Source organism: Mesorhizobium wenxiniae, from assembly GCF_002284535.1.
GTDB lineage: Bacteria > Pseudomonadota > Alphaproteobacteria > Rhizobiales > Rhizobiaceae > Mesorhizobium > Mesorhizobium wenxiniae.
Genome location: NZ_NPKH01000027.1, coordinates 57672 through 114453, shown reverse-complemented (window position 1 = coordinate 114453; position 56782 = coordinate 57672). Strand labels below are relative to the sequence as shown.

Here is a 56782-nt window from a genome sequence, read left to right as displayed (position 1 = left end):
GCCCATGCCGGCGCGAATTGTTCCTGATTGAGTCACTGACGTCCTCCCGTTTGCTTCAAAGGATCAGGCGATCGCCGTTGTCTGGGCGGCTTTAGCCATGTCGACGATCGTCCATCCTGGCCGGTACGGATTGGGCCGGCGACCCGTTTCGTGAAAGCCACAGGCTTTGTAGAGCGCGATGTTCCGCTCCATCTTCGCGTTGGTGTAGAGCCGCACCTCGGGCAGATGCCAAAGGCGCGTCTGTTCGTCCGCCCATCTGAGTAGGGCGACGCCGAAACCTTTGCCCTGGAAGGCAGGGCCGACGGCGACGGAGAAGATCATTGTGTGGTCCGGGTGCCGCTCGATGACAATCAGTCCGGCCGGCTCGCCGCTGCTTTTCCAGCAGCCAGACTTCGCCGCGTCCGATCCGCGGCGCATAGTCTTCGGTGACCGGGATCGGCGGCGCGCCGAACAAGGCTGTGTAGGGCGCGTAGGCGGCGTCGGTCAGCTGGGCGACAGCGTCAAGATCACCGGTAAGCGCTCTTCTGATCTTCATTTGAAGGTTCTTCCAGACGCCAGCCAGTCCTCATTCACTCCGCCGCTTCGCGCTTGCCTCCGGGCCGCCGCTCCAGCAGTTCCCGCAGGAACTGGCCGGTGTAGCTGCGCTTCTCGCGGATGATATCCTCCGGCGTGCCGGACGCCACCAGCTCGCCGCCGCCATCGCCGCCTTCGGGGCCGAGGTCGAGCACCCAGTCGGCGGTCTTGATGACCTCGAGATTGTGCTCGATGACGACCACCGTATTGCCCTGGTCGACCAGCTCGTGCAGCACTTCGAGCAGTTTGGCGACGTCGTGGAAATGCAGGCCGGTGGTCGGCTCGTCGAGGATGTAGAGCGTCTTGCCGGTCGCCTTGCGCGACAGCTCCTTGGCGAGCTTGATGCGCTGCGCCTCGCCGCCCGACAGCGTCGTCGCCTGCTGGCCGACATGGATGTAGCCGAGGCCGACCTGCTTCAGCGTCTCCAGCTTGTCGCGCACGCCGGGCACCGCGGCGAAGAAATCGACGCCCTCCTCGACCGTCATATCGAGCACGTCGGCAATCGACTTGCCCTTGAACAGGACGTCGAGCGTCTCGCGGTTGTAGCGCTTGCCATGGCAGACGTCGCAGGTGACATAGACGTCCGGCAGGAAGTGCATCTCGATCTTGATGACGCCGTCGCCCTGGCAGGCCTCGCAGCGGCCGCCCTTGACGTTGAACGAGAAGCGGCCCGGCTGATAGCCGCGCGCCTTGGATTCTGGCAGGCCGGCGAACCAGTCGCGGATCGGCGTGAAGGCGCCGGTATAGGTGGCGGGATTGGAGCGCGGCGTCCGTCCAATGGGCGACTGGTCGATATCGATGACCTTGTCGAGGAACTCAAGGCCCTCGATGCGGTCATGATCGGCCGGGTGCTCGCGCGAGCCCATGATGCGGCGCGACGCCGCCTTGAACAGCGTTTCGATCAGGAAGGTCGACTTGCCGCCGCCGGAGACGCCTGTGACGGCGGTGAAGGTGCCGAGCGGGATTTCGGCGGTAACGTTCTTCAGATTGTTGCCGCGCGCGCCGACGATCTTCAGACGCCGGTTCTTCTTGGCTTCGCGCCGCACGGCCGGCGTCGCCACTTCGAGCTCGCCCGACAGATACTTGCCGGTGATCGAGGCCGGGCTGGCCATGATCTGCTGCGGCGTTCCCTGCGCGATGATGTGGCCGCCGTGGATGCCGGCGGCCGGGCCGATATCGACGACATAATCGGCATGCAGGATGGCGTCTTCGTCATGTTCGACGACGATCACCGTGTTGCCGATGTCGCGCAAATGCTTCAGCGTGTCGAGCAGGCGCGCATTGTCGCGCTGGTGCAGGCCGATCGACGGCTCGTCCAGCACATAGAGCACGCCGGTGAGGCCGGAGCCGATCTGGGAGGCCAGCCGTATGCGCTGGCTCTCGCCGCCCGACAACGTGCCGGAATTGCGCGACAGCGTCAGATAATCGAGCCCGACGTCGTTCAGGAAGCGCAGCCGCTCGCGGATCTCCTTGAGCACGCGTACCGCGATCTCGTTCTGCTTGTCGGTGAGCGAAGCGGGCAGCTCTGTGAACCATTGGTCGGCCTTGCGGATCGACAGCTCGGTGACCTCGCCGATGTGCTTGCCGGCGATCTTCACCGCAAGCGCTTCCGGCTTCAGCCGGTAGCCGCGGCAGGCCGGGCAAGGCGTGGCCGACATGAAGCGCTCGATCTCCTCGCGCATCCAGGCGGATTCGGTTTCCTTCCAGCGCCGCTCGAGATTGGGGATGACGCCTTCGAAGGTCTTGGTCGTCTTGTAGGAGCGTAAGCCGTCATCGTACTGGAAAGTGACCTCGCGCTCGCCGGTGCCATGCAGGATGGCTTGCTTTGCCTCTGCGGTCAGGTCGCGGAACTTGTCGCCGAGCTTGAAGCCATAGGCCTTGCCGAGGGCCTCGAGCGTCTGCACGTAATAGGGGGAGGTCGATTTCGCCCATGGGCTGACGGCGCCGGCACGCAGCGACAGATTGTCGTCGGGCACGATCAGGCTGGCGTCGATGGCGCGCTGGCTGCCGAGGCCGTCGCAGGTCGGGCAGGCGCCGAACGGGTTGTTGAAGGAGAACAGCCGCGGCTCGATCTCGGGAATGGTGAAGCCGGACACCGGGCAGGCGAACTTTTCCGAGAACAGGATGCGCTCATGCGTCTCGTTCTTCGATTTGTTGACCGAGTCCTCGCCGGTCTGGCTGGCATCGAGCGGCCGGTCGGCGAATTCGGCCACCGCCAGTCCGTCGGCGAGCTTCAGCGCGGTCTCGATGGAATCGGCAAGCCGCGTCGCCAGATCGCCGCGCACGACGATGCGGTCGACGACGACGTCAAGATCATGCTTGTACTTCTTGTCCAGCGCCGGCACGTCGGCGATTTCGTAAAAGACGCCGTCGACCTTGACGCGCTGAAAACCCTTTTTCTGCAGCTCCAGCAGTTCCTTGCGGTATTCGCCTTTGCGGCCTCGGACCATCGGCGCCAGGATGAACAGACGCGTGCCTTCCTCGACCGCCAGCACGCGGTCAACCATCTGCGACACCGTCTGGCTCTCGATCGGCAGGCCGGTGGCCGGCGAATAGGGGATGCCGACGCGCGCGAACAGCAGCCGCATATAGTCGTAGATCTCGGTGACGGTGCCAACCGTTGAGCGTGGGTTCTTCGACGTGGTCTTCTGTTCGATGGAGATGGCCGGCGACAAGCCGTCGATCTGGTCGACGTCAGGTTTTTGCATCATTTCAAGGAATTGCCGCGCATAGGCCGACAGGCTCTCGACATAGCGGCGCTGGCCCTCGGCATAGATGGTGTCGAAGGCGAGCGACGACTTGCCGGACCCCGACAGGCCGGTCATGACGATCAGGCTGTCACGCGGCAGGTCGAGATCGACATTCTTCAGATTGTGTTCGCGCGCCCCGCGAATGGAAAGATATTTATGGTCGGCCATCGCCGGTCGCCGCCTCAGATCTGGAATCTCGTGGGATGGCGGGTTGTCCCGGCCATCTCCCATGTAGGTAATTTCGCCACCGTTTCGAGAGAACTCTCGACCAAGCCTTTAACCGTCTTTCGCGCGGGCGAGCAAGCGGAAAGAACAAAGGCCGAACAAGCTCCTGACAAAAGCTTCATGTAATCCACGGCCGACGCCGCGCTGCTCAAAACGGATGCAAATTTCGGATTCGCCACACAAGCGATCACGTTTTTGGTAAATCGGCTATCCAACTGTTGACGTCTCAGCCTTGGGGAGTCAGACTCCAGACGTCACCGAAGCCGACTATCTTTCGATGGCCTCGCCGCCCTAAGGCGTGCCTGCACGAGTTGCAGGCTGTTGCGATATGCGCTTCGGCGACCCAGTCGCAATGGACAGAAGAGGAGAGCAGAGGAATGACTCCACCGGACAGTCCCTTGAGGCTCCACGTGTCGCTGGAGCCGCGGCAGGCATAAGTGCCAGGGCCAGGCGTTTGCGCCGCCCGACAAACCGTGACCTGCCGATCCCAATGAAAATCAGAGACTACTAGTCGGATCGTCGGCTAAACGCCGCGAAGCATCCGAGATCAAAAGCCGGCAGTTCGCTCCCGGCCATTGGATTTCAGATCCAAGAAAGCCCCGACCGTTTGCGGAAGCAGCGGCGGGGCTATTTATTTCTATGGCGCAAGCACGCGGTCTTGCCTTCTTGTGGGAGAAGGTGGATTGGCGCGCAGCGCCAATACGGTTGAGGGGTGTTGGACGGAGTGCTGTTGGTGCCAAGCTGGAGCACCCCTCATCCGACCGAGCTTCGCTCGGCCCCTTCTCCCACAACAAGGGGAGAAGGGGGAGCCAAGCTCGAATGTCGCGACCAGAGGCGCTCATGGCGTTCGGCTTTCAAGCCGCCTGTTTGCGCGTATCAAAAACATGATCGACAAGGCCCCAGGTCTTTGCCTCCGCGGCGGTCATGAAATGGTCGCGGTCGAGCGTGCGTTCGACCTCTTCGAACGTGCGACCACAGTGGTGCGCGTAAAGCTCGGTCATGCGCCGCTTGGTCCTGAGGATGCCTTCGGCGTGGCGCTGGATGTCGGAGGCCTGGCCCTGGAAACCACCTGACGGCTGGTGCAGCAGGATGCTGGTGTTGGGCAGCGCGATGCGTCGCCCCGGTGTGCCGGCCATCAGCAGGAACGAGGCCATTGACGCAGCAAAGCCCATGCAGACGGTGGATACGGGGCAAGAAACGTACTGCATCGTATCGTAGATGGCGAAGCCGCTGGTCACCACACCGCCCGGCGAGTTGATGTAGAGCGATATCTCCTTGTCTGGATTGTCGGATTCCAGCGACAGGAGTTGGGCACAGACCAGCGCCGACACATTGTCGTCGATCGGACCGTTGATGAAGACGATGCGCTCGCGCAGCAGCCGCGAGAAAATGTCGAAGGCGCGTTCGCCGCGGCTCGACTGCTCGATCACCATCGGCACCAGGTTGGCAAAACCGCTCATCGCTTTTCTCCGTTGTGCTGCTCAGGCCGCGCGCAGGGAGAGGCGAGGCGTGTTTGCGGCTATGATCTGTCTGGGGTTGTGTGCGTTGAGCGAAAGCCGGCAACCGGCGCCCACCGTCGCAACCGCAGACGTAGCGACCCGCGCGAATCCGTCGTGGACGATGCGCAGATGCGTGCCGCCTGAAATGGTGCGGTCGAGCGTGAAGGTGACAATGCTAACTATTGGGCTGTCCAGTGGATGCGCTGCGTTGCCGGACGCCGGCCGCTCCCGCCAGGAATAACGCAGCAGGCGTTCGGGCTCGGCGTCGAGGATTTCGCACTCAATCTGACCATCAGCCTTAGCAAAGGCAAAGCGGCCGCCGATCTCCGGCTTGATGTCGTTCGGCATCATCCAGGCTGCGAGAAGGTCCGGCACCGTCAGCGCCCGCCACACTTTTTCCGGCGGCTCTGGAAGCTCGCACTCAAACTCGATCGAATCTGCGGCCATGCCTGAATGCTGTTTTGCCGTCATTGGTCCATGTCCTTCAAAACCGCCTTGAGCCTTTCGATACGCTCGGGCCAGAACGCAGGGTAACGCTCGATCCAGCCGAGCAGAGGATCAAGCCCTTGCGGATCGGTGCGATAATAGGCGTTGCGGCCGGCTCGCCGCTCGGCCACCAGGCCGGCGCCGCGCAGCACTGCGAGATGCTGCGAGACGGCCGGTTGCGACACGCTCATGCCGCGGCGCAGTTCCGACACCGTCATCTCGCCGGCGGCGAGGCGTTCGTAGACGGCGCGGCGCGTCGGGTCGGCAAGCGCTCGAAAAATCTCGGCTTCGATCATGGCAGAAGCATAAGTCTACACTTATTGATTTGGCAAGCAGTCTTTTCGCGCCCATGTGGAACGGCATGGCGGAACCCATCGATTGCTGACATTCCTTGACAATACGGATTGATGAGCCTAGAACGAAAAGAGAACAAAAACCTTGTGGGAAAAGCCAGCCACGGCAGGCGGGGAATGTCCGCAGTCTATAAGGTGAGAGCAAGAAAAATTTGTTTCGGATGAGCGCGGAGAAGTATCATGGCGGGTAGCGTCAACAAGGTCATTCTGGTGGGCAATCTCGGGGCGGACCCGGAAATCCGCCGTTTGAATTCGGGTGAGCCGGTCGTCAACATCCGCGTCGCCACGTCGGAAAGCTGGCGCGACAAGACTTCCGGCGAGCGCAAGGAGAAGACCGAGTGGCACAATGTCGTGATCTTCAACGAGCAGCTCGCCAAGGTCGCCGAGCAGTATCTGAAGAAGGGTGCGAAGGTTTATGTCGAGGGCCAGCTGCAGACGCGCAAATGGCAGGACCAGACCGGCAATGACCGCTACACAACCGAAATCGTACTGCAGAAATTCCGTGGCGAGCTGCAGATGCTCGACGCACGCGGGCAGGGCGAGGGCGGTCAGGTCGGCAGCTATTCCGGTGGCGGCAGCAGCCGCGGTTCCGATTTCGGCCAGTCCGGCCCGGGCGAGAGTTTCGATCGCGGCGGCGGTGGCAGCAACAAGGGTGGCGGCGGTTCGTCGCGCGAACTCGACGACGAAATTCCGTTTTAGGAAGGAACGCCTCGGAGGTTGTGGGGATCGGTCTCTTGCGAGATCGTGAACTTTGTTTCCCGCGCTTGTCGAAGAACCGAAACTGCGGGGAACAGTGACCCTACGCGTCGCTCAAGTATCTGATCCAGATGCTCTTTCCGAGAATTTCGAAAGGTTATGATCGGCGCCTTCTGGGACCCCTGCCAGCACTCATTTTCGCAATGAAATCAGCCGATTACTCCTAGTCGACATATGGTCACCCTTCAGTGGGTTTTCATACTAGATTTGGCGCTCTGCCGCTCCGCAACAGGCCAATGGCCACCAGCGGATGCCCTATGGTAATCTGCGGTTCTGGAGGGGAGCGTGGAGCGCCGTCTCGCAGCAGTCCTATTCGCCGACGTGGCGGGTTACAGCCGCCTCATGCAGGCAAGCGAAGCCGCTACTCTCGCGGCCTTGAGGGCGCGCCATGCTGAAATCATTGAGCCGGTCGTTGCCTTGCACAAAGGACGAGTGGTCAAGCTCATTGGGGACGGTGTCCTCGTGGAGTTTCCAAGCGCCGTGGGGGCAGTAGAATGCGGCGTCGAACTACAGGCAGCGTTGGCCACAGCCAACGTCGGCATAACGCCTGACAGGCAGCTGGTCTACCGCATGGGAATCAGTTTGGGCGATGTGATCGTCCAAGGTGACGACCTTTACGGGGAGGGCGTCAACATTGCGTCGCGCCTCGAACATCTCGCGGTTCCGGGGAGCGTTGTCGTATCGGAGACTGTCTACAGCCAGGTTCGGGGCAAGGTGGGCTTCCGCTTCGAAGACATGGGCGAGAAGACGCTGAAGAACATCGCTCAGCCAGTGCGGGCGTACATGGTGTTTAACCCTCCGTCCGGCCAGTCGCGGCTAGGGGGGTCGAAGGAAGTCCATAAGGCGGGCATTTCAATCGCCGTGCTTCCGTTCGCCAATGTGAGTGGCGACCCTGAACAAGAGTATTTCAGCGACGGAATTACCGACGACATCATCACTGACTTGTCCAAGATATCGGCACTCAAGGTGCTCTCCCGCAGCACGGCATTTACGTTCAAGGGCAGGGCCGTCAATGTCGGCCACGTCGCCAGGGAGTTGCAGGTCGCTTATGTGCTCGAAGGCAGCGTTCGCAAGTCCGGCGGACGCGTCCGCATCAGCGCGCAGCTCATCGACGCAGCCAGCGACGCACATGTGTGGGCGGAGCGATACGACCGTGACCTAAGCGATGTTTTTGAACTTCAGGATGACCTTTCGCTGGCTATCGTTTCAGCTCTGAAAGTCAGGCTCCTGCCGGAAGAAGAATGCGCGATCGAGGCCAGGTCGACCTACGACACTGAGGCCTATCGGATGTACCTGATGGGCCGCCGCTATTTGAACCTGCGCGGCGCGAGGAACTACGAGATCGCCCTGCGTTTCTGCCGGCAGGCTCTCCAGTCAGACCCGGAATACGCTCGCGCATGGGCCTTGTCCGCGCTCTGCCTGTCGTACCTCAATCACAGCGGCCGGACGTCGGATTCCGGATTCGAAGCCGCCCAAAAGGCCTTGTCCGTCGATCCGACGTTGGCGGAAGCACACGCCGCCATGGGACGCATCATGGCGGAAGAAGGCAAGTTCGAGGAGGCCCTCGCCGCGCACCGCGAATCCCTTCGGCTTGAGCCGGAATCATTCGACGTGCACCACAACTTCGGCACCACCTATCTCGAACTCGGAAGGTACGAGGAAGCCGTAGGTCATTTCGAGGAGGCGGCCCGGTTGCTTGAATCAGATCATACTTCGCTGAACCTGCTTGCCCTGTCGCTAAAGTCGCTCGGCCGCAACGAGGAGTCCGCGACCGCGACGTACCGTGCGCTTGAGCGCATCGAGAGGGAGGTAGCAGCCCGGCCCGATAACGCCAACGCCCTCGCGCACGGGGCGCTCGCCCTTGCCAGGCTCGGCGAAAAGGAACGCGCCAGCGAGTGGATCGACCGCGCGCTGATCATCGAACCCGACGACGCGACCGACCAATACAACCTTGCCTGTGCGTTTGCCCAAATGGGAGAGCCGGAGCGGGCGATGGACCTTCTTGAAGCCAGCATCCCGAGGAAGCCGACCGAATTCCTCCAGTGGATGAAACTGGACCTCGATCTCGAGCCGGTCCGGGACCACCCGCGATACTTGAAGCTTTCGGCAGGCTGCGAAGCAAGGATGGCGCATGCCAGTGAAGGACAGGATGTCGCCTGATCCGGCTTTACGCGAAATCACGTACGATCGGATTGTCCACTGAAGCGCGGAAGTCAGTGAAGAACTCGGTCTCGTGGAACGTGAAAGGCACACGGGCAGGCTTGGCGTCGCTGTGCTTCAGAGCTCTCACGGCGGCAACAAGTTCCAGGGCATCGAGCTTTTTTTGGTCAACCCGGTTTTGCATGACCCAGTCCCGGGCCGCTGCCGAAACACGGTTATCGGGATGGCGGGCGTTGAAGGCGTCGAAGCAGTCTCCGAGGCTCCGGCGTGGGTAGAACGTACGGATCGCAATCTCGGCCAGTTCTCCGCGGACGTCCTCGGTGATCCTTCCGTGCGCTGCGGCGTTGGCCAGCGTGTAGCGAATGTTGACGAGCGCCTCGGAGACAGGAGGGTAGCCGAGTTCGGCAGGGCCGTGTTCGATCGCGACTTCGTCGTCCCTGGACAGGCGTCCGTTTGCGAAATCTCGGAAAATCGCGCCGATCCCGACCATTCCGAACGGATGCAGTTCCGCGGCACGGAGCGCGCCCATGCTCGCCGCGCCGAATACGGCGCAGCCGCGTTCAATGGCCCAGAGTATTTCTTTGTGGAGCACGGAGGGAACGTTTCCGAAAAATCCGTCGATCAGGCCTATGACGGAAACGTCCGGACTGCTTGCTGCCAGATAGATGTCGCCACGCTTTGCGGGCGGCCGCCATTTGATCTCCGGATCGGCAAAAGTCCCCCGAAGTCCCGGCCGAAGAGTTGGTCCCGAAAAGACGACCGTGTTCATGACCGAAGCCTTGCCTTTGTCGCTCGTGCTCCAGGCCTGTATCCTCGAGAGTGCGGAAACCCCTCCAAACCCGGAACGACAACCCTGGCGAACGCGAGTTCCGGCGATTTGCTCTTCAGGTCGACGGTTACCGCCCGGGAGAAACCGGCATCTTCCAGTCGTTCCAGGATGAACCCGATCATCCCGTCGGCCGACGGCCTGCGGCAACCGGTTTCCGCGGGAAACCGGGATTCCGTTCCCCTGTCTTCGGAAGCAGGGCTTCTGGCGGAATAAAACCGCGGTCGAATGTCGTCGCGCGCCCCCGAGACGAGCAGCACCCTTGTCTGGATCGCCTCCATGAAAGCGCGCCTCAGCGCGACGGCCGGATCGGGATGGCAACCGGCCCCGTCAGTGGAGCTTGCAAGGCTGGATGGCCCCTTACTGCGCTCGACAAGCCGACAGTAGAAGGCCGGCACCATGACGTCGGTCGTGATGTCCCAAGCTGCGGCGCTGACCCCGCGTATGCGGCAGGCTTCCAGAAGGCGGCACACTGTCGGGTCTTCGACCGAATCCCAGGCGATCCTGGAGAAAGAGTCAGGCGAAGATGTCCGGTAGAGCGCGACCGCATCGCCTTCAACGGCCTCGCACAGTCCATGCGCTATGGCCTCGCCGCTGGAGCTTCCGCCCCCGAGGCCGTTGCTGCTGACGAGAAAGCCGTCGTTGTTCCTGACGGATTCAGTCGAGAAATCGGCGTGGACCAGGTCAAAGGGAACCGCCGCCTGAACTCCTGAGAACAGGTCGAATCCGACAGTCATCCTCGGCAAGCTATCGGTCTGGCACCTGCCGCCCGGTCGGACAGATTTCGGGAAACCGCCAAGGTCTGGCGCGGCCGCAAGATGCGAGACCTCGCCGAACGGCAGCCAGTCGGAGAATTCTTCCGCATGGAAGAGTTCAAGCGCTTCCATGACTCCGGAAACGCGGGCCTCCAGATCGGTCGTTCCCTTGCCCGATGACACGCTCATCGATCGGGAGTTTGGGCGAACCACCGACACTACAGGGAGGCCGATTTCGTCCAGCCCGCTTATGTCTGCGATCCGCGTGATGCCGGCCGGACGCCGCAAGGCAAGCGCCGCATCAAACGTTTGTCGCAGGCCGCGGTTTGGAAAGGGTTCGGTTAATGTCCTGACCGGAAGTTGCTTAGGCCCTGCCCATGATGACCATTCCGTCTCCAATGACGATCGGTTCGTAAATGGGGTAATCATCGTCGCCTAGCCTGAGATGCACCGCGCCCGTTACGTTTATGACGTTGCTTCGCACCGCATCGAGCGCCTTGCCGATCCGTTCGTCGATCAGGTCCCAAGCCTTGTCTTTCAGGTTCTGGTCATATGCGAGCAGGGCGTACGCAGGGATTGCGAACAGGCGTCTGTCTCCGGTGCCGACGACCGGATCAATGTCGACCCGTACGAACAAAGCGCCGTTGATTATGTACTTTTCATCGTCGGACAGGTCGAGCCCCGAGAAATATTTGGCGAGCGTTGCCCGAAACGCCTTTAGCGCGGGATTGCCGCCAGGCGTTTTGAAAAACTCGAGATTTGACGCGAAATTTTCGTCGAATGCGGGTCTGGCTCTTCTGTGTTTGGAGACAAACGTGTTGAATACTGCGCAGTCCTTCTTGAGGATGCCGCCTTTCCCGCTCATGTCTTTACCGAGCTTGAGCTTGGCTTCGGCTTCGTCAACCGCCCCGAAAATGTTCAGCATGATCAATGGGGAATCGGGTTCTCCCGCCTCCCGCCAGTGCCTGTAACGGACGTAAAACTCTTCGTTCCCGACCGATATGTTGGCCATCACCTCATCATCGTCTGATGAGTATTGTTCACAATAGTCGTCTTGGCCCACTCTAGCCATGAAAGTCTCCCCTCACCGAAACGCGATCAAGAAACTTGCGCAATTATGCAGCTTAAGATACTTACCAATGCGGGCTATATTGCTACTAAAAAATTCCATTAGCAATAGCTAAGGTTTAGGCCGCCATTGGCTTGGACTTCTTGTTCGGCTTCCCGCTCGCGCGCTCTTTAAACGCCGACACCTGAATGCGATCTGAGGAGGGGACATTTTGCAGGCGGGCAGATGCGCGGCGGACCGCGGATGCGTCGCGTGCGCCGGTACTGAATTCGGTACCTTCGTTGGCGCGTCCGTCTCTCAGGATTTTAATCGCCACGTTTGAATTGGAAATTCCACGTGGCTGCGCCGCTCGGCCTTTCCAATCCCCTTGTGACGATGCCGAAAGAGGCGACTAGTTGGGCACCGAATCAGAAAATGTAAAGTTTGCTTGCAAAAGGGGCTCGCTGCGCGGCAATTATTTACATTCTGGGATCGAGTGCTTGATGGAACGTGCGTATGGTGCCAGCAGTCTGGGAACTTCGGAAAATTGACGGCGACCGTTCCACCCTTCCGTACTGATCCCTCGGAGCGAGCGGCTCTGTGCGAGCTGACACCCAGCTCCTTGAGGCCACGCATTGGCGTCCCGTAAATCTGTCTCTGATTTTCGGGACGTGGGTGCGTTTGAGTGGTGTGCGGTGAAAGGACGTGTCAGGTGAAAGCACGGATCAAATGGGTCGAGGAGCGCACTTTTGTCGGCGAGTCCGGCAGCGGTCACAAGGTGGTGCTGGGGACTGCGTTCGGACCGGAAGGCAAAACGCCGGGACCGAGCCCGATGGAGCTGGTGCTGCTCGGCACTGGCGGGTGCTCGGCCTATGATGTCGTCCACATCCTCGAAAAGGGCCGCGAGGCGGTCGAAGACTGTGTGGTCGAGCTCGACGCCGACCGGGCGGAGAAGGAGCCCCGGGTGTTCACCCGCATCCATATGCATTTCGTCGTCAAGGGCCGAGCGCTTTCGCATGACAAGGTCAGGCGGGCGATCGATCTGTCGATCGAAAAATACTGCTCAGCGACCGCGATGATGGCCAAGACCGCCACCGTCACGCATGATTTCGAGGTTATGGATACAGCGGCGAAGTAACCGATTAAATAAGGGCTGAAATATTTAGACTTCCCGTGGATCACGCCATGGCGCTCCAGACCTCAAGATGCCATTCAGGACGCGCCTGTCATGCACGCGCGGGACGCCTCGCGGCTTGCAAGGAAGGATCGGGGCAATCAATAGCCATTCGGCGTCGGTGAAGGCGTATCACATGTTCGGGTTCTTCGGAGCTTGAATAACGCCCGGCAAGCCCACATTCAAATATCGGCTCCGCCTCCAGATATGGTCATCCGATCGGCAAGGTGGGTCGGCCGAGTATGGTCTGCCGGTCTTCCGGAAAACTTTCATTCTTTCAAGCACTGCCACCATTCATTGAGCCATCGATGGGCGTGGTTAACATCAGGCATTCGCGGTATACTTTTGCCGTCTTGAAAGCGTGACGCTTACTGCGGTTTGCCGTGGGAGATGCCAGATGCGCGTGTTCTTGCTCTTCATTCCACTGCTGCTTTTACACATCCCGATTGTATCGCATGCCGCCGACATTCACGACGCCGCCATGAAGGGCGATGTCGCGGCGATCACGGCGGCGCTCGATGCAGGCGCCGGCATAGATGAGAGTGATGGAAACGCAACGCCGCTCTATTTTGCGGTCTGGATGGGCCACATCGAAGCGGCAAAACTGCTCATAGAACGTGGTGCGGACGTCAACGCCCAGACAACTTGGGGTCCCCCGCTGATGGCGGCTGTGGGGATAGGCAAGATCGATCTGTTAAATCTGTTGCTGGAGCGGGACGCAGATCCAAACTCCGACCGTGGCGGCGAATCCGCCCTCCATGTCGCCGTCACTCTCGGTTGTTTCGACTGCGTGAAGGCTCTGGTCGAGGCCGGCGCAGACGTGAATGCGAAGTCAATGGACGGCAAGACACCACTCCATCTGGCAAAACGCGGGGGGCAACGCGAAGTTGCCGACTATCTCATGTCGCACGGCGTCGTCTTGCCAACACCAGCCCCGATCTTGATGAAGTTGGCTTCTGCCGATGTCGAGAAAGGCCGAACCTACTTCACCCGCGTGTGTGGCCCTTGCCACAACGCCGAGCCAAAGGGTCGGAACAAAATAGGACCGAACTTGTGGAGCGTCGTCGGCCGCGACAAGGCATCTATGGCAGATATGCGTTACTCCGACGCCTTGCTGAGTTGGGAGGGTGTATGGACGTACGAGGACCTGAACAGATATCTCTTCGGGCCCATGCTCACCACGCCGGGCGTTAAGATGGAGACGCCTGGTGTCCCGGACGAGACCGAACGGGCCGACCTGATCGCGTACTTGCGCACACTCAGGGACAAGCCGATCCCGCTGCCCTAGATCGATGATCTCTCGGGCCGGCCGTCGGCTAGTAGCTCAATAGCCACCTTTGGTGATCCTAAGGGGCGATTGAGCAAAGGGCAGCCAATGAAACGGGCTAGCCGGTCATCGTTCATCGACTGGTCGTCGTGTATGTATGAGTACACACCCTACACTAAACGCGTTGTTGTTCGTCGGTTCAGGGAGCCGCCATCAACGCCTTGACGCCGTCGGCGACGAACTGCACGGCGAGCGCCGCCAGGATGACGCCGAGCAGCCGGGTCAGGATCGAGCGGCCGGTCTGGCCGAGGACCCGGTCGATGCGCTCGGCCAGCACGAAAACCAGGTAGGTGATGACAAGGCAGATCGCGATGATGCCGACAAGGGCTGCCTGCGCGCCAAAACCTGGAAACGAGCCGGACAGCAGGACGGTCGCTGAAATTGCGCCCGGACCGGCGATCAGCGGGATCGCCAGCGGAAAGGCGGCGATGTTGTGGATCATGTCCTTGGTGATGGCGACGTCGCCGATCTTCTCCTTGCGGTCCTGCCGGCGCTCGAACACCATTTCGAAGGCGATGAAGAACAGCAGGAACCCGCCGGCGACGCGGAACGCCGGCAGCGTGATACCGAACACCGACAGGATCGATGCGCCGGCGATTGCAAACAGCGCCATCACCAGGAAACCAATGATAGAGGCGCGCACGGAAACCTGGTTGCGCTCCTCGCGGTTCATGCCGCGCGTCACGGCGAGGAAGAGCGGCGCCAGGCCGGGCGGGTCGATGGTCACCAGAATGGTGACGAAGGCGTTGAACAGGCTGTCGAAGCTCGGCATCTCTGACCCTCCCCGCCGGGCGGTGCCCGAGACCCCAGCATTGGTAGAGCAAAGTAGGGGCGGTGAAAACCGGTGGAGAAAACTGCCCGCGTGCCGGGAAATTCAACCTTTTGATGCCGGAGGGACAGCGCCCCCTCTGTCCTGCCCTCTTTGCCACCACTTGGCATCTCCCCCCGCAAGGGGGGAGATTGGCAGCTCAGCCAGCCGCGCCATCCTGTTCAATGTTGGAGATCCGATCCCCCCTTGCGGGGTTGAGGAGAAGGGGGGCGCTGTCGCTCGACCTCTCAAGACTTGGGTTCCTCGCCCCGCCAAAGGCGGGGGAGAGGTGGCCGCCCGCGGGTCTTGCCTTTGGCAAGCCCGAGGACAGGCTCCGCGGCCGGAGAGGGGGCTTTCGTAGGGCGCAGTCCCCCTCTCCGTCTCGGCTTCGCCGAGCCACCTCTCCCCCACTTCGTGGGGGCGAGGAACCCAAGCTGGAATGAAGCCGCGATCCAAACTCCCCTAGGCCCTCTGCCCTGCCGGGCATCTCCCCCACAAGGGTCCCCCTTGCGGGTCCCTTGCTGGGGATTAGCTTCCACCCGCGCGCCGCGCCAGGAACTCGACTTCGAGCCGCCAGGTCGCGGCGTCCTGCGAGCGTTCGCCCAGCCAGCGGAACGAATTTTCGGTAATGCGGGAAAAACTCCAGCGCACCGATGCGCCGGTGCCGTCGGCGCCCTGCTGGACGATGGTGCCGCCCTCGGCGCGGCCGAGCTGGCGGCTGTAATACTGGGTGCGCGGATCGCTCCAGAAGATATGCCAGGCGTCGACACCGGGGTCATAGACGCGCAGTGTCGTGCCATAAAAGGTCCATTTGCCGAGCGAGCTCTGTGCGGCAGTGTTCCGCGCGGGCAAGATCCATACGTCCTGGATCGCGCGGCCCTCGAGAACCCAGCCGAAATGCACCTCGCCGCGTCCGTTCAGCACCTGGCCGTCTTCGAGATGGCGCTTGGCATCGAATGTCCAGGCGCCGACGAAGCGGCCGTAAAGGTTCAGTTTTTCGGCCAGGTCCCCGGCAGGCTCGTCGCTGTGCAGGGCTTCGACAAAGGAAGATGAATTGAACATGATTTCGACCTCATCTTGTCAGGAGACTGGAGGGAATAGGCGGCGGCAGGGTTCTGTGCTTGGGAAAAATTGCTATCTTTCAAGCCATGACAACGAGCGCGCATACACTGGCGTCCGGACGAGGCTGGCAGGTGTTGGACGTGGTCTGCACCGCCGGCGCCTCCGATCGCCCGTTCGAGGAAGAGCACCGTAATTTCTGCGTCGCCGTGGTGACCAATGGCACATTCCGCTACCGCGCACGCCAGGGCAATGCGATGCTGACGCCGGGCGCGCTCCTGCTCGGCAACCTTGGCACGTGCTATGAGTGTGGGCACGAGCATGGCGCCGGCGACCGCTGCCTCTCCTTCCAGTTCGAGCCGGCCTATATGGAACAGATCGTTGCCGACATGCCGGGCGTGAAGAAGCTGGCCTTCGAGACGCCGCTTCTGCCGCCCTTGCCGGCGCTGGCACCGCTGCTGGCCGAGGCGGAATCCGCACGCGAGATGGCCGACGTCGACGCGTTTGAGGAAATCGGTCTGCGGATTGCCGGCGCAGCCGTCGCCTCCGGCGTCACGCCTGCTGCCCGGGTGCCGAGCCGCCGCGACGAGAAACGTGTCGCGGCGGCGGTGCGGCGCATTGAGCTGGATGCCGACCGGCCGGTCTCGCTTGCTGCGCTTGCAAGCGAGACGGCGACCAGCCCGTATCATTTCCTGCGCACGTTCCGACGCGTCGCGGGCATGACGCCCTACCAGTTCCTGCTGAACACCCGGCTGCACAGGGCGGCGGTGCGGCTGCGCATGTCGGACGAGGCGATCTCGACGATCGCCTACGAGGCGGGGTTCAACGATTTGTCGACCTTCAACCGCCGATTCCGGCGCGTGATGGGGGAGGCGCCCGGCGCCTATCGGGTCCGGCGGCGAGGCGATAAATTGCCGAACGCATCCGCCGTTCCGGCGTTGTGAAGCAAATTGACCTGACAATGAGCTTTGCCGCGAGAGCAACGAAAAAGCGCCTCGGCCATATCGTCGCAATCAGTGATATCCTTTTGAAATCACCACAAAAATCGACACTGGAAAACTACCGCGGATATTGGAGTTTCGACCCGGCTTCCTATATAAGCACCGAGTGATTCCCGATTAGATTGTGACCTGATTTGACCGACCAGAAGACACCGCGCGGCGCCGACGGCGGCCCGACCGGCATCGAGCCGATATCCATCCTCGAGGAGATGCAGCGCTCCTACCTCGATTACGCCATGAGCGTGATCGTCAGCCGTGCGCTGCCCGATGTGCGCGACGGGCTGAAGCCGGTGCATCGCCGCATCCTCTATGCCGCCCATGAGAGCGGCTACCACTGGAACCGCAAATACGTGAAGTCGGCGCGCCCGGTCGCCGACGTGATGGGTAAATACCATCCGCATGGCGACGCCTCGATCTACGACGCCTTGGTGCGCATGGCGCAGGATTGGTCGCTGCGCGTGCCGCTGATCGACGGGCAGGGCAATTTCGGATCGATCGACGGTGATCCGCCGGCGGCGATGCGTTACACCGAATCGCGCCTGACGAAGGTCGCGCATGAGTTGCTGGAAGACATCGACAAGGACACCGTCGATTTCCAGGACACTTATGATGCGTCCGGCAGCGAGCCGAAAGTCCTGCCGGCGCGCTTTCCAAATCTGTTGGTCAACGGCTCCGGCGGCATCGCCGTCGGCATGGCCACCAACATCCCGCCGCACAATCTGGGCGAGGTCTGCAACGGCGCCATCGCCCTCATCGACAATCCGGCGATCGATCTGCCGGCGTTGATGGAGATCATTCCGGGGCCGGATTTCCCGACCGGCGGCATCGTGCTCGGCCGCTCCGGCATCTACAGCGCCTATTCGACCGGCCGCGGTTCCATCGTCATGCGCGGGCGCGTCAACGTCGAGGCGCGCGGCAACGACCGTGAATCGATCGTCATCACCGAAGTTCCCTACCAGGTGAACAAGTCGTCGATGATCGAGAAGATGGCGGAGCTGGTGCGCGACAAGCGCATAGAGGGCATTTCCGACATCCGCGACGAGAGCGACCGCCAGGGTTACCGCGTCGTTATCGAACTGAAGCGCGACGCGGTCGCCGACGTCATCCTCAACCAGCTCTACCGTTTCACGCCGCTGCAGACGTCGTTCGGCGCCAATATGGTGGCGCTGAACGGCGGCAAGCCGGAATTGCTGACGCTGACCGACATGCTGAAGGCGTTTGTCGCCTTCCGCGAGGACGTGATCAGCCGGCGCACGAAATTCCTGCTGCGCAAGGCGCGCGACCGCGCCCATGTGCTGGTCGGCCTTGCCATTGCCGTCGCCAACATCGACGAGGTCATAAAGCTGATCCGCACCGCGCCGGACCCGCAGACGGCGCGCGAGCAGTTGATGGAGCGGCGCTGGCCCTCAGGCGACGTCGAATCGCTGATCCTGCTGATCGACGATCCGCGCCACCGCATTAACGAGGACGGCACCTACAATCTGTCCGAGGAACAGGCGCGCGCCATCCTCGAACTGCGCCTGCAGCGCCTGACCGCGCTCGGCCGCGACGAAATCGCCGACGAGTTGAACACGATCGGCGACGAGATCAAGGACTACCTGGACATCCTGTCGTCCCGCGCCCGCATTCAGCAGATCGTCAAGAACGAGCTTGCCGCCGTCCGCGACGAGTTCGGCACGCCGCGCCGCACCGAGCTCTCCGAGGGCGGGGCTGATATGGAAGACGAGGATCTGATCCAGCGCGAGGACATGGTCGTGACGGTCAGCCATTCCGGCTACATCAAGCGCGTGCCGTTATCGCTCTACCGGGCGCAGCGGCGCGGTGGCAAGGGCCGCTCCGGAATGTCGACCAAGGAAGAGGATTTCGTCACTAGGCTGTTCGTTGCCAACACGCACACGCCGGTGCTGTTCTTCTCCTCGCGTGGCATCGTCTACAAGGAAAAGGTCTGGCGCCTGCCGATCGGCAATCCGCAGTCGCGCGGCAAGGCGCTGATCAACATGCTGCCGCTGGAGCAGGGCGAACGCATCACCACCATCATGCCGCTGCCTGAGGACGAGAACAGCTGGGGCGAGCTCGACGTGATGTTCGCCACCACCCGCGGCACGGTGCGCCGCAACAAGCTGTCGGACTTCGTCCAGGTCAACCGCAACGGCAAGATCGCCATGAAGCTGGAAGAGGAAGGCGACGAAATCCTCGGCGTCGAGACCTGCACCGACAATGACGACGTGCTTCTGACCGCAAGCTCCGGCCAGTGCATCCGCTTCTCGGTCAGCGACGTGCGCGTCTTCCAGAGCCGCAACTCGGTCGGCGTGCGCGGCATCGCCATGGCTGCCACCGACCGGGTGATCTCGATGGCGGTGATCGAACATGTCGAGGCGCCGCCGGCCGAGCGCGCCGCTTATCTCAGGCGAGTGGCGGCGGAAAGGCGGCTTGCCGCCGGCATTGCGGCGGGCGAGGACGAAGACATCCAGCTCACCAATGAGGAGGTCGGCGAGGAGACGGAGCTTTCCGACGAGCGCTACGAATTCCTCAAGGCACACGAGCAATTCGTGCTGACAGTGACGGAATATGGCTACGGCAAGCGTTCGTCTTCCTATGATTTCCGCCTCACAGGGCGCGGAGGCAAGGGCATCCGCGCCACCGATGTGTCGAAAGTGGCTGAGATCGGCCGTCTGGTGGCGACTTTCCCGGTCGGCAATGACGACCAGATCATGCTTGTCTCGGATGGCGGCACCGTCATCCGCGTGCCGGTCAACGGCATTCGTTTCGCCAGCCGCGCCACCAAGGGCGTGACCATCTTCAACACGGCCGACGGCGAGAAGGTCGTTTCGGTGGAGCGGATATCGGAACCGCAATCGGACGAGGAAGCCGAAGAGAGTGTCGAGGGCGACGCAACTCTGGATACCGGTACTGAAGACGTTGGCCCGGACAACAACGCCGAGTAGGTCTTGACGGGCAATGCCGGCCCGATGGGCCGGCGCCGTCAACAGCTAGCGGTGGCGAAACGGCTTGCGGATACCAAAACCTCCGAACCGCTTGGCATTGGACTTGGCGCGGACGCGATCTGCTTCCTGATGCAGCCCAAATACGGTGGCGATCAGCATGGCGACGGTCATTGCGGTGGCGAGCATGTAGATCAGCATGTGCGTGTCTCCTGCACCTAGCAACGATTAAATGGGGTTTTGGTTTCATCTCCTGAAGCTGCAACCTAGTGAACGCTGCGTGAAGGCTTCGTGATCGGCCCGTGCATTGGTCGTTCATCTCGGCCAAAAGGTTCACACAAAGCGCATCGCGATTACCGTGGCTCAGGCGTTGCGCTTTGAGGCTCTGTTTGGGTGCATGTCGTTGTCCAAAACCGCTGCACACTTTTGGGCGACATGCATTGGCGGCTCGCTGATCGGATTTGCCTTTGCGAGAGAGGCTCGCTAGAAGCACCTGCCATGACCGAACGCATCGCCCTTTATGCCGGCTCCTTCGACCCGCTGACCAACGGCCATCTCGATGTGCTGAAGGCGTCGCTGGCCGTGGCGGACAAAGTCTATGCGGCGATCGGCATTCATCCCGGCAAAAAGCCGCTGTTTTCGTTCGAGGAACGGGTCGGCCTCATCGAAGCAGCGACGAAGGCCGAATTTGGCCGCGACGGCGCGCGCATCAAGATTGTCGCTTTCGACGGGCTGGTCATCGACGCGGCCAGGAAGCAGGGCGCCTCGATCATGATCCGCGGCCTGCGCGACGGCACCGATCTCGACTACGAGATGCAGATGGCCGGCATGAACGAGACGATGGCGCCGGAACTGCAGACAGTTTTTCTGCCCGCCAGCCCTTCGGTGCGAACCATTACCGCCACACTTGTCCGTCAGATAGCCTCCATGGGAGGCGACATCCGCCCCTTCGTGCCGGCGGCTGTGGCCGGCGCACTTACCGCCAAATTCGCGAAATAATGCGTGTCGCCCCAACGTGGAACCCGGCTTTGGGACAACGACATGCTTGAAACAAGGGTTTTCGGAGAAATATCCATGCCGCTCAAAAGGCTCGCCACCTGCTTTGTCGTTGTTTTCAGTCTTGTGGCTGCAACCGTTTCGGCGTTCGCGGCCGATCCGGAAAACACCATGATCATAACGCTGAAGGGCGGCGACGTGACAATCGCGCTCAGGCCCGATCTCGCGCCGAAGCATGTCGAGCAGATCAAGAAGCTGGTTCGTCAGGGCGCTTACGACAACGTCGCTTTCCACCGCGTCATCGACGGCTTCATGGCGCAGACCGGCGACGTGAAGTTCGGCAACATGAAGAACGCCTTCAACGCCGATGCTGTCGGTACTGGTGGTTCCGATCTTCCCGACCTACCGGCCGAATTCTCGACGTCCGAGCGCTACGAGCGCGGCGTGGTCGGCATGGCCCGCTCGCAGGATCCTGATTCCGCCAATTCCCAGTTCTTCATCATGTTCGCGCCGGCGCCGCCGCTCGATGGCCAGTACACTATCGTCGGTAATGTCGAGAACGGCATGGAGTTGGTGGACCAGATAAATAAAGGCGATGCGGCACAGAACGGGGTTGTCACTGATCCCGATCGCATGATCAAGGTGCGCATCGCCGCCGACGGCAAGTAAACCCATTAGTTTCAAAGGATATTCTGACATGGCCGAGATCAAGGACCGCGAGAACGCGCTCATCATGGAAACGACCAAGGGCAAGGTCGTCATCGAACTGTTTCCCGATCTGGCGCCTGGCCATGTCGGCCGCATCAAGGAACTGGCGCGCGAAGGCGCTTATGACGGCGTGGTGTTCCATCGCGTCATCGAAGGGTTCATGGCGCAGACCGGCGACGTGAAATTCGGCAATTCCACCAAGCCCTCTTTCGCACCGGCGCGCGCTGGCACGGGCGGCTCCGACAAGCCCGACCTGAGGGCGGAGTTCTCCAACGCCAATCACGGCCGCGGCACCTGCTCGATGGCGCGCTCGCAGAATCCGAACTCGGCCAATTCGCAGTTCTTCATCTGCTTCGACGATGCCGCCTTCCTCAACCGCCAATACACGGTCTGGGGCCAGGTCATCGAGGGCATGGACAATGTCGACAAGATCAAGCGCGGCGAGCCGGTGCCGGATCCCGACAAGATCGTGTCGCTGAAGGTGGCAGCCGACGTGAAATGACCTACCGGGCTGTCGCGGCTATCACTCTGATGCTTGTCGCGGCGGCCACTCCGGCGCTGGCGACGGAATCGATTGTTTGCAGCGCTGAAAGCGACGCGGCATCGATCGACGTCCTGATGGGGCACACTGCCGTCATCGCGGTTGCGCGTGTATGGCTTGATGCCGGCGGCAGGAACTGGACCACCGACGGTCAGCCGGGTTCGACGAAAGTCATCGTCGGACAGGCATTCGAGGACGACCAGCACATGGCGATCGATCTCACGGATGAGGGCATCAGCTCGATCGTCGCCAAATTGCGACTGGTCAAGGCCAGCGAACAGTCCAATTTCGCAATGGGCGGTACGCTGAGCATCGACGGTGTTGGCGCCTGGGCGGTGACCTGCCCGGAATTTTGAGGCGGGATTTTCTTGCGCGTCGATCTTTTCGACTTTGATCTGCCGGAGGAGCGTATCGCGCTTCGACCGGCAGAACCGCGCGACAGCGCCAAAATGCTGGTTGTCAGGCCGGGTGAGGGCCGCGAAGACCGGACGGTGCGCGAGTTGCCGTCCCTGCTCGAGAGCGGTGACGTGCTGGTCTTCAACGACACCAAGGTCATTCCGGCACAGTTAAAAGGCATCAGGCGGCGCGGCGAGGCGGTGGCGCAAGTCGAAGCCACGCTACACATGCGGGTGGCTCCCGACCGCTGGCTGGCTTTCATGCGGCCGGGCAAGCGCATCGCCGCCGGTGACCGCGTCCATTTCGGCCATGACGCCAATTCCTGCTTTCTCGGCCAGCTCGATGCCACGGTGATCGAGAAGGGCGAGGCCGGCGAGGCTTTGCTCGGTTTTGACCTCTCAGGTCCGTTTCTCGATGAGGCGTTGCACGCCGTCGGTCACATTCCGCTGCCGCCTTACATCGCTTCGAAGCGCGACGACGACGAACGCGACCGCAACGACTACCAGACCATCTATGCTAGGGAGGAGGGGGCCGTGGCGGCACCCACTGCCGGCCTGCATTTCACGCCCGAGCTTTTCGCGGCGCTGGATGCCAAAGGCGTCGAGCGGCGCTTCGTCACCCTGCATGTCGGCGCCGGCACGTTCCTGCCGGTGAAAGTCGACGACACCGCCGATCACAAGATGCATGCCGAAATCGGTTCGGTCAGCCCGGAAACCGCCGAGGCGCTGAACGCGGCGAAAGCGCGCGGCGGGCACATCATCGCCGTCGGTACGACGTCGCTGCGCCTGCTGGAGAGCGCCGCGCGGGAGGACGGCACATTGGGTGGATGGTCGGGTCCGACCGATATCTTCATCACCCCCGGCTACCGTTTTAAGGCCGCCGACATGCTGATGACCAATTTCCATCTGCCGCGTTCGACGCTGTTCATGCTGGTTTCGGCGTTGTGTGGTCTGAAAACAATGCGTGCGGCCTATGCGCATGCCATCGAGAACAGCTACAGGTTCTACTCCTACGGAGATGCAAGCCTTCTGTTCAAAGAGGAGAACGATGGACGCGCGCTCGGTATAGAACAAGGAATTCAATGACTAAGGCGTTCACCTTCGAGGTGCTGGCGACCGACGGGAAAGCGCGGCGCGGCTCCATTACTATGCCGCGCGGAGAAATCCGCACGCCAGCCTTCATGCCGGTCGGCACCGGCGGCACGGTCAAGACCATGTATATGGATCAGGTGCGCGGCGTCGGCTCGGACATTATCCTTGGCAATACCTATCATCTGATGCTGCGGCCTGGCGCCGAACGTGTGGCGCGGCTTGGCGGTCTGCATGAATTCGCCCGCTGGCCGCACCCGATCCTGACCGACAGCGGCGGCTTCCAGGTAATGTCGCTGTCGAAACTGAGGAAACTCACCGAAAAGGGCGTCACCTTTCGCTCACATATTGATGGCGCCCCCTATGAGATGTCGCCCGAGCGCTCGATCGAAATCCAGGGACTGCTCGATTCCGAAATCCAGATGCAGCTCGACGAATGCACCGCGCTGCCGGCCATGGAGAAGGAGATCGAGCGGGCCATGGAGCTGTCGCTGCGCTGGGCCGAACGTTGCAAGACGGCATTCGGCGACCAACCGGGCAAGGCGATGTTCGGCATCGTCCAGGGCGGCGACATACCGGCCCTTCGGCTGCGCTCGGCGCAGGCGCTGAAAGCGATGGACCTCAAGGGCTACGCCATCGGCGGGCTGGCGGTCGGCGAGCCGCAAGCGGTGATGCTCGAAATGCTCGACATCACCTGTCCGGAGCTGCCGGCGGACAGGCCGCGCTATCTGATGGGTGTCGGCACGCCTGACGACATATTGAAATCGGTGGCACGCGGCATCGATATGTTCGATTGCGTGATGCCGACGCGCGCCGGCCGTCATGGCCTCGCCTATACAAGGCGCGGCAAGGTCAATCTGCGCAACGCTCGCCATGCCGACGATCCGCGCCCGCTGGACGAGGAGAGCGACTGCCCAGCCGCCAGAGATTATTCACGCGCCTATCTGCACCATCTGGTCCGATCGCAAGAGGCGCTGGGGGCGATGCTGCTGACCTGGAACAATCTTTCCTACTACCAGAGGCTGATGCAGGATATTCGTGTCGCCATCGAAGCCGGCGCCTTCGAGGCGCGGGCGGCGGCAATTTCCGAGGGCTGGGCAAGGGGCGATATCGCGGTGATGTGAGCGGGCCCTCGCAGCGAAGCGAACGCGCGCAGGCATAGCCTCGCTTGGCAGCGCTCCACAGTCTCAGCGCCCGCGTGCATCCATCGTTTGGCTGTACTAAAGCTTCCCTCAGGTCGCGTTCTGCCTGAGCGCCGTCCTGATGCTTGAAAGCCGGGCGGCAGTCTGCCACAAGGGCCGCTTATGCGTGCAAGTTGAGCAGGACCGGGCAATGAAGGCATTTTTCGTGCAGATAAAGTGCGATCTGGGCAGGGCCTATGACGTTGCCGGCGCATTGGCCGATGCCGAGATCGCTTCGGAAATCTACTCGACAGCCGGCAACTACGATTTGCTCGCCAAATTCTATGTCGACGACGAGGAAGACATAGGCCACTTCGTCAACGAGAAGGTGCAGATTCTTCCCGGCATCAAGGACACGTTTACGGTCGTCACCTTCCGCGCCTTCTGAGTGGCGCCGGTCCCTGCCCGGGCACAAGGCAAAGCCTGACCCAGCCATATCGGCGCTGCCCTAATTTTAGGCAGGTCGCGACATACTGATCGCCAGCATCCTCCAAATCACCGATTGCGCTTGATTTTCTCCCGTGACGCCAGTGAAATGGTCCCACAGGGGAGTATGCGATTGGCAGCGTTCGACGAAATGCTTCCGGAAATCTCCGGATTGAGAAAACCGTATTCGGCTTACGACCGCTGGCTGAAGGAGCAGGATCCGGCCAGGCTTACCGAGAAGATGCAGGACGCCGAACGCGTCTTTCGCAAGACCGGCATCACCTTTGCCGTCTATGGCGAGCAGGAAGCCTCCGAACGCCTTATTCCCTTCGATATCGTTCCGCGCATCATTTCCGGCAACGAATGGCGACGGCTGACGCAAGGCATCGAGCAGCGCGTCCAGGCGCTGAACGCGTTTCTCGACGATATCTACCACCGCCAGGAGATATTGCGCGCCGGGCGCGTCCCCAAGGAATTGATCGCCAGGAATGAGGCGTTCCTGCCGGAGATGATCGGGGTAAGGCCGCCGGCCGGCGTCTACACCCATATCATCGGCGTCGATATCGTGCGCATCAGCGAGAACGAATTCTACGTGCTGGAGGACAATGCGCGGACGCCGTCCGGCGTGTCCTACATGCTGGAGAACCGCGAGACGATGATGCAGCTCTTTCCCGAGCTGTTCCAGCAGATCAAGGTGCGGCCGGTGGAAAACTATCCGCAGCTCTTGCGCCAGTCGCTGGCGGCGGTGCGGCCGCAAAGCACCAAGGGTGCGCCGACCATTGCCGTGCTGACGCCGGGCAGCTTCAACTCCGCCTATTTCGAACATGCCTTCCTTGCCGACCAGATGGGCGTGCAGCTTGTCGAGGGGCAGGATCTGCGCGTCGTCGATGGCCACGTCGCGATGCGCACGACCGAAGGCTACAAGCAGATCGATGTGCTTTATCGAAGGGTGGACGATTCTTTCCTCGATCCGCTGACCTTCCGTCCGGACTCGGCACTTGGAGTGCCGGGCATCATGGATGTCTACCGCGCCGGCAACATCACCATCGCCAATGCGCCGGGAACCGGCATCGCCGACGACAAGGCGATCTATTCCTACATGCCCGAGATCGTCGAATTCTACACTGGCCGCAAGGCAATCCTCGGCAACATCCCGACCTGGCGCTGCTCGGAGCCGGACAGCCTGAAATACGTGCTCGAACATATCGACGAGCTGGTGGTGAAGGAGGTGCACGGCTCAGGCGGCTACGGCATGCTGGTGGGGCCGGCGGCGACCAAGAAGGAATGCGAGGATTTTTCCAAGAAACTCGCGGCAAAACCGTCGAACTACATCGCCCAGCCAACGCTGGCGCTGTCGACCTGTCCGATCCTGACCGACAAAGGGCTGGCGCCGCGCCATGTCGACCTCAGGCCCTACGTGCTGGTTTCCGACCGCATCCAGATCGTGCCGGGCGGGCTGACGCGCGTGGCGCTGAAGGAAGGCTCGCTGGTGGTCAACTCATCGCAGGGCGGCGGCACCAAGGATACGTGGGTGCTGGATGATTGAGACGAGCAAATAGTGAATAGTCAGTAGTCAGTAGTCAGTAGTCAGTAGTCAGTAGTCAGTAGTCAGTAGTAGAGGGAAAGCACAATGTCATACTCCGTCAAAATCCAAACATTCACCATGCATTACTCACCCCTCACTACTCACTAGCCCGAAGGGCAGCCCCACATGCTTCTCGGCCGCACCGCCAACGGGCTCTACTGGATGAACCGCTACATCGAGCGGGCGGAAAACATGGCGCGGCTGGTCGATGCCGGGCTGCGCATGGCGCTGACCCGCACGCAGAACGCCTCCGAAGAGTGGAATTCGGTGCTGCTCAGCGCCGGTTCGGACGCTGCCTTCACGCAGAAATATTCCGACTATACCGCCGCCAACGTCGCGGATTTCCTGCTTCGCGACACATCGAACCCGTCGAGCACGATGGCGTCGATCGAGACGGCTCGCAACAACGCCCGCATGGTGCGCACCGCGCTGACGCGCGAAACCTGGGAAAGCATCAACGAGGCCTGGATGTCGCTGAAGCGCATGCTGGCCGAGCCGATCGACGAACGCGACCTGCCCAGCGTGCTCGACGCGATCAAGCGCGAAACGGCGCTGATCCGCGGTTCATTCTACGGCACCATGCTGCGCAACGAGATCTTCGATTTCTCGCAGCTCGGCACCTATGTCGAACGCGCCGACAACACGGCACGCATCCTGGACGTGAAGTATTACGTGCTGTTGCCGTCGATCTCGTGGGTCGGCTCGACGCTCGACAATTATCAGTGGGAATCGATCCTACGTTCGGTGTCGGCGCACCGCTCCTATCGTTGGGTATACGAGGCCGACTACAAGCCGAGCAACATTGCCGACTATCTGATCCTCAACGTTCGCATGCCGCGCTCGCTGACCTTCTGTTATCGTTTCCTGACGGAGCATCTCAGATTCCTGGGTGACGATTATGGCGAGCGCCATGCCTGTCATGCGACGGCCGGCAAGACCCAGGCCATGCTGACGGCCGGCTCGATCAAGGACATATTCGATGCCGGCCTGCATGAATTCCTGGCCAATTTCATTTGCGACAACACCAGGCTCGGCGACGAAATCGCGCAGGACTACAGGTTCTATTGAGCATGATCCCGGAAAGTGAACGCCGGTTTCCGGTAAAGATCATGCTCAGGGGACGAGAGCAATGCGGCTGAAGATCACCCACCGGACCGAATACCGCTACGATGCGCCGGTGCATTATCTATTGCAGCGGTTGCGGCTGCTTCCGGTCAGCGGGCCGACGCAGACCGTTTTGTCCTGGGCGCTGACGATCGAAGGGGCACGCGAGGAAGTGCGCTTCATCGACCATTTCGGCAACGATACGCGGCTGTTGAGCGTCGAAGGTGAGCGCGATTTCATCACCGTCGAGGCATCAGGCGAGGTGGTGACACGCGACACCGCTGGCGTCTCCGGGCCACATCAGGGTTTCGCGCCGCTCTGGCTGTTTGGCCATGAAACCCCGTTGACCACGATCGGGAGCGGCATCCGCGAAATCGCGGCCTCGGTCGGCGAGGGGACCGATATCGAAAGGCTGCACCGGCTGATGGCCGTGATCGGCGAGCGCGTGGCTTATACGCCGGGTACCACCAATGCGGCGACCCCGGCCGAGGACGCGCTGGCGCTCAAGACCGGCGTCTGCCAGGACCACAGCCACATCTTTGCCGCCGCGGCGCGCGCCATGGGGTTTCCGGCCCGCTACGTCAGCGGCTATTTGATGATGGATGCGGCGGTCGAGCAGGCGGCAAGCCATGCCTGGGCTGAGGCGCATGTTGCGGGCCTCGGCTGGGTCGCGTTCGACGTCGCCAACGGCATTTCGCCCGACGAACGCTATGTAAAGGTGGCGACCGGCCGTGATTACCGCGATGCCACGCCGGTGTCGGGAATTCGGCTGGGACAAGCGGAAGAACAGCTTGCGGTCACCGTCACCGTGGAGCAGTAATCCACGGCAAGATTGCTGCCAAAGAGATTCGATGACCTATTGCGTCGGCCTGAAGATCGATCGCGGGCTCGTGTTCATGTCGGACACGCGTACTAATGCCGGCATGGATTCGATCTCGACCTTCAAGAAGATGCATGTCTGGGAAGAGCCGGGCGAGCGCGTCATCGTGCTGATGTCGGCCGGCAATCTTGCGACGACGCAGGCCGTCGTCAGTTTGCTCGACGAACGCACCAAGGCAGTGGCCGATCGCCACGCCACTCTGCTCGAAACGCCGTCTATGTATCAGACGGTGCGGATGGTCGGCGACACCGTTAAGGAAGTCATCGCCAGTTCGTCGCCGGCAGGCGAAAAGGCCGATTCCTATTTCAATGCCTCCTTTATCCTCGGCGGCCAGATCAAGGGCAGCGCGCCGCGGCTGTTCATGATCTATCCGGAAGGCAATTTCATCGAATCGACCGATGACACGCCGTTTTTCCAGATAGGTGAGACCAAATACGGCAAGCCGATCATCATCCGCGCCTATGAAAAGACGATGAGTTTCGCCGAGACGGTGAAACTCCTGCTGGTGTCGTTCGACTCGACGCTGAAATCGAACCTGTCGGTCGGTCTGCCGCTTGACCTGCTGTTCTACGAAAAGGATGCCTTCAAGGTCAGCCTGAAGAAACGGATAGCCCAGGACGATCAATATTATCGCACGATCTCGGACGGCTGGTCGAACGCGCTGAAGACCGCTTTCGCGAGCCTGCCTGATTTTCCCGAATGAAAGCCTCCGTTTTTCGTGCTCTTTGATTTCTGGGCTCGATGCGACGGAGAGGAAAATGGATAGCAACGAATTCCGGGAATGGTCGCTGTACGCGGCCGAATGGGGTGCCGACTACAGGGGCACACTTCGCGAAAGACCGGTGCGGCCGCTTGTCGAGCCGGGCGAAATCTCTAGAAGCATCGATGTCTCGCCGCCGGAAGAGGGCGAAACGATGCAGGCAATCTTCGCCGACTTCGAGCAAAAAATCCTGCCGGGCATGACGCATTGGCAGCATCCGCGCTTCTTCGCCTATTTCCCGGCCAACGCCGCACCGGTCTCGGTGGTGGCCGAATATGTGGTCTCGGTGATGGCCGCGCAATGCATGCTCTGGCAGACCTCGCCGGCAGCGACCGAACTCGAGACGCGCGTCGTCGACTGGATGCGTCAGGCGCTTAGCCTGCCGGAAGGGTTTTCCGGCGTCATGCAGGATTCGGCATCGTCGGCGACGCTTGCCGCCGTGCTGACCATGCGCGAGCGCGCGCTAGACTGGCAGGGCAACAAGAAGGGCCTGCAAGGCCAGCCGATATTGCGCATCTATTCTTCCGACCAGGTCCATACTTCCATCGACCGGGCGATCTGGGTATCGGGCATTGGCGAGGACAATCTCGTCCGCATTCCGGTTGCTGGCCGCCTTCGCGCCATGGATGTCACAGCCCTCGAAGCGGCGATCGTCGCCGACCGGGATGCGGGCATGCTGCCGGCCGGCATCATCGCTTGTGTCGGCGGCACCAGCACCGGCGGCACTGATGACATCGCCGGCGTCGCTGCTGTGGCTAAGCGGTACGGGCTCTATCTGCATGTCGATGCCGCCTGGGCCGGATCGGCGATGATATGTCCGGAATACCGGCATTTCTGGGCCGGCGCGGAGCACGCGGATTCCATCGTCTTCAATCCGCACAAATGGCTGGGCGCGCAGTTCGACTGCTCGATGCAGTTCATCCGCCGGCCGGAAGACCTGGTGCGGACGCTCGCCATCAAGCCGGATTACCTGAAGACGCACGGACGCGACGGAATCATCAACTATTCCGAATGGTCGGTGCCGCTCGGGCGGCGCTTTCGCGCACTGAAACTGTGGTTCCTGCTGCGCGCCCACGGGCTGGAAAATCTCCGGACCATGATCCGCAACCATGTCGCCTGGAGCGAAGGCCTTGCCGCGCGGCTGGCTCGGCAACCGGATTTCGAGATCGTCACGGAACCGATGCTGTCGCTCTTCTCGTTCCGGCATCTGGCGGCGGCCGGCATCGATTCGGACGAACACAATCTGCGGCTGGTCAACGCGATCAACGACGATGGCCGCATCTATCTGACACAGACACGGGTGGACGGGCAGATCGCGATCCGCTTTCAAGTCGGTCAGTTCGAGACGACGGCGGCGGATGTCGACACAGCTTTCGAGGTCATCACCGAAATCGCCCGCGGTCTGGGTTGAGTTGAAATGGTCGGCAAAGTTGCGCCGTGGTTGTCTTTGGACGGTTGTAATTTCGTTAGCCGGCTTATGCCTTTTCATCACTTTCGTTTTCCGCTATAGACAAGAAAAGCGAAAACGAGAGGCCCCCAAATGTATCTGTCGCCGCGACATTCCGAAATCATCCAGATGGCCAAGGACAATGGCCGTGTGCTGGTCGACGATCTGGCAACGCATTTCAACGTGACGCCGCAGACCATCCGCAAGGACCTTAACGACCTGTGCGACCAGCGGCTGCTGTCGCGGATTCATGGGGGTGCGCTGTTCCCGTCCGGCATCGAAAACATGGAATATGAGGCGAGACGCAAGATCGCCGCCGAGGAGAAGGAGGCGATCGGCCGCGCAGCAGCCAGGCTTATCCCGGACAATGCCTCGCTGTTCATCAATATCGGCACCACGACGGAGTCGGTCAGCAAGGCGCTCCTTGATCATACCGGATTGATGGTGATCACCAATAATATCAATGTTGCCAACAGGATGCGCATATACCCATCCATCGAAGTCGTTATTGCCGGCGGGGTTGTGCGCGGCTCCGATGGCGGCGTGGTCGGCGAGGCGGCGGTCGATTTCATCAGGCAGTTCAAGGTCGACTACGCGGTGATCGGCGCCTCGGCGATCGACCATGACGGTGCGTTGCTCGATTTCGATTTTCGTGAAGTGAAGGTGGCGCAGGCGATCATCGCCAATGCCCGGCATGTCATCCTCGTTTCCGACCAGACCAAATTCGAGCGGACGGCGCCGGTCCGCATCGGCCATCTGTCGCAGGTCAACACCTTCATCACCGACCGTTGCGACATCCCGTCGGTACGCAAGATCTGCCAGGAGGCAGAGGTTCAGCTGATCGAAACGTCGCTCTCGTAAGGGTGCCGTAGCGGCAATTGTCGCTGTTTACATTTCGTTTGACATTCGTTCCCATTTCGAAATAATCCCACCACGGTTTCGTAAAAACCTAAAAATGCTGCATGCGAAATCCGGGAGGACTTATTGTGGACGCACCCCCGATCCATGACATCTTCGTCATCGGTGGCGGTATCAACGGCTGCGGCATCGCCCGCGATGCGGTTGGGCGCGGCTTCTCGGTCTTCCTTGCCGAAATGAACGATCTGGCCAGCGGAACCTCCTCCGGCTCGACCAAACTGATCCATGGCGGCTTGCGCTATCTCGAGTTCTACGAATTCCGCCTGGTGCGCGAGGCGCTTATGGAGCGCGAAATTCTCTGGAAGAATGCGCCGCACATCATCTGGCCGATGCGCTTCGTGCTGCCCTATGCCAAGGGTTTGCGTCCGGCCTGGCTGATCAGGCTCGGCCTTTTCCTTTACGACCACATTGGCGGGCGCAAATTGCTGCCGGCGACCAAGACGCTGGACATGGCAAAGGACCCAGCCGGCAAGCCGCTGAAGCCGTTGTTTCGCAAGGCCTTCGAATATTCCGACGCCTGGGTCAACGATGCGCGGCTGGTGGCCCTGAACGCCCGCGACGCCGCCGATCGCGGCGCAACGATCCGAACCCGCACGAAAGTCATCGGCGCACGCCGTGAAGGCGAACTTTGGACGGTCAGGCTGGAAAACGCGCAGACCGGGGACACCGAGGAGGTCAAGGCGCGGCTTTTGGTCAACGCCGCCGGTCCATGGGTCGACCATGTGCTGTCTGCTACGGTCGGCTTGAACGATGTGCACAATGTCCGGCTGGTACAGGGCAGCCATATCGTCATCGGCAAGAAGTTCGACGATCCGCGCGCCTATTTCTTCCAGAACAAGGATGGCCGCATCATCTTTGCTATCCCCTACGAGGAAGAGTTCACGCTGATCGGCACCACTGACCAGGACTATGCTGGCGACCCGCACGACGTGAAGATCAGCGACGCCGAGATCGATTATCTCTGTGCCGCGGCGAGCGAATATTTCGCGCAGCCGGTCAAGCGTTCGGACATCGTCTGGACCTATTCCGCCGTGCGCCCGCTTTATGACGACGGCGCCTCGAAGGCGCAGGAAGCAACCCGCGATTATGTGCTGAAGACCGACGGCGGCGAGGGCACGGCGCCGATCATCAACACCTTCGGCGGCAAGATCACCACCTATCGCCGGCTGTCTGAATCGATGCTCGAGAAAATCGAGGGTTTTCTCGGCAAGCGCGGCAAGCCGTGGACGGCAAACGCGCCGCTGCCGGGCGGCGATTTCCCGGCCAGCGGTTTCGACGCCGAAGTGGCGAAACTGAAAACGGCCTATCCGTTCCTCGACGCACGTCTGGCACGCCGACTGAGCCGGCTTTACGGAACTCGCGCAAGGATGCTGCTGGGCCTCGCCAGATCGAATGCCGACCTTGGCCGCAACTTTGGCGCCGATCTCTATGAGGCCGAAGTGCGCTACCTCGTTCAAAATGAATGGGCGATGACGGCTGAAGATGTATTGTGGCGCAGGACCAAGCGCGGCCTGCATCTGAGCCGCGAGCAGACGGCAGCGCTCGACGAATTCATGCGCGGGATAAGCCGGCGCCATGTCGCGGCTGCCGAATAGTCATGCAGAAAGCCTGGGAGGAGGCATCATGCTGGAACTGAGAAACGTGACGAAGACGGTCGGGGCGACGGAGCATATACGCGACGTGTCGCTGACGCTTCAGCACGGCTCGCTCAATGTCCTTCTCGGGCCGACGCTTTCCGGCAAGACCAGCCTGATGCGGCTGATGGCCGGCCTTGATGTGCCGACATCCGGCTCGGTCTGGTTCGATGGCAAGGATGTCACCGGCATCCCGGTGCAGAAGCGCAACGTCGCCATGGTCTACCAGCAGTTCATCAATTATCCGGCGATGACCGTCTACGAGAACATCGCCTCGCCGCTGAGGGTGGCCGGGACCGAGCGGGCAAAGATCGACAAGGAGGTGCGCAGTGCGGCAGCCCTTCTCAAGCTGACGCCCTATCTCGACCGCACGCCGCTCAGCCTCTCCGGTGGCCAGCAGCAGCGCACCGCGCTGGCGCGCGCCATCGTCAAGAACGCCAGCCTCGTGCTGCTCGATGAGCCGCTCGCCAACCTCGACTACAAGCTGCGCGAGGAGCTGCGCGCTGAATTGCCGAAAATCTTCGCGGCGACCGGCACCATTTTCGTCTACGCCACTACGGAGCCGCACGAAGCCTTGCTGCTCGGCGGCAACACGGCGACGCTTTCCGAAGGCGGGATCACTCAGTTCGGCCCGACGATCGACGTCTTCCGCAGGCCGAACGACCTCGTCACGGCCAAGACATTCGCCGATCCGCCGCTCAACACGATCGTGCTGAAGAAGAGCGGTTCGAGCTTCCTTCTTGATGGTGGGGTGAAGCTTCCGGTGCCGGCTGAACTCGCCGGTATTGCCGATACGAGCTACACGATCGGCTTCCAGCCTCACCATCTCTCTCTTGCTCGGCCGAGCCCGTCGGCGGTTCCGGTGAGAGCCAAGGTGTCGGTCACCGAAATCACCGGTTCTGAAAGCTTTGTGCATCTCGATTTCGCCGACGTCCGCTGGGTGATGCTGGAGCACGGCATCCTGGTGTTCGAACCGGACCAGACCATCGAGGTGTTCATCGACCCGCGGCACATCATGGTGTTCGACGCGAACGGCCGCTCGGCCGCGCCGCCACAGATGCTGGCGGCTTGAGGGAGGAGGGCACATGGCGCGCATCGACTGCAACCACATCCGCCACGCGTACGGGCCGCATCCGAAGTCGGACAAGGACTATGCGCTGAAGGAGGTGCATCACGCCTTCGAGGATGGCGGCGCCTATGCGCTGCTGGGGCCGTCGGGCTGCGGCAAGACCACGCTGCTCAACATCATTTCCGGCCTGTTGTACCCCTCGCATGGCGAGCTTCTGTTCGACGGCAAGGACGTGACCAATCTGTCGACGCAGGAGCGCAACATCGCGCAGGTGTTCCAGTTCCCGGTCATCTACGACACCATGACCGTCTACGATAATCTGGCCTTCCCGCTGCGCAACCGCGGCGTTCCAGAACCCGACGTCGACCGCAAGGTGCGCGAAACGCTGGAAATGACGGGGTTGGCCGATATGGCCAAGAGAAAGGCGAGGGGGCTGACCGCCGACCAGAAGCAGAAGATCTCGCTCGGACGCGGGCTGGTGCGCTCCGATGTCAACGCGATCCTGTTCGACGAACCGCTGACCGTAATCGACCCGCACATGAAGTGGGTGCTGCGCTCGCAGTTGAAGCAGCTGCACAGGCGCTTCGGTTTCACCATGGTCTATGTCACGCACGACCAGACCGAGGCGCTCACCTTCGCCGAAAACGTCGTCGTCATGTATGAGGGCGAAATCGTGCAGATCGGCTCTCCGGCCGAGCTGTTCGAGCGTCCCAAGCACACATTCGTCGGCTATTTCATCGGCTCGCCGGGCATGAACGTCATGCCGGTCGCGGTCGAAGGCAGGAATGCGCGGCTCGGCAGCCAGACAATCGAATTGCCTGGCGCGCCAAAGGCTGGAACCTCAGGCGTGATCGAGCTCGGCATCCGCCCCGAATATGTCAGGCTTGGCGCTAGCGGCATGCCGGTTGCAATCCGGAAGGTCGAGGATATCGGCCGCCACAAGGTGGTGCGCGCCAGTTTCGAAGGCCGCGACATAGCGGCGATCGTCGGCGAGGACGAGGACATTCCCGCCGATCCGAAGATCGCTTTCGACCCGGCCGGCATCAACATCTATGCCGATTCCTGGCGCGTCGAGATCGGAGGCTGAGCATGGAAAGGACCTGGAACAACAAGGCTTGGTTCATGGTGCTGCCGGTGCTCTTGCTGGTGGCTTTCTCGGCGATCATCCCGCTGATGACGGTCGTGAATTATTCGGTGCAAGACACTTTCGGCAACAACGTCTTCTTCTGGGCGGGCTCGGAATGGTTCGAAGAAATCCTGCATTCCGACCGTTTTTGGGAAGCGATGGGCCGCAACCTGGTGTTCTCGGCCATCATCCTCATCATCGAGATTCCGCTCGGCATCTTCATTGCGCTCAACATGCCGAAGAAGGGCTGGGGCGTTCCGGTCTGCCTGGTGCTGATGGCGTTGCCGCTGCTCATCCCGTGGAACGTCGTCGGCACGATCTGGCAGGTGTTCGGCCGCGTCGACATCGGTCTACTCGGATATTCGCTGCGGGCGCTCGGCTTCGACTACAACTACGTCAACGACCCGTTCGACGCCTGGGTCACCGTCATCGTCATGGACGTCTGGCACTGGACGAGCCTGGTGGTCCTGCTCTGCTACGCAGGGTTGGTCTCGATCCCCGACGCCTATTACCAGGCGGCGAAGATCGACGGGGCGTCGCGCTGGGCGATCTTCCGCTATATCCAGTTGCCCAAGATGAACCGTGTGCTGCTGATCGCGGTTCTGCTGCGCTTCATGGACAGTTTCATGATCTACACCGAGCCGTTCGTCGTCACCGGCGGCGGGCCCGGCAACACCACCACTTTCTTGTCGATCGACCTGGTGAAGCTGGCCATCGGAGAGTTCAACCTCGGTGAGGCGGCGGCCATGTCGATCGTCTATTTCCTGATTATCATGCTCCTGTCCTGGGTGTTCTACACCGTCATGACAGCCTACGACGCGGAGCGGTGAAATGGCACACCTCGACGAAACCACGGCCAACGAACGAACGCTGATGCGGCAAACCCCCGCTACAGCGGAAGCGCAGACGGCGAACGCCAGGCTGGCACGCAAGATGCGGCGGCGGGGTGAGGAGTCACGGTTCTGGTGGCTGGTGCCAACGATCTACATCATCTTCCTGATGTTGCCGATCTACTGGCTGGTCAACATGAGCTTCAAGAACAACCAGGAGATTCTCGGCGCCTTCTCGCTTTGGCCGAGAAACCCGACGCTTGCTAACTACGCGGTCATTTTCAATGATCCGTCCTGGTACAGGGGCTACATCAACTCCATCATCTATGTGGTTATGAACACGGTGATTTCGGTCGCCGTGGCGCTTCCGGCAGCATATGCCTTCTCGCGCTACCGTTTTCTCGGCGACAAGCACCTGTTCTTCTGGCTGCTCACCAACCGCATGGCGCCGCCGGCGGTGTTCGCGCTGCCGTTCTTCCAGCTCTATTCGGCTTTCGGCCTAATCGACACGCACATCGCGGTGGCGCTGGCGCACTGCCTGTTCAACGTGCCGCTGGCGGTCTGGATTCTTGAAGGCTTCATGTCGGGCGTGCCGAAGGAAATCGACGAGACCGCCTATATCGACGGCTATTCCTTCCCACGCTTCTTCCTGAGGATATTCATGCCGCTGATCGCGAGCGGTGTAGGCGTGGCCTGCTTCTTCTGCTTCATGTTCTCGTGGGTCGAACTGCTGATCGCGCGGACGTTGACCACGACCGCCGCCAAGCCGATCGCCGCGATCATGACGCGCACCGTCTCGGCCTCGGGCCTCGACTGGGGCGTGCTGGCCGCAGCCGGCGTGCTCACCATCCTTCCGGGCGCGCTCGTGATCTGGTTCGTCCGCAACTACATCGCCAAAGGCTTTGCCTTGGGGAGGGTGTGATGAAACGAACGCAAGAGTTCATACGCAACACCATCGCCAAGGGCTTTGCCCTGGGAGGGATGTGACATGAATCTCACCTGGATGGCATGGACGTTGCCGACGGCGATCTTTTTCATCACGATCCTGGCGCTGCTCTGCGGCATGGCGATCTGGGAGTACGTCTCGCCGGGCGGCAGTCCGCGGGTCGGCGTGCTGCGGTTCGAGACAACGCGCGGCGACCGTCTCTTTCTATCGCTGCTTGGCAGCGCCTTTATCCATCTCGCTTGGCTGGGTCTTGTCGGACCCAACCTGTGGTGGGCTCTCGCTCTCTCCGTGGTCTACGCCATCGGCGTGTTCCGCTACGTATAGAGGGGGAAACTGTTGGAGCGGCCGCGTGCCGGCGGCTGCTCCGATCGCACTTGAAACTGAAACAGTGGAGGAAACACATGAGACGGCAATTTTTGACATCAACGACTGCGCTTGTCCTGTTGCTCGGGGCAGGCAACGCCTATGCCGGAATGGACGAAGCCAAGGCGTTTCTCGACGCCGAGATCAAGGACATGTCGACGCTCGATCGCGCTGCCCAGGAAGCCGAGATGCAGTGGTTCATCGATGCCGCAAAACCCTTTGCGGGCATGGACATCAAGGTCGTCTCGGAAACCATCACGACGCACGAGTACGAATCGAAGACGCTGGCCAAGGCGTTCGCCGACATAACCGGCATCAAGATCACGCATGATCTGATCGGCGAAGGCGATGTCGTCGAGAAGCTGCAGACGCAGATGCAGTCGGGCGAAAACGTCTATGATGCCTATGTCAACGACTCCGACCTGATCGGCACCCATTGGCGCTACCAGCAGGCGCGCAGCCTGACCGACTGGATGGCGAACGAGGGCAAGGACGTCACCAACCCGAACCTCGATCTCGCCGACTTCATCGGCACCAAGTTCACGACGGCTCCGGACGGCGATCTTTATCAGCTGCCCGACCAGCAGTTCGCGAACCTCTACTGGTTCCGCTACGACTGGTTCAACGACGAGAAGAACAAGGCGGACTTCAAGGCGAAGTACGGCTACGACCTCGGCGTGCCGGTCAACTGGTCAGCCTATGAGGACATCGCCGAATTCTTCACCGGCCGCGAGATCGACGGCAAGAAGGTCTACGGCCACATGGACTACGGCAAGAAGGACCCGTCGCTCGGCTGGCGCTTCACCGATGCCTGGCTTTCGATGGCCGGCAATGGCGACAAGGGGCTGCCGAACGGTCTTCCGGTCGACGAATGGGGCATCAAGGTCGACGAGAAGTCGCGGCCGGTCGGCTCCTGCGTGGCTCGGGGCGGCGACACCAACGGTCCGGCGTCGGTCTATGCCATCCAGAAATATCTCGACTGGATGAAGGCCTACGCTCCGGCCGCGGCCCAGGGCATGACCTTCTCGGAATCCGGACCGGTGCCGGCGCAGGGCGAAATTGCCCAGCAGATGTTCATGTACACGGCCTTCACCGCCGATATGGTGAAGGACGGCCTTCCCGTCGTGAACAAGGACGGTACGCCGAAATGGCGCTTCGCTCCGTCGCCGCATGGCGTCTACTGGAAGGACGGCATGAAGCTCGGCTACCAGGACGTTGGTTCCTGGACGCTCCTCAAGTCGACGCCTGATGACCGCGCCAAGGCAGCCTGGCTTTACGCGCAGTTCGTCACCTCGAAGACAGTCGACGTGAAGAAAAGCCATGTCGGCCTGACGCTGATCCGCGAGAGCACGATCCAGCACAAGAGCTTCACGGACCGCGCCCCGAAGCTCGGCGGCCTGATCGAGTTCTACCGCTCGCCGGCCCGCGTCCAGTGGTCGCCGACGGGTACGAACGTTCCTGACTATCCGAAGCTGGCACAGCTTTGGTGGCAGGCGATCGGCGACGCCTCGTCGGGTGCCAAAACCCCGCAGGAGGCGATGGACTCGCTCTGCGCCGAGCAGGAAAAGGTGCTTGAGCGCCTCGAGCGCGCCGGCGTGCAGGGCGACATCGGACCGAAGCTCGCCGAGGAAAAGACCCTCGAAGAGTGGAACGCTGATGCCGTCTCCAAAGGCAATCTCGCGCCGCAGCTGAAGATCGAGCCGGAGAAGGACAAGGCACAGACCATCAACTACGACGAGCTGGTCAAGAGCTGGAGCAACTGAGCATCGATCCGGGCGTTCGCGCCCGCATCGCTACAATCGGGGGAGGCGGCATCGTGCCGTCTCCCCTGTTTGCGCCAAGGGAGTGGGGCTGAGGGAGTGAGAATGAGTGGCTTTATCCTTGCAATTGACCAGGGAACGACATCGAGCCGGGCGATCTTGTTCGATCCCGAAATGAAGGTCGTAGGCAGCGGGCAGAAGGAATTTACCCAGCATTATCCGGCTTCCGGCTGGGTCGAGCACGATCCGGAGGAAATCTGGTCGAGTGTCGTGGCGACGGTGAAGGCTGCGATGAACAGCGCCGGCCGCGATGCGTCGGATGTCGCGGCGATCGGCATTACCAACCAGCGCGAGACCGTCGTCATCTGGGACAGGGCGACCGGCAAGCCGATCCATAACGCGATTGTCTGGCAAGACCGCCGCACCGCGCCGCTGTGCCAGAAATTGAAGAAGCAGGGGCTGGAGAAGAAGTTCACCAGAAAGACCGGCCTGCTGCTCGATCCCTATTTCTCCGGCACCAAGATCGCCTGGATGCTGGACAGGGTGAAGGGCGCGAGGAAACGCGCCGCCAAGGGCGAATTGCTGGCCGGCACTATCGACAGCTTTCTGATCTGGCGGCTGACCGGCGGCAAGGTTCACGCTACCGATGCCACCAATGCCTCGCGAACGCTGGTCTACAACATCGAAAAGAATGCCTGGGACGACGAGCTTCTGGCCATTCTCGGCATACCGGGAAAAATGCTGCCGCAGGTGAAGGATTGCGCTGACGACTATGGAATCACAGAGAAAAGCCTGTTCGGCGCAGAGATAAGAATCCTCGGCGTGGCTGGCGACCAGCATGCGGCGACCATCGGCCAGGCCTGTTTCGAGCCGGGCATGATGAAGTCCACCTATGGCACCGGCTGCTTCGCGCTGCTCAACACCGGCAGCGATCTGGTGCGCTCGAAGAACCGGTTGTTGACGACCATTGCCTACAGGCTGAACGGCAAGACCACTTATGCGCTGGAAGGCTCGATCTTCATCGCTGGTGCGGCCGTGCAATGGCTGCGCGACGGCATCAAGGTGATCGGCAAGGCCGAGCAGAGCGGCGTGCTGGCGGCGAGCGCCGACCCGACTCAAGAGGTGTATCTAGTGCCGGCCTTCGTTGGGCTTGGCGCGCCGCATTGGGACGCCGAGGCGCGCGGCGCCATCTTCGGGCTGACCCGGAATTCGGGCCCGGCCGAATTTGCCCGTGCCGCATTGGAATCCGTGGCCTTCCAGACGCGTGACCTGCTCGACGCGATGCGCAAGGACTGGAAGGGCTCGTCAGCGAAGACCGTTCTCAGGGTCGATGGCGGGATGGTGGCGTCGAACTGGACCTTGCAGCGGCTGGCCGACATCCTCGATGCGCCGGTCGACCGTCCGACCATCCTGGAGACGACGGCGCTTGGCGCGGCATGGCTGGCCGGCTCGAAGGCGGGTGTCTGGCCGAAGACAAGGGAATTCGCCAAGAGCTGGGCGCTCGAACGGCGGTTTCAGCCGGATATGAATGTTTCGGTCCGTTCCGCAAAACTCGCCGGCTGGCGCGACGCCGTGCGCAGGACGCTGAGCACGATTTAGATTTCGCGCACCAAAAGAGCCTGCGCCGGTGCCGGCGCAGGCTCTTCAACCATCTTTGTTCAACTCTGCCCGGCGTATCAATAGGGCGAGATGCACTGCCGGCGGGGGCCGTAGTAGGGCTGATACGTGTTGTCATACGCCCGGTAGGATCTGTAGCGGCTGTAGCACCACTCCACGTGTGAACCGCCTCGATAGACGGGGCGGTACTGGTTGTTGATGATCGCGCCGGTGATCAGGGCGCCGGTGGCGAAGGCCGCCAGCGGGAACCAGTAGTCGTTGTAGCGACGATAGCCGGGGCGATAATAGCGATAGCCGCGATAGCCGCGCCAATACCTGAAATCGTCACCGGCGAAACGACGAAAATCGCGGCGGGAAAAATCGCGACGGGCAAAATCGCGACGGAAATCACGGCGGAAGTCGCCGCGGCGGAAGTCGCGACGGAAATCGCGGCGTGAAAAATCGCGATCGCCGTCGAAACGCCTCCAACGCCTGTGGTCGACGGTCTGGACATCCGACGAGACATTCTGGCCTAGCGGCACGTAGATGGGCTGGGCGTTGACGGGCACGATCTCTGCTACAGCGAATGACGCTGACAGCGCGGTCGCCAGCAAGCCCGACATGATCCTGTTCATGGTCTTCTCCTTGAACGCGTCGTCCCTTGTGCCGATAAAAACGGGCAGGTTGCGCAATTGTTCCGCGAGAAATAGCAAGCTGCTGATTTGTAATGCATCTCGGCTTTCGTGCGAGACAGCCACGCCGATCTTGTCGACACGGTTTGCGAGGCGTCAGGAGACCGCGAAAAGCCCGGCTTGCAAGCCCTCTTTTTCCGGTTGACCGGTCGCGGCACTCTCCCTATGTTCCGCGCAATTTCGAGGGCGGCATTCTGAGCCCGCGGGAGCGCGTAGCTCAGCCGGTAGAGCAACTGACTTTTAATCAGTAGGTCCAGGGTTCGAATCCCTGCGCGCTCACCATTTTTTCACGGTCCATTCTGGACACATAGGTTACGGTTTATACCGGAGACATGGGTAACACTTTTGGCCCGAAAGGGTTTTGGAGTGGTTCGAGCCTGCATGTCTCATCGTCGAAATATCCCAGATCATAGTCCACGAAGCTGACCAGCCAGATATGGTCCTCGACCTGTTTGATGCCGACGGTCTGGCCGGCGAAGACCTGGCTGAGGTTGATCTTTTTGCGATTGTAGCAGATGCGCCCGCAGGTGGTGACGGTGACGGCCTTGTCGTGGAACGGATAATCGAGGTCAGGCAGGCCAGTGTAGGTGTGCGGAGACGGCGCGTAGTGCTGTGCCGGACAGTCCATGCCGAGCGCTTGGTGCGGCCGCTCATTGTTGAAGCCGTCGATGAAGTCATCGAACTTGGCCTGCTGCTGCAGGAAGTTAGCGCCGGCCGGTTTGGTGGTCTCCAGCTTCAGCGTCAGATGCATGCGTTCATGGCGGCCGTTCTGTTGCGGGTTGCCCGGTTTGATACGCTCGATGGCGATGCCGAGCCTGAGCCACCAGACCGACAGCCTGGAAAGATTGAAGAGAGCATTGGGGCTTGCGAAGGGCACACCGTTATCCGTTCTGATCGCCCCGGGCAGGCCGAACTCCTTGAAAGCGTTCTCGAACACGGTGAAGGCATAGGCCTCCTTGGTCGTGTGGAGCGCCTCGCAGGCCAGGAGATAGCGACTGGCGAAGTCGCTGATCGTCAGCGGATAGCAATAGCGCCGATCGGCAAGCATGAACTCGCCCTTGTAGTCGGCACACCACAGATCGTTGGGCCGGCAGGTATGGGAGAGCGCCGTTCCCTGCGCTCGGTTGCGTCGTCGCTTGCGGCGCTTGACCAGGCCGTGGCGGTCCAGAACTGCATGCACCGTTGAGATCGCTGGGGTGTGGACGTCCGGGTAGGGCCGGGCTAGCCGCTCCCTGATCTTCGGCGCTCCCCAGCTGGGCTTGTCCTGCTTGGCACGCACAATCAGCTTCTCGATTTGGAAAGGAAGCTGATTGGCGTGCCGGTAAGGTCGGCGCGAGCGATCCGTCAGCCCTTCCAGCCCGCTGTCATTGTAGCGCTTGAGGATCTTATAGCCGGTCTTGCGCGAGATGCCGAAATCCCGGCACAGCACCGCCATCTTCTCTCCATCCAGAACCCGCGCGACGAACTTCAGCCGCTCATCCATTTGGCTACACTCCTTCCAAGGCACCCTTGCTCTCCTTGCAAAGGGCCGAAAGTGTAACCCATGTCTCCGGAATGAACTGTCACCCATCTCTCGGGAAGGGCACACGTGGGACACCAATATGTTAGCGTTTTGGCTGCTGGAGCAGAGCCGGAACCTGTGCGACTGTTGCGACCCGTGCGACTGCAAAAAGCCGCACGAGCCGTTCGCTTCCTGTTCCCCGTCTAAAGCGAGGTGCTTTATGACGCCTTGGGTTTTCTAGCGGCGTCGAGCCAGGTTCTTCAAGAATCGCCCCGATTACACCACCGAGACATTCCCGCCGGCGTGGCGCTCCAGCCGGCCGGCGAGGTCGAGTTCCAGCAGCACCATGAAAACCTGGGCGGGATGCAGGCCGGTGTGGCGGATGATTTCGTCGACCGCCACCGGCGTTGGGCCAAGCGCTTCGATGACGCGGGCGCGGTCGTCTTCGCCGGGTGGCGGTGTTGCCGAAAAGTCGGGCGGCTCTCCAAGTGGCGGCGTCCTTGGCGCCAGTGCGCCGACCAGCGGCGCGATCGCACCGGTAATTTCCGATGCTTCGGTGACCAGGGTGGCGCCGTCCTTGAGCAAGGCGTTGGTGCCGGCGGCGCGCGGATCGAGCGGCGAGCCGGGGACGGCGAAGACCAGCCGGCCCATCTCGCCGGCAAGCCTGGCGCTGATCAGCGAGCCGGAGCGTTGCGCCGCCTCGACCACGACCAGCCCCAATGCAGCACCCGCGACGAGGCGGTTGCGGCGCGGAAAATCCTGGGCGCGTGGCTGCCATCCAAACGGCATCTCTGAAATGATGGCGCCGCCGCGCTCGGCAATCTCGTTACAGAGTTCGGCATTCTCGGGCGGGTAGGGCAGGTCGAGGCCGCCGGCCAGCACGCCGATCGTGCCGGTCGCAAGGCTGCCCTGATGTGCTGCCGTGTCGATGCCGCGCGCCAGACCGGAGACGATGCCGTAGCCGTCGCGGCCGAGTTCGGCGGCGAGCGTTCGCGCCATCTTGATGCCGGCCAGCGAGGCGTTGCGGGCGCCGACGATGGCGACTGCCGGTAGCCGAAACACCGCGCCTTCGCCTTTGACCGCGAGCAGCGGCGGCGGATGGTCCATGCTTTTCATCAGCGGTGGATAGTCGGCTTCGCCGATGCCGACGAAGCGGGCGCCGGCGCACCGGGCTGTCTCCACTTCCGCCTCGGCCTCCGCAATCGACGGGATGCGGACGATCTTTCTGGCGCCTCCCGAAATCATCAGCTCGGGCAGCATCTCGAGCGCCGTCTCGGCCGAGCCGAAACGGTTGATCAGGTCGCGAAAGGTGGCCGGGCCGACATTCGGCGTGCGGATCAAACGAAGCCAGCTCAACCGCTGCCGGTCGCTGAGCCGCGGCCCGGCGGCGCGCTGGCTCACTCCCTGGCTCCGATCTTGCCCTCGGTGCCGGCCAGCAGCCGCGTGATGTTGGCGCGGTGTTTTATGATGACGATCAGGCTCATCAGCGCGAACAGCCCGGCAATCTCAGGCGTGCTGAGGACATAGAGCGCGATCGGCACGACGACTGCTGCCGTCAGCGCCGCCAGCGAGGAATAGCGGAACAAGAAAGCGACGGCCAGCCAGACGACGGCGAAGATCAGTGCCACCTGCCAGGCCAATGCAATCAGCACGCCGAGATAGGTGGCGACCCCCTTGCCGCCCTTGAAACCGAGCCAGACCGGAAACAGATGGCCGAAAAAGGCGCCGAGGCCGGCCCAGGGCCCGAGCTCCGGTGCAAAGCGACCGGCGATCAGCACGGCCGCCGTGCCTTTCAGCGCGTCGAGCAGCAGCGTGGCGGCGGCCAGGCCCTTGTTGCCGGTGCGCAGCACATTGGTGGCGCCGATATTGCCGGAGCCGATATTGCGGACGTCGCCAAGACCGGCGGCACGGGTGATCAGGAGCCCGAACGGGATCGAGCCGAGCAGATAGCCGAACACCAGCGCCAAGACGATGCCGTAAGCCATTGTTCCCCCAGATATGCCCTAAAGCGCGTCGCGTTTGACCCGCCTCAGCGACGCGCTTTAGGTTACTGTTTTATGCATGTCGTTATCGCAAAACCGCTGCACACTTTTGCGCGACATGCATTAGGCTGAAAACACTGTGCGGCCCGCCATCATCGTTTGCAAGACCTTGCCCTGCAGCCGCGCGCCTTCGAAACAGGTGTTTTTCGAGCGCGAACGGATACCGCTTTCGCTGACGATCCATGGCTCGTCGAGATCGACCAGCGCAAGATCGGCGATCGCGCCTGGCTTCAGCGTGCCGCCGGGCAGGCCAAGCAGTCTTGCCGGCGCGGTGGACAAGGTCTCGATCAATCTAAGCAGCGTCACGTCGCCATTGTGATAAAGCCGCAGCGCCGCACCCAGCAGCGTTTCCAGCCCGATGGCGCCGGCCGCGGCGTCGGCGAAAGGCAGGCGCTTGGTGTCGACGTCCTGCGGGTCGTGCGAGGAGACTATGATGTCGATCGTGCCGTCCTTGACCGCCTCGATCATCGCCAGCCGGTCTTCCTCGGCGCGCAGCGGCGGCGTCAGCCGGAAGAAGGTGCGGTATTCGCCGACATCGTTCTCGTTGAGCGACAGATTGTGGATCGACACGCCTGCTGTGACATTCGCGCCGTCGGCTTTCGCCCGCGTTACCGCGTTTGCCGCCATGGCCGTCGAGATCTTTGCCGCGTGATAGGCGCCGCCGGTCAGCCGCGCCAGCGCAAGGTCACGCTCCAGCGGAATGGACTCGGCCTCGCGCGGAATGCCGGCGAGGCCGAGCCAGCTGGCATAGAGGCCTTCGTTCATGACGCCTGATGAGGCGAGGTCGGCGTCTTGGGTTTCATGCGCGATCACGCCGCCGAAATCGCGCGCATAGGTCAGCGCGCGGCGCATCACCAGTGCGCTTGATATGGTGTGCCGCCCGTCGGTGAATGCAACCGCGCCGGCTTCGCGCAGCAGGCCGAATTCGGTCATCTCGCGGCCCTCGAGGCCCTTGGTGATCGCCGCCGCCGGAAAGATGTTGACGATGGCCGTATCCTTGGCAGTGCGCAGCACGAATTCGACCAGCGCGACATTGTCGATCACCGGGTCGGTGTCGGGCATCATGACGATGGAAGTGACGCCGCCGGCCGCCGCCGCCAAGCTGGCCGAAGCGATGGTTTCGCGGTGCTCGCCGCCCGGCTCGCCGATGAAGACGCGCGCATCGATCAGGCCCGGGATGATTGCTTTGCCGGCGCAGTCGATGACGGTAGCATCTTGCGGAGCGCCCTGGTTCAAGGCCGACTTGCCGGCAGCGACGATCTTGCGGCCCTCGACAATGACGGTGCCGACCTGGTCAATGCCGCGCGACGGATCGATGATGCGGGCCCGGCTGAAGACCGTTGTGCTCATCGGGCAACTTCGCGGTTGCGGCGGGGATCGAGCAGCGCTTCCATCACCGCCATGCGCACGGCAACACCCATCTCCACCTGTTCCTGGATGACGCTCTGCGGCCCGTCGGCGATTTCCGAGGCAATCTCGACGCCGCGGTTCATCGGGCCGGGATGCATGACCAGAGCGCCGTCCTTGGCCGATTTCAGCTTCTCGGCATCCAGCCCGAAATAATGGAAATATTCGCGCACGGAAGGCACGAAGGCGCCTTCCATCCGCTCGCGCTGCAGCCGCAGCATCATCACCACATCCGCGTCCTTGAGCCCTTCGGCCATCGAACGGGTGACAACTACGCCCATTTTCTCGATGCCGGCGGGCAGAAGCGTCGACGGCGCCACGACGCGGACCTGGGCGCCGAGCGCGTTGAGCAGCATGATGTTGGAACGCGCCACGCGCGAATGCAGGATGTCGCCACAGATCGCCACGATCAGCTTCGACAGCGGGCCCCTGGCGCGGCGGATGGTCAGCGCGTCGAGCAGCGCCTGCGTCGGGTGCTCATGGGCGCCGTCGCCGGCATTGATCACCGAGCAGCCGACCTTTTGCGCCAGCAGTGCGGCGGCACCCGCCGACTGGTGGCGGATGATCAATATGTCGGGGCGCATGGCGTTCAGCGTCATCGCCGTGTCGATCAGCGTCTCGCCCTTCTTCACCGATGAGCTCGCCACCGACATGTTCATGACGTCGGCGCCTAGCCGTTTTCCGGCCAGCTCGAACGACGACTGCGTGCGGGTCGAGGCTTCGTAAAAGAGGTTGATCTGGGTGCGGCCGCGCAGCGTCGTGGTCTTCTTCTCTGACTGCCGCGAGATCGCGACCGCCCGGTCCGCCTTGTCCAGCAAAAGCTCGATGTCGGCGGGGGAAAGATCGCGGATGCCCAGAAGATGGCGGTGAGGATAGAGTGGCAGGGACGAAGCGTCGGTCATCTCAAGGCGCTGCTATAGGGTGGAGGACCTTTGGCTGCAAGCACCAGCTTTGGATTGCGGTCTTTCTCCCCGGTATTTTCGTCGCGCGCGTTGCGCGGCTTGGGCTATAAACCGCTACTGGCTTCGGATTCGTGGCCTTGTGATGATAAGGACAGTGCGTGACCGACGACGTGACGAACCAGCCGCCGCCGCTGGCAGGCGGCAACGCCTGGCGGGGCGATCCGTTGCTAATCCAGCTTGCCGAGCGTTTTTCCGATCCGGTGCGCAAAGATCTCGATGGGCTTGGCCGTTTCGTGCTGACGCAGGAGGCGCAGGAACTGGCTCGCCTGGCCAATGTCGAGACGCCGAAGCTCAGGACCCATGACCGGCAGGGCCGGCGCATCGATCTGGTCGAGTTTCATCCAGCCTATCACGCACTGATGCGCCGGTCGGTGGGGAACGGGCTGCATTCGTCGGTCTGGGAAAATGGCGATGCCGAGATCGGCCGCCGTCATCAGGTGCGCGCCGCGCGTTTCTACCTGACGGCCGAGCTCGAAACCGGGCATCTCTGTCCCATCACGATGACCAGCGCATCGCTGGCAGCGCTGATGGCAAGCCCGAAACTGTTTCGCGAATGGGCCCCGCGGGTGACGACACGCAAATACGACCAGAGCCAAAAGCCGCCGGTCGAAAAGACCGGGCTGACGCTCGGCATGGGCATGACCGAGAAGCAGGGCGGCACCGATGTCCGCGCCAACATCACCAGGGCCGAGCGGGCCGGCAGCAGCTTCTATCGGCTGACCGGCCACAAATGGTTCATGTCAGCGCCGATGTCGGATGCGTTCCTGGTGCTTGGACAGGCGCCGGAAGGACTTTCGTGCTTTCTCGTTCCCCGCATTCTCGGCGATGGTTCGGGCAACGGCTTCCGCTTCCAGCGGCTGAAGGACAAGCTCGGCAACCGCTCCAACGCCTCGTCCGAAGTGGAGTTCGTCGACGCCATCGGCGAGATGGTCGGCGAGCCCGGGGCGGGCGTGAAAACGATCATGGACATGGTGACGCTGACCCGGCTCGACTGCGCGATCGCCTCTTCGGCGATCATGCGTGCCGGCCTGGCCGAGGCCGTCCACCACACCCGTCACCGCCAGGTGTTTGGAACCAATCTGATCGAGCAGCCGCTGATGCAGCGCGTGCTGGCCGACATGGCGCTCGACGTCGCCGCGGCCACCGCGCTGTCGTTTCGGCTTGCGCGCTCCTTCGACGAAGCGGCCGGCGACCGCGGCGAGGCGGCCTTCGCTCGCGCCATGACGCCGGTCGTAAAGTACTGGGTCTGCAAGATCGCACCATCGCTGCTCTACGAAGCGATGGAGTGCCTCGGCGGCAATGGCTATGTCGAGGAGGCGCCGCTCGCCCGCTACTATCGCGAAGCTCCGGTCAACGCGATCTGGGAGGGATCCGGCAACGTCATGGCGCTCGACGTGCTGCGCGTGCTGGGGCGTGCACCCGGCCTGTTCGAGGAGGTGCTGGCCGGCATCGATCGCGATCTCGGCGCCGGCGGACGCGGCACCGTCGGTGTACTCAAGGCGGCAATGCAGGTCGCGGCAACCGACGAGGGCTCGGCCCGCCTGCTCACCGAGCAACTGGCGCTGTCGGCGGCTGCGGCGGAGCTTCGCAGGCTGGGGGCAGGGCGGATCGCCGACGCCTTCGTCGAGACGCGCCTCGCCGGCCAGTGGCGCAACACCTATGGCATGCTCGATTCGCGCCATGACGCGCGCATGATCATCGACACGCTCTATCCGCCGACGAACTGAGCCGCCAACAGCAGTACAACCGGGATGGTCGCGAAGGAAGCAAGCGTCTGCAGCGTCGTAACCGTAGCGTAAAGCTCGGCGTCGCCGCCCATCTGCTTGGCCAGCACATAACCGTTCATGGCGGTCGGCACGGCGCCGCACAGGATGAGAAACAGCAATTCCTCGCCGGTGACGCCAAGCAGGAGCGAAATGGCCAGCAGCAGCGCCGGAAACACCACCAGCTTGACCGCAACCGGGACGAGGATAGCGATCCTGGGCTTGACCAGGCTGTCGAGCCTCAGGCCCGCACCAATGCCGACGAGGCCAAGCCCAAGCGCGGCCTGGCCGATCAGCTGAAGCGTCTTGTTGACCGGCGCAAAAAGTTCGAAGGGCAGCGCGCGCAGCAGAAGACCGCCGGCAGCCGCGATCACCATTGGATTGGTCGCCATGCGGCGGATCAGCGTCGGCCAGTTGGCCGTCCTGTCGGCGAAGCGTGTAACCACGAAAACCGTCACAAGATTGATCGGCAGGATGATGATCGCCATCACCAGCGCGACGACAGCCATGCCGGCGGGCGGAAACAGTTTCTGGGCAATGGCCAGCGCCATGAAACCGTTCCAGCGGATCGACGTTTGGAAAATCGACGAGAATTCGGCCGCTCCGGCAAGACCGGCCTTGCGCAGAAACGGCCACAATGACAGCACGAACACAAACATCAGCGGCACGGTGATTGCCAGCGCCAGCATCATGGCATCCAGCTGCAGGCCGGTGAAATCGGCGTTTACGATCGTCACGAGAATCAGTGTCGGATAGAAGAACCAGTAGCCCAACTGGTCGATGCCGTGCCAGCCGGCCGGATCGATCACGTCGACGCGCCGAAGAATATTCCCGCACAGGAGAAGCAGGAAGATCGGCAGGATGCTTTCGAACGTGGCTTGCATGGAAGCGTCTCGGAGGGAGACTGTGCCATAGCAGGCATTGCCGGCATGTAAAGCGCCACGACCGGCGCTGTCGTGCTCCTGCGGACGCCCGTTAACCTTAATAAATGGTTTCCATTGCGGTGGCGGGCCGCAAAGCCCACTGTCCTGTTTACGGAAGCAGGAACGCCATGCGGCATATATTGAGCTCCTTTCTGGCCTTGCACTGGGCGGTCGTTTTCGCCCTGCTGGCGTTCCTCTGCATCGACGGGAATCGCGGTGTTGCGGCAGCGCTTGGCGTGCTCGGCGTCGCCGTCCAGAACACCCGCTTCGCCGACCTCGAAAGCGCCGTTGTCGTGGCACCGCTTGCTGTAGCGCTGCTGGTCGTAGCGGTGCTGTTCTGCTGGGCCTTTGTCGAGACTCTGTTTAGCGATCCGACAAATCCGGACGCCACCGACAGCGTCGTGCGGGTCGCCTTCATCTCCGCCTCCGGCGTATTGTCGCTGATTGTCGTCGGCGGCGCCGCGCAGGGCATCAGCGGGCTGTTCATGGTTGTCGCGGTGCAACTGGCGGCGCTGCTGGCGTCCTATGTCGCCATGCTCGCAGAGTGGCGGTCGGCCCTCGCCGCAGCGGTTCCGGGCACGGGTGAAATCCGTGCCGCCGCGCATGTGATGGCGAAGGCGGCGGCGCACAACTCGGCGCTCTCGCGCATTTCCGGCCGGCTGGACACGAACTTGAGGCCGGACACGAACTTGAGGGATGGCCGCTGATGCGTACCTTGTTCGCGCTATGGGCGGCGCCGCTCGCCCTGTTCTGGGGGTGGTTCTTCCTGTCGCTCAACGACATCAATTTCGGTTATGTCATGCTGAGCCGCCAATTGCATGACCTCGTCTTCCAGCTTTATGGGGAGATGCTCGGCATTGATCCGGTGCTCATTCCCGGCATGGTGGCAAAGGCCTGCATCTTCGACAGTCTGCTGCTCATGGCATTTTGGGCGTTCCGCCGCCGCCGGGTGATCGGCAGCTGGATCAGGATAATGCGCGACCGCTATTTCGGCCAAGCATCGACGCCGAGCGCCTGAAGCCGGTCGAGAACGCCCTGCAGAATAAAGGCCGCCGCGGCCGAATCGATCTTGCCGGCGCGTTTGCGGCGCGAAAAATCCATCTCGATCAACGTCCGCTCAGCCGCCACCGTCGACAGTCGCTCGTCCCACAAAACGAAGGGCAGGTCGGTCACACCAGCCATGTTGCGGGCGAAGGCGCGGGATTTCTGGGCGCGCGGGCCTTCCGACCCGCCCATGTTGATCGGCAGGCCGAGCACCACGGCGCCGACGTTCTCTTTCTGCAGCAAGGCGAGCAGCACAGCTGCATCCAGCGAGAATTTCCTGCGCATGATGACCGGACGCGGATGGGCGAAGGCAAAGCCCCTGTCGGAAACCGCCACGCCGATGGTCTTGTCGCCGAGGTCGAGCCCGGCCAGCGTCTTGCCGCCGCTGAGCCGCGCCGGCAACTCTTCGATGGTGATGATGCTCAACGGCCTTCCTTGGACCACACGCCGTGGGACTTTAATTTCACTGCCGGCGTTCTATCCTTTGGCGAAGCAAAAATCGAGGAAGGCATTCATGAAACTGACCTGGTACGGACATTCCGCATTCCGCATCGAAACCACCGACGCGAAAATCCTCATCGATCCCTATCTGATCGGCAATCCGTCATGGACGAGCGGCTGGGAAGGACCGGCGGAAGGGGTCACGCATGTTCTTTTGACCCATGGCCATAGCGATCACATCAGCGGTGCGCTCGAAGTGCTTGGGAAAAGCGGCGCTATGCTGGTCGCCAATTTCGAGGTCTGCATGTACCTGGTCGGCAGGGGCGCCAGCGACAAGAAGATCAATCCCGGCAATATCGGCGGCACCGTGGATTGCGGCGGTTTCACCACCACCTTCGTCCAGGCGCTGCATTCATCGTCGTTCCCGGGAAACAATGGCCTGAACACCTATCTCGGCAATCCAGGCGGCCTCGTCCTGCATTTTCCGGAAGACAAGACGCTCTATCACATGGGCGACACCGACATCTTTTCCGACATGGCGCTGATCAACGAATTGCATGAACCGAAGATCGGTATTGTGCCGATTGGCGACCGCTTCACCATGGGTGGCGCGGTGGCAGCCCTTGCCTGCCGACGCTTCTTTCAGTTTGAGACGGTCATCCCCAGTCACTTCGGCACGTTCCCGATCATCGACCAGACCGCCGACAAGTTTGTCGCAGGGTTGGAGGGATCCGGCGTGAAGGTGGCGTTGCCGGAGATCGGTGGGACGATTGCGTTGTAGAGAATGCCCAAGGCGGCAGCTATCTCAGCTGCGACAGCGTGGCCTGCCACAGACCTTCTGGGCCGGTTCTCAGCACGATGCATGTTGCGCGGCACGCGCCGCGCCGCTATAGCGCGGACTGGTTTTCCAGAGGCACAAACAACCATGTCCGTTGATCTTCAGACTGTGAAGCGCGTCGCGCGTCTCGCCCGTATTGCGGTGAGCGAGGAGGATGCCGAGCGCATGACCGGCGAGTTGAACGCCATTCTCGGTTTTGTCGAGCAATTGAACGAGGTCGATGTCTCCGGCGTCGAGCCGATGACTTCGGTGATCCCGATGGAGATGAAGAAGCGCCCGGACGTCGTCACCGACGGCAGCAAGGCGGCCGACATCGTCGCCAACGCACCGGCCACCGAAGAGAATTTCTTCCTCGTTCCGAAGGTGGTGGAGTAGCGGGCCGATGGCAATCGAGATCGCCATCGAGACGCCACTGCAGGACGATGTGCGCGGGCTGGTTAAGGAGCTCAACGCCACGCTGCTGCAACTGACGCCGCCGGAGCACTGCTATCACATGATCGTCGAACAGATGGCCGACAACGACACAACTGTCTTCATCGCTCGCGACAACGGCCTTGCCGTCGGTTGCGGCGCGCTGAAGCGCCACGATGGCACCGTCGGCGAGGTCAAGCGCATGTACACGCGGCCGTCGCATCGTGGACAGAAGATCGGCGCCAGGATCGTCGAGCGGATCGAAGCGCTGGCGCGCAATGAAGGGCTGAAGCGTTTGGTGCTGGAAACCGGCGACCGCCATCCGGCAGCGTGGACCGTCTATGAAGGCGCCGGATTTTCGCGCTGCGGCCCGGTGCTGGACTATCCCGATACCGAGTGGTCGGTGTTTTACGAAAAGAGCCTTGCCTGATGAGCGACCTGACCCACCTGACGATTTCGCAGGCCCGCACCAAGCTGCGCGCCAAGGAAATCACCGCAACCGAGATCACCGAAGCCTATCTCCAGGCGATCGAGCGGGCCAATCCGACGCTCAACGCCTATGTCGTCGTTACCGACGACAAGGCGCGCGACATGGCCAAGGCCTCGGACGCGAAGCTGGCGAAGGGCGAGGGCGGGACGCTCGAAGGCATACCGCTCGGGATCAAGGACCTGTTCGGCACCGAAGGCATCCACACCCAGGCCTGCAGCCATGTGCTGGATGGGTTCAAGCCACATTACGAATCGACTGTCACTGCCAATCTGTGGGCCGACGGCGCCGTGATGCTCGGCAAGCTCAACATGGACGAGTTCGCCATGGGCTCGTCCAACGAGACCTCCCACTACGGCCCCGTCGTCAATCCGTGGCGGCGTTCGCGCCTCGACACGGTGGTGATGCCAACCACGCATCAGGGCGATGGCGGTTTCGTCTCGGCCGGCGGCACCAGGACCGCGCGCACGCTGGACAACGCCCAGCTGGTGCCGGGCGGTTCGTCAGGCGGCTCGGCCTCCGCCGTTTCAGCGCTCCTATGTGCCGGCGCCACCGCCACCGACACCGGCGGTTCGATCCGCCAGCCCGCCGCCTTCACCGGCACGGTCGGCATCAAGCCGACCTACGGCCGCTGCTCGCGCTGGGGTATCGTCGCCTTCGCTTCGTCGCTCGACCAGGCCGGACCGATCGCCCGCGATGTGCGCGACGCCGCGATTCTCTTGAAATCGATGGCCTCGGTCGATCCGAGGGACACCACCTCGGTCGACCGGCCGGTGCCGGATTACGAGGCGGCGATCGGCAAGCCGATCAAAGGCATGAAGGTCGGCATCCCCAAGGAATACCGCGTCGACGGCATGCCCGACGAGATCGAGGCGCTGTGGCAGAAAGGCATTGCCTGGCTGAAAGATGCCGGCGCCGAGATCGTCGACATTTCGCTTCCGCATACCAAATATGCGCTGCCGGCCTATTACATCGTCGCGCCCGCCGAAGCCTCTTCGAACCTCGCCCGCTATGACGGCGTCCGCTATGGGTTGCGCGTGCCGGGCAAGGACATTGTCGACATGTACGAGAAGACCCGCGCCACCGGCTTCGGCCGCGAGGTCAAGCGCCGCATCATGATCGGCACCTATGTGCTCTCCGCAGGCTATTACGACGCCTACTATCTGCAGGCGCAGAAGGTGCGGAATCTCATCAAGCGGGATTTCGAAAACGCATTCGCCGCCGGCGTCGACGTCCTCCTGACGCCGGCGACGCCGTCGGCGGCCTTTGGCATCGCCGACGAGGACATGGCCGCCGACCCGGTCAAGATGTACCTCAATGACATCTTTACGGTGACGGTGAACATGGCTGGACTGCCGGGTATCGCCGTGCCCGCAGGGCTAGACGCCAAGGGCCTGCCGCTCGGCCTGCAGCTCATCGGCCGGCCTTTCGACGAGGAAACCTTGTTCCAGACCGCCCATGTCATCGAACAGGCGGCGGGTACGTTCCAGCCGGAAAAGTGGTGGTAGTGCCGTCTCCCATCTGAAGGGGTGAGGGATGTTCTACTATCTTTCCAAGGTGTCTTGGCTCCTCGTCCAGCCGTTAAATCTGGCGATCATCCTGCTGTTGGTCGCGTTGCTTGCTGCCTTGGTTGGGCGTCGAAAGCTGTTTGCCACCGGCAGCGGGCTGGCCTTTCTCATCCTCGCCCTCTCGACCTGGACCTCGCTCGGCGCACTGATGCTCAACCCGCTGGAAGAGCGCTTTCCGCGCCCGCCGCTGCCGGAAAAGGTCGATGGCATCGTCGTGCTCGGAGGCGGCATGGAGGGCGCCGTCAATTTCGCGCGTGGCGGCTATGAACTGAACGCCAGCGGAGACCGGGTGGTCGCGGCTGCCGTGCTGGCACGGCATTTTCCGACAGCTAAAGTCGTCATCTCAGGGGGCACTATCGCAATGATCGGCGAAGGCGAGGGCGATGCAGAGACGGCGCCGCGTCTGTTCGCCGCGCTTGGTGTGACGGCCGATCGGCTGATCCTCGAGAACAAATCCCGTAACACCTACGAGAACGCCGTCTTCACCCGGGAACTGGTCACCCCGAAACCGGGCGAGACCTGGCTGCTGGTGACCTCGGCCTTCCATATGCCGCGCGCCAAGGCGCTGTTCGACAAGGCCGGCTTTGCCACCATTCCTTGGCCGGTCGATTACCGCACCTCGGGCAAGGACGGCATCGGCCTGTTCCGCGACGATCCCTTCGGTTCGCTGCAAACCGTCAGCACGGCGGTCCGTGAATGGATCGGGCTCGTCGCCTACTGGCTGTCGGGCCGCATCGATCGGCTCTTCCCTGGACCGGGTGTTGGTTCGGGCGGCTGACCGATCACGGCTTGCCGGGCCGCCGAGAAGAACTGGCGACGCACCAGGACCGCCAGCAAAAGCAGCGTCGACAGCACGAACAATTTTGGGTCGACGAACCAGCCGAGATAACCGATCGAGAAAAACACGCCGCGAAGGCCGGAATTGAAGTGTTTCCCGGCCAGCATGTTCATGCGCGCCGCACGCCATACCGCCGTCTCGCTAACCGGGTTACGTGAGGCCTCGCCATGCGGAATCGGCACAGCTCCGATCAGAATCGAGCAGTAGTTGAACAGCCGGTAGGCCCAGCCGAACTTGAAAAAGGAATAGGCAAGAATCAGCACCAATCCGAACACCTTCATCTGAAAGGCGGAGCGGGATGATGTCGCGCCGAGCGGCAGATCGCTCAGCATCGAAACAACCTGATCGGAGGCGCCGACCAAGGCAAAACAGCCGCCGATCGCAATCAGCGAACTGGAGGCGAAGAAGGCGGTTCCCTGTTGAAGACCTGCCATAATGGCGGTGTCGACGATGCGGGTCTCGCGTTCGGCCATGGTCCGCATCCAGGCTTCGCGCTGGACGTTCATCGCTGTCGTCAGCGACATGCGGCTGACCAGCTTCCCGTCGGATGCGAGCGTATGCAGCACCCATACGAAAAGGAAGAAGGCCAGCGCCACGAGGTCGGCCGTCGACAAATGAAAGGAATCGCCCATGCGACCCTTTTACCACAAGCGGTGGCGCCGCTTCGATGGCGGAACGCAACGATGTCGCTGCCGGAGCAAACAAGGTCGGCAGGTGCAGCGCCGCGATCTTCGAAAGAGCGGAAACATCACAGGAATTCCTATATGTA

The 56782-nt window shown here is 61.9% G+C and carries 55 protein-coding genes, 1 tRNA gene and 2 pseudogenes (1 of these 58 running past the window's edge); 36 read left to right on the top strand and 22 right to left on the bottom strand.

Annotated elements, in window-relative coordinates:
• From CIT31_RS22615 to CIT31_RS22590, 6 genes and pseudogenes are all read right to left on the bottom strand, one after another.
• On the bottom strand, positions 1-36 hold the 5' end (the start) of the coding sequence (locus tag CIT31_RS22615) for a DUF72 domain-containing protein (protein WP_095520445.1). The gene continues 771 nt to the left of window position 1, outside the view; only the first 36 of its 807 coding nucleotides appear in the window; it begins with the start codon at positions 34-36; the stop codon falls past the left edge of the window.
• A gap of 27 nt (positions 37-63) precedes the next feature.
• Positions 64-535: pseudogene (locus tag CIT31_RS22610) on the bottom strand (GNAT family N-acetyltransferase).
• A gap of 34 nt (positions 536-569) precedes the next feature.
• Positions 570-3491 carry an excinuclease ABC subunit UvrA gene (gene uvrA / locus CIT31_RS22605; RefSeq protein WP_095520444.1) on the bottom strand — a complete coding sequence of 974 codons (2922 nt, stop codon included), beginning with the start codon at positions 3489-3491 and terminating at the stop codon, positions 570-572.
• Between the two features lie 911 nt (positions 3492-4402).
• Entirely contained in the window at positions 4403-5008 is a 606-nt protein-coding gene (locus CIT31_RS22600; protein ID WP_095520443.1) for an ATP-dependent Clp protease proteolytic subunit, read from the bottom strand.
• A gap of 21 nt (positions 5009-5029) precedes the next feature.
• Positions 5030-5518 (bottom strand): SRPBCC family protein, encoded by a 489-nt coding sequence (locus CIT31_RS22595; RefSeq protein ID WP_095520442.1) that lies wholly within the window; start codon positions 5516-5518, stop codon positions 5030-5032.
• The gene (locus CIT31_RS22590) at positions 5515-5829 is read right to left on the bottom strand and encodes an ArsR/SmtB family transcription factor (protein ID WP_095520441.1); all 315 of its coding nucleotides are present in this window, start codon (positions 5827-5829) and stop codon (positions 5515-5517) included. Before CIT31_RS22590 ends, CIT31_RS22595 begins: the two co-directional genes overlap by 4 nt.
• Before the next feature lie 237 nt (positions 5830-6066).
• On the opposite strand from CIT31_RS22590, the gene CIT31_RS22585 reads away from it, so the two are divergent.
• Positions 6067-6585, top strand: a complete 519-nt coding sequence (locus tag CIT31_RS22585; protein WP_095520440.1) for a single-stranded DNA-binding protein — start codon at positions 6067-6069, stop codon at positions 6583-6585.
• A gap of 342 nt (positions 6586-6927) precedes the next feature.
• On the top strand, positions 6928-8802 hold the full coding sequence (locus CIT31_RS22580) for an adenylate/guanylate cyclase domain-containing protein (protein WP_095520439.1): 1875 nt from the start codon (positions 6928-6930) through the stop codon (positions 8800-8802).
• A 7-nt stretch (positions 8803-8809) separates the two neighbouring features.
• On the opposite strand, the gene CIT31_RS22575 is transcribed toward CIT31_RS22580, so the two are convergent.
• The 3 genes from CIT31_RS22575 to CIT31_RS22565 are packed head-to-tail and all read right to left on the bottom strand — an operon-like array spanning position 8810 to position 11455.
• Positions 8810-9571, bottom strand: a complete 762-nt coding sequence (locus CIT31_RS22575) for a TfuA-like protein (protein WP_095520438.1) — start codon at positions 9569-9571, stop codon at positions 8810-8812.
• Positions 9568-10812: a YcaO-like family protein gene (locus CIT31_RS22570; protein ID WP_095520437.1), complete on the bottom strand. Its 1245-nt coding sequence runs from the start codon at positions 10810-10812 to the stop codon at positions 9568-9570. The genes CIT31_RS22575 and CIT31_RS22570 overlap by 4 nt, the downstream gene beginning before the upstream one ends.
• Positions 10748-11455, bottom strand: a complete 708-nt coding sequence (locus tag CIT31_RS22565; protein ID WP_133116199.1) for a hypothetical protein — start codon at positions 11453-11455, stop codon at positions 10748-10750. The genes CIT31_RS22570 and CIT31_RS22565 overlap by 65 nt, the downstream gene beginning before the upstream one ends.
• Before the next feature lie 688 nt (positions 11456-12143).
• Here CIT31_RS22565 and CIT31_RS22560 point away from each other — a divergent pair.
• The gene (locus CIT31_RS22560; RefSeq protein WP_095520435.1) at positions 12144-12569 is read left to right on the top strand and encodes an OsmC family protein; all 426 of its coding nucleotides are present in this window, start codon (positions 12144-12146) and stop codon (positions 12567-12569) included.
• Positions 12570-12608: 39 nt separating this feature from the next.
• Here the strand turns inward: CIT31_RS22560 and CIT31_RS22555 are convergent.
• A pseudogene (locus CIT31_RS22555) lies at positions 12609-12737 on the bottom strand (transposase); the annotation flags it as partial.
• 265 nt (positions 12738-13002) lie between these two features.
• On the opposite strand from CIT31_RS22555, the gene CIT31_RS22550 reads away from it, so the two are divergent.
• The gene (locus tag CIT31_RS22550; RefSeq protein WP_095520434.1) at positions 13003-13893 is read left to right on the top strand and encodes an ankyrin repeat domain-containing protein; all 891 of its coding nucleotides are present in this window, start codon (positions 13003-13005) and stop codon (positions 13891-13893) included.
• Positions 13894-14071: 178 nt separating this feature from the next.
• Here the strand turns inward: CIT31_RS22550 and CIT31_RS22545 are convergent, their stop codons facing one another.
• Complete coding sequence (locus CIT31_RS22545; protein WP_095520433.1) at positions 14072-14704, bottom strand: MarC family protein; 633 nt, start codon at positions 14702-14704, stop codon at positions 14072-14074.
• A 564-nt stretch (positions 14705-15268) separates the two neighbouring features.
• The gene (locus CIT31_RS22540) at positions 15269-15802 is read right to left on the bottom strand and encodes a hypothetical protein (RefSeq protein ID WP_095520432.1); all 534 of its coding nucleotides are present in this window, start codon (positions 15800-15802) and stop codon (positions 15269-15271) included.
• Positions 15803-15888: 86 nt separating this feature from the next.
• Here CIT31_RS22540 and CIT31_RS22535 point away from each other — a divergent pair, with 86 nt between their 5' ends.
• Positions 15889-16743: a helix-turn-helix transcriptional regulator gene (locus CIT31_RS22535; protein ID WP_095520431.1), complete on the top strand. Its 855-nt coding sequence runs from the start codon at positions 15889-15891 to the stop codon at positions 16741-16743.
• A gap of 191 nt (positions 16744-16934) precedes the next feature.
• Positions 16935-19745 (top strand): DNA gyrase subunit A, encoded by a 2811-nt coding sequence (gene gyrA / locus CIT31_RS22530; RefSeq protein ID WP_095520430.1) that lies wholly within the window; start codon positions 16935-16937, stop codon positions 19743-19745.
• Between the two features lie 45 nt (positions 19746-19790).
• Here the strand turns inward: gyrA and CIT31_RS22525 are convergent, their stop codons facing one another.
• The gene (locus CIT31_RS22525; RefSeq protein ID WP_084831418.1) at positions 19791-19943 is read right to left on the bottom strand and encodes a hypothetical protein; all 153 of its coding nucleotides are present in this window, start codon (positions 19941-19943) and stop codon (positions 19791-19793) included.
• A 297-nt stretch (positions 19944-20240) separates the two neighbouring features.
• Here CIT31_RS22525 and coaD point away from each other — a divergent pair, with 297 nt between their 5' ends.
• From coaD to glpK, 21 genes are all read left to right on the top strand, one after another.
• Entirely contained in the window at positions 20241-20741 is a 501-nt protein-coding gene (coaD, locus tag CIT31_RS22520) for a pantetheine-phosphate adenylyltransferase (protein WP_095520429.1), read from the top strand.
• 75 nt (positions 20742-20816) lie between these two features.
• Positions 20817-21407 (top strand): peptidylprolyl isomerase, encoded by a 591-nt coding sequence (locus CIT31_RS22515; RefSeq protein ID WP_095520428.1) that lies wholly within the window; start codon positions 20817-20819, stop codon positions 21405-21407.
• 28 nt (positions 21408-21435) lie between these two features.
• On the top strand, positions 21436-21948 hold the full coding sequence (locus CIT31_RS22510) for a peptidylprolyl isomerase (RefSeq protein WP_029352871.1): 513 nt from the start codon (positions 21436-21438) through the stop codon (positions 21946-21948).
• Positions 21945-22343, top strand: a complete 399-nt coding sequence (locus CIT31_RS22505) for a hypothetical protein (RefSeq protein WP_095520427.1) — start codon at positions 21945-21947, stop codon at positions 22341-22343. Before CIT31_RS22510 ends, CIT31_RS22505 begins: the two co-directional genes overlap by 4 nt.
• 12 nt (positions 22344-22355) lie before the next feature.
• A complete protein-coding gene (gene queA, locus CIT31_RS22500; protein ID WP_095520426.1) occupies positions 22356-23468 on the top strand; it encodes a tRNA preQ1(34) S-adenosylmethionine ribosyltransferase-isomerase QueA in 1113 nt (370 codons plus the stop codon).
• The gene (tgt, locus tag CIT31_RS22495) at positions 23465-24595 is read left to right on the top strand and encodes a tRNA guanosine(34) transglycosylase Tgt (RefSeq protein ID WP_095520425.1); all 1131 of its coding nucleotides are present in this window, start codon (positions 23465-23467) and stop codon (positions 24593-24595) included. Before queA ends, tgt begins: the two co-directional genes overlap by 4 nt.
• A 208-nt stretch (positions 24596-24803) precedes the next feature.
• Positions 24804-25040 carry an Lrp/AsnC family transcriptional regulator gene (locus tag CIT31_RS22490; protein WP_029352863.1) on the top strand — a complete coding sequence of 79 codons (237 nt, stop codon included), beginning with the start codon at positions 24804-24806 and terminating at the stop codon, positions 25038-25040.
• Positions 25041-25211: 171 nt separating this feature from the next.
• A complete protein-coding gene (locus CIT31_RS22485) occupies positions 25212-26624 on the top strand; it encodes a circularly permuted type 2 ATP-grasp protein (RefSeq protein ID WP_065009640.1) in 1413 nt (470 codons plus the stop codon).
• Between the two features lie 165 nt (positions 26625-26789).
• Positions 26790-27731 carry an alpha-E domain-containing protein gene (locus tag CIT31_RS22480; protein WP_095520424.1) on the top strand — a complete coding sequence of 314 codons (942 nt, stop codon included), beginning with the start codon at positions 26790-26792 and terminating at the stop codon, positions 27729-27731.
• Positions 27732-27792: 61 nt separating this feature from the next.
• Positions 27793-28587, top strand: a complete 795-nt coding sequence (locus tag CIT31_RS22475) for a transglutaminase family protein (RefSeq protein ID WP_095520423.1) — start codon at positions 27793-27795, stop codon at positions 28585-28587.
• Positions 28588-28618: 31 nt separating this feature from the next.
• Positions 28619-29350 (top strand): proteasome-type protease, encoded by a 732-nt coding sequence (locus CIT31_RS22470; RefSeq protein WP_065009553.1) that lies wholly within the window; start codon positions 28619-28621, stop codon positions 29348-29350.
• 55 nt (positions 29351-29405) lie between these two features.
• Positions 29406-30818 (top strand): pyridoxal phosphate-dependent decarboxylase family protein, encoded by a 1413-nt coding sequence (locus tag CIT31_RS22465; protein WP_095520422.1) that lies wholly within the window; start codon positions 29406-29408, stop codon positions 30816-30818.
• 129 nt (positions 30819-30947) lie between these two features.
• Positions 30948-31715 carry a DeoR/GlpR family DNA-binding transcription regulator gene (locus CIT31_RS22460; RefSeq protein WP_029352850.1) on the top strand — a complete coding sequence of 256 codons (768 nt, stop codon included), beginning with the start codon at positions 30948-30950 and terminating at the stop codon, positions 31713-31715.
• 125 nt (positions 31716-31840) lie between these two features.
• Entirely contained in the window at positions 31841-33367 is a 1527-nt protein-coding gene (glpD, locus tag CIT31_RS22455; RefSeq protein WP_095520421.1) for a glycerol-3-phosphate dehydrogenase, read from the top strand.
• 28 nt (positions 33368-33395) lie between these two features.
• Positions 33396-34478, top strand: a complete 1083-nt coding sequence (locus CIT31_RS22450; RefSeq protein WP_095520554.1) for an ABC transporter ATP-binding protein — start codon at positions 33396-33398, stop codon at positions 34476-34478.
• A gap of 13 nt (positions 34479-34491) precedes the next feature.
• On the top strand, positions 34492-35562 hold the full coding sequence (locus CIT31_RS22445; protein WP_095520420.1) for an ABC transporter ATP-binding protein: 1071 nt from the start codon (positions 34492-34494) through the stop codon (positions 35560-35562).
• A gap of 2 nt (positions 35563-35564) precedes the next feature.
• Positions 35565-36431, top strand: coding sequence for a carbohydrate ABC transporter permease (locus CIT31_RS22440; RefSeq protein WP_095520419.1), 867 nt, complete (start codon positions 35565-35567; stop codon positions 36429-36431).
• Positions 36432-36474: 43 nt separating this feature from the next.
• Entirely contained in the window at positions 36475-37353 is an 879-nt protein-coding gene (locus CIT31_RS22435; protein ID WP_425350640.1) for a carbohydrate ABC transporter permease, read from the top strand.
• A 66-nt stretch (positions 37354-37419) separates the two neighbouring features.
• Positions 37420-37701: a DUF2160 domain-containing protein gene (locus CIT31_RS22430; RefSeq protein WP_065009557.1), complete on the top strand. Its 282-nt coding sequence runs from the start codon at positions 37420-37422 to the stop codon at positions 37699-37701.
• Between the two features lie 77 nt (positions 37702-37778).
• Entirely contained in the window at positions 37779-39503 is a 1725-nt protein-coding gene (locus CIT31_RS22425) for an ABC transporter substrate-binding protein (RefSeq protein ID WP_095520418.1), read from the top strand.
• Positions 39504-39605: 102 nt separating this feature from the next.
• Positions 39606-41099 (top strand): glycerol kinase GlpK, encoded by a 1494-nt coding sequence (gene glpK / locus CIT31_RS22420; RefSeq protein ID WP_095520417.1) that lies wholly within the window; start codon positions 39606-39608, stop codon positions 41097-41099.
• Positions 41100-41176: 77 nt separating this feature from the next.
• On the opposite strand, the gene CIT31_RS22415 is transcribed toward glpK, so the two are convergent.
• Entirely contained in the window at positions 41177-41731 is a 555-nt protein-coding gene (locus CIT31_RS22415; protein ID WP_065009644.1) for a BA14K family protein, read from the bottom strand.
• 263 nt (positions 41732-41994) lie between these two features.
• On the opposite strand from CIT31_RS22415, the gene CIT31_RS22410 reads away from it, so the two are divergent.
• A tRNA-Lys gene (locus CIT31_RS22410) sits at positions 41995-42070 on the top strand.
• Positions 42071-42107: 37 nt separating this feature from the next.
• Here CIT31_RS22410 and CIT31_RS22405 read toward each other — a convergent pair.
• From CIT31_RS22405 to CIT31_RS22385, 5 genes are all read right to left on the bottom strand, one after another.
• Positions 42108-43295: an integrase core domain-containing protein gene (locus CIT31_RS22405; protein ID WP_425350635.1), complete on the bottom strand. Its 1188-nt coding sequence runs from the start codon at positions 43293-43295 to the stop codon at positions 42108-42110.
• A 270-nt stretch (positions 43296-43565) separates the two neighbouring features.
• The gene (gene dprA, locus CIT31_RS22400; RefSeq protein WP_095520416.1) at positions 43566-44690 is read right to left on the bottom strand and encodes a DNA-processing protein DprA; all 1125 of its coding nucleotides are present in this window, start codon (positions 44688-44690) and stop codon (positions 43566-43568) included.
• Positions 44687-45274: a glycerol-3-phosphate 1-O-acyltransferase PlsY gene (gene plsY, locus CIT31_RS22395; RefSeq protein WP_065009561.1), complete on the bottom strand. Its 588-nt coding sequence runs from the start codon at positions 45272-45274 to the stop codon at positions 44687-44689. Before plsY ends, dprA begins: the two co-directional genes overlap by 4 nt.
• A 120-nt stretch (positions 45275-45394) precedes the next feature.
• Positions 45395-46681: a dihydroorotase gene (locus tag CIT31_RS22390; RefSeq protein ID WP_095520415.1), complete on the bottom strand. Its 1287-nt coding sequence runs from the start codon at positions 46679-46681 to the stop codon at positions 45395-45397.
• The gene (locus CIT31_RS22385; RefSeq protein WP_095520414.1) at positions 46678-47640 is read right to left on the bottom strand and encodes an aspartate carbamoyltransferase catalytic subunit; all 963 of its coding nucleotides are present in this window, start codon (positions 47638-47640) and stop codon (positions 46678-46680) included. The genes CIT31_RS22390 and CIT31_RS22385 overlap by 4 nt, the downstream gene beginning before the upstream one ends.
• 158 nt (positions 47641-47798) lie before the next feature.
• Between CIT31_RS22385 and CIT31_RS22380 the strand changes: the two genes are divergently transcribed.
• The gene (locus CIT31_RS22380; RefSeq protein WP_095520413.1) at positions 47799-49427 is read left to right on the top strand and encodes a DNA alkylation response protein; all 1629 of its coding nucleotides are present in this window, start codon (positions 47799-47801) and stop codon (positions 49425-49427) included.
• Here CIT31_RS22380 and CIT31_RS22375 read toward each other — a convergent pair.
• Positions 49409-50347 carry an AEC family transporter gene (locus CIT31_RS22375; protein WP_095520412.1) on the bottom strand — a complete coding sequence of 313 codons (939 nt, stop codon included), beginning with the start codon at positions 50345-50347 and terminating at the stop codon, positions 49409-49411. The genes CIT31_RS22380 and CIT31_RS22375 overlap by 19 nt on opposite strands.
• Positions 50348-50514: 167 nt before the next feature.
• On the opposite strand from CIT31_RS22375, the gene CIT31_RS22370 reads away from it, so the two are divergent.
• Positions 50515-51093 carry a hypothetical protein gene (locus tag CIT31_RS22370; RefSeq protein ID WP_095520411.1) on the top strand — a complete coding sequence of 193 codons (579 nt, stop codon included), beginning with the start codon at positions 50515-50517 and terminating at the stop codon, positions 51091-51093.
• A complete protein-coding gene (locus CIT31_RS22365) occupies positions 51093-51404 on the top strand; it encodes a DUF6105 family protein (RefSeq protein ID WP_095520410.1) in 312 nt (103 codons plus the stop codon). The genes CIT31_RS22370 and CIT31_RS22365 overlap by 1 nt, the downstream gene beginning before the upstream one ends.
• Here CIT31_RS22365 and ruvX read toward each other — a convergent pair.
• Positions 51371-51856, bottom strand: coding sequence for a Holliday junction resolvase RuvX (gene ruvX / locus CIT31_RS22360; RefSeq protein ID WP_095520409.1), 486 nt, complete (start codon positions 51854-51856; stop codon positions 51371-51373). The two genes, CIT31_RS22365 and ruvX, sit on opposite strands and share 34 nt — an antisense overlap.
• Positions 51857-51944: 88 nt before the next feature.
• On the opposite strand from ruvX, the gene CIT31_RS22355 reads away from it, so the two are divergent.
• From CIT31_RS22355 to CIT31_RS22335, 5 genes are all read left to right on the top strand, one after another.
• Positions 51945-52652, top strand: coding sequence for a metal-dependent hydrolase (locus CIT31_RS22355; protein ID WP_095520553.1), 708 nt, complete (start codon positions 51945-51947; stop codon positions 52650-52652).
• Between the two features lie 144 nt (positions 52653-52796).
• Positions 52797-53084: an Asp-tRNA(Asn)/Glu-tRNA(Gln) amidotransferase subunit GatC gene (gene gatC / locus CIT31_RS22350; protein WP_095520408.1), complete on the top strand. Its 288-nt coding sequence runs from the start codon at positions 52797-52799 to the stop codon at positions 53082-53084.
• 7 nt (positions 53085-53091) lie between these two features.
• Positions 53092-53550 carry a GNAT family N-acetyltransferase gene (locus CIT31_RS22345; protein ID WP_095520407.1) on the top strand — a complete coding sequence of 153 codons (459 nt, stop codon included), beginning with the start codon at positions 53092-53094 and terminating at the stop codon, positions 53548-53550.
• Complete coding sequence (locus CIT31_RS22340) at positions 53550-55115, top strand: amidase (RefSeq protein ID WP_095520406.1); 1566 nt, start codon at positions 53550-53552, stop codon at positions 55113-55115. The genes CIT31_RS22345 and CIT31_RS22340 overlap by 1 nt, the downstream gene beginning before the upstream one ends.
• 28 nt (positions 55116-55143) lie before the next feature.
• Positions 55144-55953, top strand: a complete 810-nt coding sequence (locus CIT31_RS22335) for a YdcF family protein (RefSeq protein WP_095520405.1) — start codon at positions 55144-55146, stop codon at positions 55951-55953.
• Here the strand turns inward: CIT31_RS22335 and CIT31_RS22330 are convergent.
• Positions 55890-56645 carry a DUF599 domain-containing protein gene (locus CIT31_RS22330; protein ID WP_095520404.1) on the bottom strand — a complete coding sequence of 252 codons (756 nt, stop codon included), beginning with the start codon at positions 56643-56645 and terminating at the stop codon, positions 55890-55892. The two genes, CIT31_RS22335 and CIT31_RS22330, sit on opposite strands and share 64 nt — an antisense overlap.
• Positions 56646-56782 lie beyond the last annotated feature (137 nt).

Excerpts from the sequence above, each read along its gene's own strand:
- uvrA (WP_095520444.1), bottom strand. The coding sequence starts at position 3,491 with ATGGCCGACCATAAATATCTTTCCATTCGCGGGGCGCGCGAACACAAT.
- CIT31_RS22600 (WP_095520443.1), bottom strand. The coding sequence starts at position 5,008 with ATGAGCGGTTTTGCCAACCTGGTGCCGATGGTGATCGAGCAGTCGAGC.
- CIT31_RS22595 (WP_095520442.1), bottom strand. The coding sequence starts at position 5,518 with ATGACGGCAAAACAGCATTCAGGCATGGCCGCAGATTCGATCGAGTTT.
- CIT31_RS22590 (WP_095520441.1), bottom strand. The coding sequence starts at position 5,829 with ATGATCGAAGCCGAGATTTTTCGAGCGCTTGCCGACCCGACGCGCCGC.
- CIT31_RS22585 (WP_095520440.1), top strand. The coding sequence starts at position 6,067 with ATGGCGGGTAGCGTCAACAAGGTCATTCTGGTGGGCAATCTCGGGGCG.
- CIT31_RS22575 (WP_095520438.1), bottom strand. The coding sequence starts at position 9,571 with ATGAACACGGTCGTCTTTTCGGGACCAACTCTTCGGCCGGGACTTCGG.
- CIT31_RS22570 (WP_095520437.1), bottom strand. The coding sequence starts at position 10,812 with ATGATTACCCCATTTACGAACCGATCGTCATTGGAGACGGAATGGTCA.
- CIT31_RS22565 (WP_133116199.1), bottom strand. The coding sequence starts at position 11,455 with ATGGCTAGAGTGGGCCAAGACGACTATTGTGAACAATACTCATCAGAC.
- CIT31_RS22550 (WP_095520434.1), top strand. The coding sequence starts at position 13,003 with ATGCGCGTGTTCTTGCTCTTCATTCCACTGCTGCTTTTACACATCCCG.
- CIT31_RS22545 (WP_095520433.1), bottom strand. The coding sequence starts at position 14,704 with ATGCCGAGCTTCGACAGCCTGTTCAACGCCTTCGTCACCATTCTGGTG.
- CIT31_RS22540 (WP_095520432.1), bottom strand. The coding sequence starts at position 15,802 with ATGTTCAATTCATCTTCCTTTGTCGAAGCCCTGCACAGCGACGAGCCT.
- CIT31_RS22535 (WP_095520431.1), top strand. The coding sequence starts at position 15,889 with ATGACAACGAGCGCGCATACACTGGCGTCCGGACGAGGCTGGCAGGTG.
- CIT31_RS22525 (WP_084831418.1), bottom strand. The coding sequence starts at position 19,943 with ATGCTGATCTACATGCTCGCCACCGCAATGACCGTCGCCATGCTGATC.
- coaD (WP_095520429.1), top strand. The coding sequence starts at position 20,241 with ATGACCGAACGCATCGCCCTTTATGCCGGCTCCTTCGACCCGCTGACC.
- CIT31_RS22515 (WP_095520428.1), top strand. The coding sequence starts at position 20,817 with ATGCCGCTCAAAAGGCTCGCCACCTGCTTTGTCGTTGTTTTCAGTCTT.
- CIT31_RS22510 (WP_029352871.1), top strand. The coding sequence starts at position 21,436 with ATGGCCGAGATCAAGGACCGCGAGAACGCGCTCATCATGGAAACGACC.
- CIT31_RS22505 (WP_095520427.1), top strand. The coding sequence starts at position 21,945 with ATGACCTACCGGGCTGTCGCGGCTATCACTCTGATGCTTGTCGCGGCG.
- tgt (WP_095520425.1), top strand. The coding sequence starts at position 23,465 with ATGACTAAGGCGTTCACCTTCGAGGTGCTGGCGACCGACGGGAAAGCG.
- CIT31_RS22490 (WP_029352863.1), top strand. The coding sequence starts at position 24,804 with ATGAAGGCATTTTTCGTGCAGATAAAGTGCGATCTGGGCAGGGCCTAT.
- CIT31_RS22480 (WP_095520424.1), top strand. The coding sequence starts at position 26,790 with ATGCTTCTCGGCCGCACCGCCAACGGGCTCTACTGGATGAACCGCTAC.
- CIT31_RS22475 (WP_095520423.1), top strand. The coding sequence starts at position 27,793 with ATGCGGCTGAAGATCACCCACCGGACCGAATACCGCTACGATGCGCCG.
- CIT31_RS22470 (WP_065009553.1), top strand. The coding sequence starts at position 28,619 with ATGACCTATTGCGTCGGCCTGAAGATCGATCGCGGGCTCGTGTTCATG.
- CIT31_RS22465 (WP_095520422.1), top strand. The coding sequence starts at position 29,406 with ATGGATAGCAACGAATTCCGGGAATGGTCGCTGTACGCGGCCGAATGG.
- CIT31_RS22460 (WP_029352850.1), top strand. The coding sequence starts at position 30,948 with ATGTATCTGTCGCCGCGACATTCCGAAATCATCCAGATGGCCAAGGAC.
- CIT31_RS22450 (WP_095520554.1), top strand. The coding sequence starts at position 33,396 with ATGCTGGAACTGAGAAACGTGACGAAGACGGTCGGGGCGACGGAGCAT.
- CIT31_RS22445 (WP_095520420.1), top strand. The coding sequence starts at position 34,492 with ATGGCGCGCATCGACTGCAACCACATCCGCCACGCGTACGGGCCGCAT.
- CIT31_RS22440 (WP_095520419.1), top strand. The coding sequence starts at position 35,565 with ATGGAAAGGACCTGGAACAACAAGGCTTGGTTCATGGTGCTGCCGGTG.
- CIT31_RS22435 (WP_425350640.1), top strand. The coding sequence starts at position 36,475 with ATGCGGCAAACCCCCGCTACAGCGGAAGCGCAGACGGCGAACGCCAGG.
- CIT31_RS22430 (WP_065009557.1), top strand. The coding sequence starts at position 37,420 with ATGAATCTCACCTGGATGGCATGGACGTTGCCGACGGCGATCTTTTTC.
- CIT31_RS22425 (WP_095520418.1), top strand. The coding sequence starts at position 37,779 with ATGAGACGGCAATTTTTGACATCAACGACTGCGCTTGTCCTGTTGCTC.
- glpK (WP_095520417.1), top strand. The coding sequence starts at position 39,606 with ATGAGTGGCTTTATCCTTGCAATTGACCAGGGAACGACATCGAGCCGG.
- CIT31_RS22415 (WP_065009644.1), bottom strand. The coding sequence starts at position 41,731 with ATGAACAGGATCATGTCGGGCTTGCTGGCGACCGCGCTGTCAGCGTCA.
- plsY (WP_065009561.1), bottom strand. The coding sequence starts at position 45,274 with ATGGCTTACGGCATCGTCTTGGCGCTGGTGTTCGGCTATCTGCTCGGC.
- CIT31_RS22390 (WP_095520415.1), bottom strand. The coding sequence starts at position 46,681 with ATGAGCACAACGGTCTTCAGCCGGGCCCGCATCATCGATCCGTCGCGC.
- CIT31_RS22385 (WP_095520414.1), bottom strand. The coding sequence starts at position 47,640 with ATGACCGACGCTTCGTCCCTGCCACTCTATCCTCACCGCCATCTTCTG.
- CIT31_RS22375 (WP_095520412.1), bottom strand. The coding sequence starts at position 50,347 with ATGCAAGCCACGTTCGAAAGCATCCTGCCGATCTTCCTGCTTCTCCTG.
- CIT31_RS22370 (WP_095520411.1), top strand. The coding sequence starts at position 50,515 with ATGCGGCATATATTGAGCTCCTTTCTGGCCTTGCACTGGGCGGTCGTT.
- CIT31_RS22365 (WP_095520410.1), top strand. The coding sequence starts at position 51,093 with ATGCGTACCTTGTTCGCGCTATGGGCGGCGCCGCTCGCCCTGTTCTGG.
- CIT31_RS22355 (WP_095520553.1), top strand. The coding sequence starts at position 51,945 with ATGAAACTGACCTGGTACGGACATTCCGCATTCCGCATCGAAACCACC.
- gatC (WP_095520408.1), top strand. The coding sequence starts at position 52,797 with ATGTCCGTTGATCTTCAGACTGTGAAGCGCGTCGCGCGTCTCGCCCGT.
- CIT31_RS22345 (WP_095520407.1), top strand. The coding sequence starts at position 53,092 with ATGGCAATCGAGATCGCCATCGAGACGCCACTGCAGGACGATGTGCGC.
- CIT31_RS22340 (WP_095520406.1), top strand. The coding sequence starts at position 53,550 with ATGAGCGACCTGACCCACCTGACGATTTCGCAGGCCCGCACCAAGCTG.
- CIT31_RS22335 (WP_095520405.1), top strand. The coding sequence starts at position 55,144 with ATGTTCTACTATCTTTCCAAGGTGTCTTGGCTCCTCGTCCAGCCGTTA.
- CIT31_RS22330 (WP_095520404.1), bottom strand. The coding sequence starts at position 56,645 with ATGGGCGATTCCTTTCATTTGTCGACGGCCGACCTCGTGGCGCTGGCC.